Below are 56,580 nucleotides of genomic sequence, written 5' to 3'. Positions count from 1 at the left end.
TTTGAATAAGGAAAGAATGGAGACAAAATCCGGAACCGCTACGAGAAGAACCCGGTTGTCCAGAGGTTTTGTAGTCAGTTTGAGGGTCGCTTCCGTGATGACGCCTAACGTTCCTTCGGATCCGATGAAGAGTTGTTTGAGATCGTATCCGGTATTGTTCTTCAACACTTCTCCGTTAAATTCTAAAATTTGCCCGGTTCCGGTTACTACCGTAAGACCTAAAACCCACTGACGAATGAGCCCGTAGTGAACGACTCTCACACCGCCCGCGTTAGTCGCGATGTTTCCTCCGATTTGCGAAGAGCCCGTGGATGCGAAGTCCACCGGAAAGTAAAATCCTCTTTCTTCGGATTCTTTGTGGAGATTTTTCGTGATCATTCCCGCTTGTACTTTGATACTTCCGAAAAAGGGATCGAAATCCAAAACCTTGTCCATCTTGGAAAGGGAAAGGACGAGTTCTTGATTTTTCGCGATTGCTCCTCCCGCGTAACCGGTTCTTCCTCCGGAGGGAACGATGGAGATTTCGTTCTCGAAAGCGTATTTTACGATTTTTGCAACTTCCTCGGTGTTGGTCGGGAAGGCGAGGATTTCGAAATCGGGACTGTGAACTTTCGTTCTGTCGGTTCCGAAGGAAAGAAAGGTGGCTTCGTCAAAGTCCGGGTCGTTTCTAAAAAAGATTTTTCCCGGTCCGATGAGGGATTTTAATTCCGATTTGTTGATTGTGGAAGTCGTAGTCATAATTCTAATTTCGTATATTCAAGTTTTGTAATTATTCGGCGAAGTTCATTCTTTCGATTTGAGAATCGACCGACTTTTCGTCCTTTTCCAGGGTTCTCTTTCTGTAATGCCCGTCCGGATAGAGGAATCTCGCTTTTACGTTGTCTCTCAACTGAACGTCCAGAATCTTTTTGATTCTATCCTTGTTTTTGGGTTCGAGAATCGGAAAAAGAACCTCGATTCTTCTTTCAAAGTTCCTGGGCATACAATCCGCAGAAGCGAGAAAGGTCGCCTCGGCGCCTCCCGAATGGAAGTAGTAGATTCTAGTGTGTTCCAGAAATCTTCCAACGATCGAAAGGACCGTGATGTTTTCGGAAATTCCTTTGAGTCCGGGTTTGAGACAACAGATTCCTCGGATGATAAGATCCACTTTGACTCCCGCCTGACTCGCCTTATATAAGGAAAGTATAATATGCGGGTCGACGAGGGAATTCATTTTGAAGATGATTCTTGCGGGTTTTCCCGCGAGCGCGTTCTCGGTTTCCTTTTCGATCATCGTAATAAAGGTCGATTTGAGGTTGTGAGGAGACGCCGAGAGAAGATTTAACGTCGGCATCTTCGCATAACTCGTGATCGTATTGAAGATCGTAGAAACGTCTTCGGTGATCTGTTTGTTTACGGTAAAAAAGCTGAGATCCGTGTAATACTTGGAAGTTGTGGAATTGTAATTTCCGGTTCCAAGATGCACATAACGCACCATGTGATCGTCCTCTTTGCGGACGACAAGAAGCATCTTACAGTGAATTTTTAATCCGACAACGCCGTAGACTACGTGAACTCCGCGCGCTTCGAGTTTCTGCGCCCATTTGATGTTTCTTTCTTCGTCAAAACGGGCCTTGAGTTCCACAAGAACGGTCACTTGTTTTCCATTCTCCGCCGCTTGCCCTAAATACTGGATGATCGGAGAATCCCCGCTCGTACGATAAAGGGTCATTTTGATTCCGAGGACTCTATGGTCTTCGGATGCGATTCTTAAAAGATCTTCGATCGCCGAGAAGGATTGATACGGATGATGAAGAAGGCGGTCTTTCTTTTTCATCGCTTCGAAGATCTTTTCCGGCGTATCAAACTTCAGTGTCATCTTTTGTTGAAAGAAAGGATATTTGAGTTTGGAAGTATGATCCAAACCGTAGAAGAACATAGCGTCGTTGATGTTTAAAAGAGAAGCAACGTCGAAAACTTCGTGATCCTGAAGTTCGAGAAGTTCTCTGAGGGTGTTTTTGATAAAAGGAGAAGTTCCTTGATGAATGTCCATTCGGACCGCGTCGCCCCAGATTCGGTTGCGAAGTTCGTCCTTCATCGTGATCAATAAATCTTTTACCGATTTTTCTTCGTCGATGGAAATGTCCGCGTCGCGGATGATTCGGAAAGGATAGATTTCTTTTACGGTCATTCCGTAAAAAAGATCGTCTACGTGGAGTTTGATGATCTCTTCCAGCGGGAAAAATCTTCTTTCGTCTCCCTTTGTTTTCAGATGTAAGAATCGAGGGAGAACCGAAGGCACTTGTACGACCGCGAAAAGATCTTTTTTCCCACCGGTTTTTTCGTCGTCGGTGCTGAGAACCATCGCGAGATTTAAGGACTTGTTGAGAATATGTGGAAAGGGGTGCGACGTATCGATTGCGAGGGGAGTTAAGATCGGAGATACGTCTTCTTTGTAGTAACTTTGGATCTGTTTGATTTCGTCGATCGTCAATTCTTCCGGGTTGAGAATCACGTGGATTCCGGCCGCTTTCAATTCTTCTAATGTATTGGAAAACGTTTCGTATTGTTCCCGGACGAAGACGCGGACCTTGTCGGAAAGATCGGAGAGAATTTCGGAGGCGCTGTCTCCGTTGAGGCTTCTTTCGTCGTTTCCTTCTTTTACTAAATTTCGAAGTCCGGCGACGCGAACCATGTAGAATTCGTCGAGATTGGTTTCAGTGATACTTAAGAATTTCAGTCTTTCCAGGAGCGGATTTTCCGAGTCGTTAGCTTCTTCTAAAACGCGTCGGTTGAAATCGATCCAGGAAAGTTCCCGGTCGAAAAATATATTCGGGTTGCCGAGGTGAATCTCGAATTGATTTCCGTTGGAAGAACCGTTTTCGCTCGTTTTTGTCGGAGCTTGTTCTTGTATTCTTGGCTTTGACACTTGGATATCCTGAAAATTCTGGGAAGCCCCCTGAAGAAAAGACCGAAGGAGGGATTCTATTCCTGTTTAAACCTCCTTTGCGGGGAGTCAATGATTCTTGGAAGGATTTCGATGACAGCTTTGTTTCCCTTCTTCTTTTTGGACGGAGGAGATCCTACGTTTTTGGCGGTTTTTTTGGAAGAATGTCGAGAGTGGGGAGTTCCCGCACTCGTTGTTTAAGGAAATCATTTTTGGAACGAAAGTCGAGGGAGTTCCTACTTTTCAAGAAATTCCAGAGAAGAATCCGATTCTTCTCTCAAAAAAAGAGGGAGTTCCCGCACTTCAAAAAAAGCCGATCACTTTTATTCCAAAGAAAAGCCGAATTCTTCTTGGCAGGGACTCGTCTAAAACAATGAATACAGTGTAAGGAACAAAAACTTGGCAATTCCCAGTCGTTACGCGGTCGCGATTCATATTCTCACATTCCTGGAGAACGGGAACGGGGGAGATACGACTTCCGATACGATTGCTGAATCCGTGGGAACCAATCCTGCCATTGTTCGGACCCTCACCGGAAAACTCAAGAAAGCGGGACTCGTTTTGACGAGGCAAGGAGTTCCGGGTGCGAGCCTTGCGAAACCGGCGTCAGAGATCCTACTTTCCGACATTTACAGGGCCATCGAAGATTCCGATTGTCTCTTTAACGTTCATGATCATCCAAAACAAGACTGTTTTGTTGGAATGGGAATTCTCCCCACCCTTGAATGTATCTTTGCCCAGGCTCAAGCCGCCCTCCAAGCCAAACTCGGAGAATTCTCTCTCGCCGATGTGATGGAGCAGGTTCGAGGCGAGTGTCAGAAAAAAATGTCCCTCACGAATTGATTTTTTATTTTCTTCTTTTTTTCAATCTATCTTGTTAGTTTAATTGTAACAAGATAATACCAGGAATTCCAGGAAAATTGGAACAAGGGTAAAAAGCTCGGAAAAAAGGAGAATTCACAAATGGAAAAACTCAGAGGCGTTAAGCTGCCAAAAGAATGGCGTGGGAAAAAATCCTCAGGAAAAAGCGGAAAGAATTAGGGATTTAAGAATTCCATGCGAAAGCCTTGGATGAATATTCCATCTAAAAGAAAAAGAATTGAGATCAATATCTCTTCGCGTTCTTGGGTTAACGGGATTCGGAAAAGTACTTGATCGTAACGCGTCTAAGGTCCGGAGAGCAAAAGAGAATTTTGTGATCCGTTTTACTTCCGCAGTTACGGTTTGGAAAAACCGAATTGGATCGTTTGGCGAATGACGGCCCGATTCTATCTTTTGTATCGAATGGGAATCCAAAATTCTTCTTCCGAATCAGGACTTTCGTTTTTATATTTGTCTCCCAATTTTTCAAAATGAGGTCTGTTGTCTAAAATGTAATCTGAATTCGGCAGCCAAGTTTCAAAGAGGTATTGAAACGTTTTTGGTCCTTCACTTGCTCCACCTTTGTGCAGAAAAACGGAGTAAAGGCCCTTGGGAATCGTAATGGTTTCCATTTCGGAAGGGATCAAATCTGCATCTTGAACTTCAATCGCAGCCCATTTTACGAATTCTTTATTTGGATTAAAGTTTACAAAGTAAGAAGAATCGTAGATTTGAATCGAATACAAATCCGTTCCTATGGGATTTTTGATTTCATTTTTTCTCGTCATAAAACTTCGCCACAGGTCCGCAGTTTTATTTTGGGCAACGACATGGTCATTCTTTTCCCGATTAGTAATTTTACGGGGATCGTTTCTAATCTTGATTTCATTGAAAAGTTGAATCCTGGTTCGCGCCTTAAAAGCCTTTTGTCTTTCTTTGTTTCGACAAAGTATTTCTGCGTAAAGTGCTTGAAACGGACTTGGAAGTCTCGTACCAAATATACTCGGACAGACTTACATTCTTTATAAATCTTTCGATTCTAATCTTTTTGAAATTCTCTCGATTTGGTAATTTATATTTTCATAATGTAACTTACAAAACCTCGATCCTAAACTGCATCGTTTTTACGATTTGTTTTAGGGTTACTTCAAGTCTACCCAGGCCAGCACAAACCCAGCGAGCGCCGCTCCGCTCAAAGGGGCGACTACCGGAAGCCACGCATACTTCCAATTCGAAGGACCTTTTCCGGGAATGGGAAGAAGAAAGTGTGCAAGCCTCGGCCCAAAATCTCTCGCCGGATTGATCGCATAACCCGTGGTTCCTCCCATCGAAAGTCCAATGCTCCAAACGAGAATCCCAACCAAGAACGCTCCGAAATGGGTAGTCAATCCTTGCATCGTCGTAGAGAAAATGGAGACGATTCCTAAAATCAATAAAAAGGTTCCTAAGAATTCGCTGAAAAAATTCGAAGCGGTGTGAGATATCGCGGGCTCTGTCGAAAAAACAGCAAGGATCTTTCCCTTTTCCTTTGTTTCTTTCCAGTGCGGAAGATAGTGTAAAAAGTTGAAGACGGCTCCCGTAAAAGCGCCTGCGATTTGTGCGGGAATGTATATGAGCATTTTTGAATAATCTCCGGATTTGATCGCAAAGGCGAGTGTCACCGCTGGGTTGAGATGTGCGTCCGGACTTCCGAAAGCGTTTGAAGTAAAAATTCCGAGCATCACCGCAAAGGCCCAGCCCGTGGTGATCACGATCCAACCGCTGTCCTTGGATTTACTGTGTTCTAGCAAAACACCGGCGACGACTCCGTTTCCCAAAAGGATCAAAACAAAAGTCCCTAAAAATTCTCCCAAAACAGGCGATACCATAATTCCCCCACGAAAATCGGGACTAAAATCCACGGATTTCTAAGATCGGCAATTGGTTTTTAGAGCCCTCAATTTTTTCATTTTCCCTTATCTTTTTTCCGTTTCGACCGATGTAGAACTTAGGAGGACAAGATGCCCGCATTTACGATTCCAGGACTTAGCTCCGGTCAAGATACGAATTTGATCGTAAAAAAACTGGTGGAATTGGAAGGAAAACCGATTCGCCGACTTGAACAACAGAATTCGTTTAACAAAGCCCAAGTCAAAGCGTGGAACGATTTAAAAGTCGTAACCACCGACCTCCAGAATAAAACCAGAGCACTCATCTCATTCACCGCTCCCTTTGCCATGAAAAATATCGTTTCCGAACCGGAAGGTGTCGTAAGCGGAGACGCGTCCCGTTCCGCAAGCGCTGGAAAACGCAAAATCGAAGTGAAAGAACTCGCGACCTTCCATCAAGTTTCCGGAGATAAAACGGACGCGAATAAACAGATTCCCGCGGGAAGTTTTAAAATTTTTTCGGGGGATTCCGAAAAGGAAATCGAATTCTCCGGAGGAACGATCCGTGATCTCGCCTCCGCCATTAAGGTTTCGGCGGCAGGACTTGTAAACACAGCTCTTGTAAAAGTGGACGGCGATAATTACGTTCTTACGTTAACCGCCGGTCTTTCGGGGAAAGAACGAAAACTCAAGTTCGAAGATACAAACGGAATTCTCCAAGCTTCCGGTCTTGTGGGAGCGACGGAGCCGGCCGATCCTCCGAAAGAAATCAAACTTCTTCCCGAAGCGGATCAGATTCTTGTCTTTCAATCCGAAAAATACGGAGTTCCCGCAGACGCAAAACCTATATTCAAAGAAGAGAATGGAAAAAAATGGATCGAGGTAGCAAGCGTAGGTTCGTTTCAATTCGGAATTCCGACCTCGGAATTGAAGAAGAATACGAAGATAGAACTCATCACTCCGACGCAGCTTGCGCCGGAAGACAAAGTAGAATTAGGAATTCTTTATAAAGAAAACGATAAAGAGAAGATGATCTTGGAAACCGCTTCCAAACAGGAAGGAAAGATCGTTCTCAATCTCAAAAGTTTTCCTTCCGGAATGAAAGCCCATAAGATCCTTTTTGCAAATTCGAGCGGAAAGACGGTCGTCCTAGAAAACTTCCACATAGTCGTTCCGGGAGAATTCAAAGGTGCAAAACCGGCGAAAGAAATCACCGAAGCAAAGGACGCGGTATTCTTAGTCGACGGAATCGAAGTCAATCGACCGAAGAACGAAGGTTTGACGGACGTTCTCGACGGGGTTTCGATGAACCTTCTCAAAAAAACGGAAGGCCCCGTGAGCATCGATATCAAGACCGATTCCGATAAGGGTCTTGAGATGATCAAGGAATTCGTCGCCGCTTACAATACCGTATTAAAGTTTTCTAAAGAATCCACCGCAGTCGATAAGAACGCACAAGTAAACGACGGCAAGGAAGACGGCGGAGAAATCGGACAAACTTTTTGGGAAGGAAAAACCAAAACCGGACTTTTATCCGGAGAACATACGGTTCTTCGTCTGATAGCAGGAATGAAAACGGTCGCGAGTTCTTCTTACCCCGTTGCGGGTGAAAATCCTGTCCGAATGTTAAGCGACATCGGAATCAGCACCGGAAACGTCGGAAGCAAATGGGCCGATATCCAGGACGGATTTCTGATTCTCGACGAAGAAAAACTCAAAAACAAACTCGCTGAAAATCCGGACGCGGTTCGAAACCTTTTTGCGATCGATACAAATTCGGATGCGAGGATGGATACCGGAGTCGCCGTGGATCTTTTGGAACACGTAAAACCTTATACGCAGTATGCGGGCGGTTTAGTTTCCGGAAAGGTAAAGATGCTCGAAGAGCAAGTCACCGATAACAACAAGAAGATCAAAGAATACGAAAACCATCTCGTAAGTTACGAGAAAAAACTGAAATCCAAGTTTCTTTATATGGAACAGGGAGTCGGAAAAAACAAGGCCGTGGGAGCGTATCTGAACAACAATCTCAGAGGCGCCAGAAACGAGTGATTCAAGCAGGAGAGTGAAATGGAAATTTATATCAACGAACATCTCTTAGATAGTTCTCTTGAAAACGAAAAAAAATTGGGAGAAGTTTTTGGAGAGATCACAAAGTGGGTCGAGTCCAAAGGAAAGTATCTTCTCGGTTGCACCGTGGACGGCGTAGAGTTTCAACCTATCGAGATGAAGGATCGAGGAATCGACTCAACTCATAAGATGGAATTTTTTATCGGAGAAGAGATGGACTTTTTGGTTTCCACTCTGACCGAACTCGATCTTTACGTGGACAAGGTGGGCTCGACACTTTTTGGAAGAGATTCTTTGACCGAAAAGGAATCCAAGGAATTAACGGACGGAGTAAAGTGGATACAATCCGTATTGAATTCCGCATCCAATCTTCTTCATCTTAAATTGGATCAGATCAAACCGATGGGAACCGGAAATACGGTTTCGGAGATCGTTACCGAAATATCCTCTCATTGCGCGAGTCTTGACAGCACGGAAGCGATCGAATCCTTTTTGGAAAATCTAAGAGATCTCAAACTTTTTATCATGGATCTCATCGCAAGAACTCAAGTGTTAGATTTGGATCTTCCCACTCTAAAAGAAATATTGAATACGTTTATCGGAAACATCGGCGGACTCAAGGAAAGTTTCGTAAAAGTAAACGAAGCCTATCAATCCGGAAAGGACGAAGTCGCGACCGAGCTTCTTACGCAGTCGATCTCACAGATCAACATACTTCTTACTTCGTTTATCACTTTGAAGTTCAAAAAACCGGATCTAGATCTTTCTCAGATAACGATCGAAGGAATCGGCTTTGAGGAAAAGACCGGAGAGTTGAACGAGATTCTTGCATCGGTGGCGGTCGCATTGGAGGAAAAAGATATCATCCGCGCCGGGGATTTGATCGAATACGAACTTCCCGGAACCTTGGACGAGTTCCTACCATTTTTGAAATTGATTCAAGAAAAAATTTCCTAAAAGAAAAAGAATTCCATGGAAAAAGGTTTGGGCGAATCCGTCTTTGGCTTTGCCAAAGACGGACCGCGCTTTCTGCTCCAATCAACCGATTGAAAATGCGCGGAAAAGAATCGATCGATTCAAAACACAATCGGTTGATTCCGCGACAATCGCTTTCGCAAAAAATTTCCCGAACTCGGGTCAAAACACTTCCAAACAAAAGACCGTAACGTCGTCCGACATCTCTCCGCCTCCGTAAGAACTCGAATAGGAGAGGATGGAACGGATCATGGAACCCGTGTCTTCACTCACAAGAGATTTAACGGCTTCCAAAAATTGATGTTTGCCCAGAATATTACCTTCGGAGTTTCTCACTTCGAACAAACCGTCCGAATAAAAAAGGATTCGATCCCCTTTTAGAAGATTCAATTCGTATCTTTGAATTTTCGGGGAAGCGATCGCAAAAAGAATACCGCCCGAACCTTCGATAAAACTACATTCTCCGTTTCGGATCAAAAGACCGGGGTGATGACCTCCGTAGCTGTATTCCAATTTTTTTGAAGAAGGAACGTATCTCATATAAACGGAGGAAAGAAAGTGCAACGTGATCGTATCTTTCAGAAGGTGATGCATAAAGAGAAGATTCTGATCCGTAAGAGCGCTTCTTCCGGTTGCGGCGCCGAACGCGATGGAGGTCATAGCCGCCACCATTGCGGCGGAGATTCCGTGACCGGAAACGTCTCCGAAAAGGATATGAAGACTTTCGTCCGATTCCTTTTTTACGTTTAAAATATCGCCCCCCACCTTAACATAGGGTTGAAAATGGGAATGAATTTTGTAGTCCGGAGAATCGGGAAAGTCGCGGGTCGTGATCATCTCTTGGATGTCCCGAGCAAGATCCAAATCCAAGTCCAATCTATATAACAATTTTCTAATTTTCTCTAAGGATTCTTTTTTTTCGGTGATGTCTCTTAAAATATAAACTTTCCCGCCGTTTTTACCGGAAAGAGGAATCGGAGAGGATGAAACTTCCAGATATTTGTTTTCGGGAACGTTAAAAAAATCCTCGTGCTGATCCGCTATATTCGTATCCCAGTTCACTTTAAGATTCGTAAATTCCTTTCTTTCAAAATAGGAATCGGACGGAAAACCGTCCAGATATTGATTTAGATCCAGTCTTGTTCCCAAATTCAGATCTTCCGGAAGGTTTAACATCTTTTGTGCGGAGAGATTGTTGAACAGGAGCGTACCTTTGGGGGACAATAGAATCACACCCTCTCTGATTTCGGAATAGAGTCGGAGCGCGATATGTTCCAATTTTAAATCCATAAACCCGTATTTGTGGATCGCGATAAAGATACAGATCGATTGGATAACGGCCGAACTTCCGCTCATCGGAGGAAACGTAAGAGAAGGATTGATAAACCTCGGTAAAAGAGTCGTGAGAAAACTGAAGATAAAAGTTACGATCGTACCATACGCGACAAGTCTCGCCTGTTTTTTAAAAAAAGAATTAGAAGAACGAAAACTCTTAAGGATCAAAATCGAAGAACCGGTTAAGGTCGGAACTCCGATAACGATGGTGCTCACGTAAAGGTAAAGCGGTCCAGTGGCGATCACGTCTCCCCAATAAGCCCTTGTACTTCCGGAGATCACCAAATCGGTGCTAACTGCGATGATAAAGGAAACGAGGGAAAGGCCGCGAAAAAAATAGATAAGAAAACGGTAGGAAGAGGCCGCAAATTGAACCGCAAATTCAAAAAACAAACAGCCGATAAAGATCCATGCGAAAGAAGAAACTTTGAAAAGGATGGTCAACAGATGATTCGGTAAAAAAGACCAATAAAGAACGAGTGCGATATGCCAAATCGATAAGAGAAATGAAAATCTAAGATAGAGATTTACGGTTCTGGATTTGCCTTTGAGCGCGCTTACGTAGGCGAATAAGGATCCGTTTATTATCAAAGCCGTAAACGGAATGAGAACATACGGATTCATCGATTAAAAAACCTCCAAGATCAGAACGGCTAAGTCGTCGGTTAGTTTACCGCGTCCGAATTCGAGAGCGTGATCGATCGACGTTTTGAGAATATTGGAAGGTGTTTGAAGCGGGATTTCGTGGAGACTTTCCATAAAGTTTTCGTATCCCAGAATGTCCCCGTCCGCGTTCCTAACTTCAAAAAGACAATCGGAATGTAAAAAAAGGATATCTCCCTTTTTTAATAAGACCGAATAGTTTGTAAGATCCGTTTCGGGGGTGATCAGAAGAATTCTTCCGGAACCTTCTAAAGGAAGAATTTCTCCTTCTCGAAAGACTAAAATCGGGTGATGACCTGCATAAGAATATTTTAATATTTTTGTCTTCGGGTCGAACGAAAGATAAACCGCGGAAATGTGGTGGTTTAAAACGGCCCCTAAAAGTAAGTTTTGGATTTTTTCAAGAGCTTGTTTCGGTTCCGGATTTTTTTCGGAAACGAGTTGAAAGGAAATGGAAAGCATTCCCGCCACCATCGCCGAAGAGATTCCATGACCGGAAACGTCGGCAAAAAAAATATCCAGCTTTCCGTCCGAACGTTCAAGGGCTCTGAAAAAATCACCGCCCACGAGTTCGAAGGGTTGAAAATGAGAATGGAATTTGTATCTTACATTCTCCGGAAATTTTGTGGAGATCGCCGAAGTTTGGGCGATTTTTGCGATTTCAAGATCCTTGCTGAGAGCGGTATAGATCGATTCGATTTTCTCCCGGGATTCGATTTTTTCAGTGATATCCCGAAGGATAAAAAGATAACCCCTTTCGTTTCCGGTCAATTCGATATTGGATCTAGTAAGTTCCACTCCTTTGCAACTCGGATTGAAGATGGGTTGATATTCTTTGGAAAGATGATTCGGATTCTCCTGATATCCTCTGAAATAATCGGAGGGATAGAAGTAAGACGGTAAAGTGTTTGGAATTCCTAAAATTCGAATCGCGGATTCGTTCATAAAAAAGAGAGAACGATCCTGTTTGACTAAAATCATTCCGTCGTGAATGTCTTTGAAAAGTTCTACTGCAAGTCCTTCTATGTTGATTTTTAAAAAACCGTATTTCGTAATCGCAATGAATATTAGAAAAGACTGAATTACAATCGCCACAGGAGTCCAAGGAACCGAAAGAAGTCTTCCCTGTTCGTTCACTTGGATGATTTCGGAATAAAAACTGAGACACATCGCAGTCGTGGATCCGAGTATTGCGAGGCCGATTTGTTTTCTCTGGTTCTTATGAGAGGAAAGAAAGGATTTTGCAAGAATGCCCAACCCGATAAAACCGGGAAGAGCGACAAAAGCAAGGATCACTATGAGATAGAGAGGGCCCGGTTCGTTTTCATATCCCCAATAATAAAGTATGTTTCCCTTTACTACCTGATCGGTCGTCAGGGTAAGAAGGTAGGAAAGGGGAACCCCGATCCGAAAGAACCAAAGAAACAAACCGGGGGATCGGTTGAGAAACGTATAAACAAATTCTAAATAAAGAGCTCCTACAGGAAGCCAGGTTATGGAGAGAATTTTGAACGCCCAAGTCATCCAAGATTCGGGAAGATACGACCAGGTAAAAATATAAGTAAAAAGCCAAGCGTTGAGAGCGGTGGAATAAATCAGATAAGAACGAATGATCGGGTTTCCCGTGCGTCTTGCATAAACGAACGCGATAAAAATCGTATTCGCGAATAAGGCGATCATAGGAAAAAAAAGGTAATAATTCATACGAAAGAAATCTGTTATAACCTCGAAATGACAGGATAAAGATCACCCGATACGAACCGAAAAAAAGAATCGGAATTTCAATCCTATTATTGGTTTTGACGAGGATTTTGAAACTATAAAATATTTATTTAGAAAAATACCAACCTTTTTGAGAGAAAGAATTTCGAATCGTTCGTTTCCAAGAAAAGAAAGAAAGTTTTTGTTTCTAAATCTTCAAAGTGAAAGACTTAAAGATTCGGATCAAAAAACAAAATCAAAAAAATAAGGGTTCACGGAATTCTAATAAACCGGGAAGGGGATATCGGTACGGCCTATGAAATTCCTTTCCACGAATAAAAAAGAAAAGTTTTTTGATTCCAAATCGCGGATTGAAATTGGAAATAATTAATTTCAGAATCAAAACTTACAAAAAAAAGTTTAGGATCTCTGAAACATCGGAGAATTTTCTTTTAAAAAGAAAACGAAAATCAGGAGGAAAAATTCTTCTTCGATTCTGCAAAATCGGAGAACCAAGGATGGATGGATCCGTTTGAGGATTTTGCTCTGTCCACAACGAAAATTCCGGAAATATTTCTGTTATATAAGATGAAGTCCGACCCTTGAAAAATCAGTTTAGAACTTATTTCAAAACCTGAAAAGAAACCACTTTCAACACTCAAAAAGCTGCTCGTTGATAAAACCGCTGGAGTTCCCGCATTGTTTCTTTTTGGAGGTTTATGAGCTTTGTAACAAAGAGCTATTATTCTTAAATCTCCGGATGGGAGTTCCTACATTCTGTGAAATTCAGTGTATCACTTCCGTTGGCGCGCGACAGGTCTTGGAAAAAGCTCCGATTCTCTTTTTCGACGGCTTCGGTTTTCGGGAATCTCGTAAAGAGGGAGTTCCTACGTTTCAACGTCGGAAACCAGTCGAATTTGTGGGATCAAATGGGAAATCCGGATGGGAGTTCCTACAAAAAATTAAAAATCCTTTCGTAAAAGCAAATTCTTCCTAAGGAACTTTCATTTTGAACTTGGGTTTTAACAACGAAGGCTCCGCTCGGGAACACATTCTTATATTTCGATTTACGCCATTTTATAAACCAAGATGTCTCTTTCCTGAATTCGTATATCATTGAAGCTCGAAGCCGGAGAAAAGGGGACCCGATCCATGAATCCTTTGACAAAGAACCAAGCGCAGAGTCTGAATGAATCTTTTGAAATTGTCAATTTAGATAAGGTCAAATTTGCTGAACTTGTCTTTTCTTACTTAAAATTCAATCATCCGAAATATGAAAATATCTTTACCGTCCTCAAGATCGACGACGTTCGATCCTTTATGGGTTCCGCTCGTGAAATCGTAACTTCTTGCAGTCATGACTTTTTATTCTCAAAGGCGGTTCGTAATTTCGGTTCCGAATGTTTGAAGATCTGCGGACGTCCGGAGGACATCCTACATTTAGAAAAAGCCTGGATTTTCGCTTTGGAAGAATGGTTGGGGCCTTGGCACACACTCGAAATCGAAGAAAGCTGGAAAGAAGTATTCAATATTACTTATCTCTCTTTTACCGAAACTCTTCAGTGGAGCTAAAAAAGATTCACGCGATCCTTCTTCCTTTTCTTATTTTTCCTTTCTTCCGAACTTTCTTTTTTCTTTCTCTTTTCTTCCAATGAATCTCTTGTTCCGACAAAGGATTCGTTTTTAAAAACGTTTGACACGGACTTTATAAGTCCGGCTCCGCGATTTTTCATTGGATTCTTTTTTTTTTAAACGCGGCAGGGATCGACTCGGAGTCAATCCATCGAAAAAAAATCCAAGGATTCGATTTAAAGAAAAATGGATGGATTGACTGAAGAGGAGAGCCCGGTCCGTCGAAGACGGAGCCGCCCAAAAAAACTCAGAGTTGAATCGTTTTTTCAGGGTCTTGGGATTTTAGAATTTCCCTGGCGCCGATTTCATCTTTTTTCAATTGAGAGATTAGATTTTCCACTCCGGAAAATTTTACTTCGTCTCGGAGTCGATCCGTAAACGTGATTCGAATCGTCTCTCCGTAGATCTCCTTTTCAAAATCGAAAATGTTCGATTCCACCGTAAGCGGATTTTCCCCAAAGGTCGGATTGCGTCCTATGTTGATCATCGAAGGATATTCTTTCCCCTCCACGTTTGTATAACCCGCGTAAACCCCCACTCCGGGTAGAAGAATGTTCGCGTTCGGTTTTACATTCGCGGTCGGAAATCCGATCTCTCTCCCGCGTTTATGCCCCCCGACCACAACTCCGTCGACGGAATAAAAACGGTTTAGACATTTTTTCGCTTCCCTTACGTTTCCTTCTCCGATCAATCCTCTCACATAAGAACTCGAAAGTTTGATTTCCCCCAAATAGACGGGGTCGACCCTTTCCACGGTGTAGTTTAGCTTTGTTGCATATTCTTTTAAAAGTTCGTAGTTTCCCCTTCTTCCCTTTCCGAAACAATGATTGTATCCGATTACGATTTTTTCGGTTCTTAATTCCTTTAGGAGAATCTCTTCCAGGAACGTTTCCGCGCTCATCTCGGCCAGCTCCTCGTTGAAAGGGAGGACTATCAAAAAATCGATCCCTTGTTTGCGGATCCATTCTTCTTTGTCTTTGAGAGTCATCAGACTCTTCATTTCCGGATTTTTTCCCAATACGATCGCAGGGTTCGGATCGTAGGTAACGACGCAGGAAGCGAGTCCGCTTTCCTTGGAAATCTTCAGAATTCGATCGATCAGGGCTTGGTGACCCAAATGGATCCCGTCAAAATTTCCCAATGTGACTACGCAAGGAGAATGAATTGATTTTCCCGCTCCTTCAAGTGTATGGATTGTGATCAAATTCTTCCCGGTCCTGTCGATACTATGAGTAGATGTTTTTCTACCGATTTGTAATCTTTTCTCTCTGTTTAACTTTTACCAGTACTGGGTTTCTCCAGTCGGAAGAAAATCCGAAATTTAAAAAATTCATCAACTTCGATCATCAGTTTGAAGAGGGCGCCCCTCTTCAAACTGAAGATTTTCGAACTTACGCCGAACTTTCTACTTGGGCCATTCACAACGGTCTCCAATTGGTCCGCGATCGTTCCGATTTTGCTCCCGGCGCCGGAACCGGAAAACTCCAAAACGGACTCTGTAGAATGATTCCCGAAGAAGGTCTTCGTTTTTATCTCACCGCGGATCCATCCCGCAACGAACCTCTTTTCGTTCAATTGGACCTAACGCAGTTTACATATACGGAAAGACCCAAAGGTCTCAAACCTCGGGATCTGAGAATTTTTGTAAACGGGGTCCTCAAGGCTACGGTCTCTTTTCCGGGAAACTCTTCCACGTATTCTTCTCAATTTCCAGTTCGTTTTCGCGTGGATCCGGGAGAATTGATCGGAGGCAGATTGGATTTTCGACTCGTTCCAAACGCCGGAGAACTTGGTCGTTTCTGGGGAATCTGGGACGTTTTTTATCACTATCACGCCCCCTAAAAAAGGAAAGTCCGAATCCCTCCGGACTTCGATCAATCTCCCGTTTTGCCAATTTTCTCGTGCGAAACCGAAATCACTTTTTTATAAATCCAAAAGTAAGAATTTGAATTTAGGACGAAGAAGAATTTTTTTCCAAAAACGAGAGGATTCCTCTCGTTCTTCGCGGCTTTCGGAGAGGGAAATGGGATGCAACGGTTTTTTAAGGGAAGTTGGAAGTGAATTCCGCAGGACTGATTGTTTTAAAGTAAGACGTGAGCCCTGCCACTTTGAAGACTTTTTCGATCGCGGGTTTCATGTTTGCGATAAAAAAAGACCCGTTGAGGTCTTGTACGTAGTTTAGCTGCTTTATCAACATTCCGATTCCGGAAGAATCAATGTAATTCAACTTTTCTAGATTTACTACTACGTTTTTATTTTCCTTGTTTACGTTCGTTTCGAAGAACGTCTTGAGATCGATGGATGTGTATATGTCCAGACTGCCCGAAAGACTTACTATATTTGTTTCTCCTGACTTTCTATGATTGATTTCCATACCGATCCTTTCCTTCCCTTTTCCCAGAATTTGACGATAAGTTCAATCTATTTTTGATAAAATTATGGGGAAAATCCGAGAACCACCGAAACTATTAAAGGACAGCGTCCGGAAACCGACATGAAAGCCACATTATTTTATTTCCTAATTTTAATTTGCGCCTTTACTGGTGTCTTCGGACAAGAGTTTGAACCGGACGGCAAAGTAAAAATTCTTCCCTACGAACCGGGTCAAGTAAAGGACTTGGAACTTTTAGGAAAGGATATCGCGGAGTTTCACAAAAGAATCGAAAGCCGTCTCGCCTTCTTAAATCGCAGAAAACAGATCCAAGACAATCTCTACAGTCAATTTATTCCCGCTTACGAGGACCAAATTCCTCAAACTAGAAATCGTTATATGCTCGATCTTCGTTTTGTTTTGAAGGTTTCGGGCGCGGGCGCTCAAAGTTCTCCTATCAAATTGGAATCCATCATCTTTTGGAGTAGGAAATCATTAATTTCCAAACTGAGGCCTCAAGAAGAGGAAATCAGCATTCTTAAAAATGATAAGATAAACGCCGAAGGTTCGGACTCTATCGAGCTGGTAGTGAAGAGAAAAACGGACGCGGGAACCAAAGAAACGGTGTATAATGTCGCTACGATTCGGGAACCCGCGCAAAGAGTAAAACTCGTTCGTATTTACAGAACGAACCTCATAGAAATCATTCGTAGAATCGACAAGTATGTGGAAGGAAATATCAAAACGAGCGCGGAAGACGTGGAAACCACACTTCGAGAAGTGGAAAACGGCGGACCATATCAGGAGAATCTTCCAAAGGATTGAACTTCTTTCATGAGTGATCCGGGATTTCAAAATCATTTCCCGGATCATTATAAAAATCTGGGTTTATCTCCTCTCGCTTCCGTAGAAAAGGTCAAAACGCGTTATCGGGAATTGGCCAAAATTTTTCATCCCGATAACCGAGAAACGGGTTCCTCCGATCTTTTTCAGAAGTTCGCTCATTCTTACCAAATTCTCACACACCCGACCCGAAGAAAAGAATACGACCTTCAGTATCTTTCGAGACATCCGGAGATTCTCTTTCGATTTCGATCCGCAAACGAGGGAAAGAATGGAACCGGAGAAGTTTCCTTTCGTCCCAGGGAAATTCCCGCTTCTAGAATTTTATACGCGGGTCAAGCCGTCGAACTCGCGAGAAAAGGACTTCTCCGCGCGGGAATGCGGAACCGAGAAAGAAAAAAATATTCCGGAATCTATTACGATATTAGAATTCTCTTAACTTCCGAAGAACTCAACGTTCCTATCTTCGCAAAAATTCCTCTGGTAGTTCGTGTTCTTTGTCCCGAATGCAGAGGGTCTAACGTGTTCTGCGATTCCTGCGGCGGAAAAGGAACTTATAAGAGTTTTCGAAATCTAAACCTGGAGGCCGAAGCCGGTAAACTTCTTCCCGGAAAAGTTTACGAACTCGATCTCACCGGTCTCAAACCCGACGGGTTTGTTCATTTTAAGAAAAATCGTCTGAAAGTAAAAATTGAACTCCTGGAAGGGAGTAAAAAATAGGTCTTATGCAAAAGCTGATCCGATTTTATCCGATCTATAAGGAAAGAATTTGGGGTGGAAGAAAACTCGGAAATTATCCGGGAAGATCCATTCCCGAAGGAAATATCGGAGAATCCTGGGAAATCTCGGACTATGGAAACGAAGTTTCGATCATCAGCAACGGTTCCTTAAAAGGAAAATCGTTTCGAGAAACGTATCAGGAAAATACGGATGCAATTTTAGGAAAATCATTTCGAGGAAAATCTTTTCCTCTTCTTATCAAACTCATAGACGCAAAAGAAAAACTTTCGGTGCAAGTTCATCCCGACGACGCTTACGCGAAAAAATACGATCCTCAAAACGCGGGAAAAAAAGAAGCCTGGACCGTGTTACAAGCCGAACCGGGTTCCAAACTCGTATGCGGTTTTTCGAATGCTACCAGCAGAGAAGAATTTCAATCCCTCGTGGAAACAAATCGCGCCGAGGAAATTCTCAGAGAAATTACTGTGAAAGAAGGGGATTCCTTTCTTCTCAATCCGGGAAGAATCCACGCGATCGGCTCGGGAATTCTTTTGATGGAAGTGCAACAATCCTCGGATTCCACTTACAGGGTTTACGACTACGGAAGACCGAGAGAACTTCATCTCAAAAAAGCCTTGGATGTTCTGGACTACAACGGTCCTTCGGAAGAAGATATTCTTAAACCCGAAGTCAAATCTTGGGGGGACGGAAAGAGATTTCGTCTAACGGCAAACGATAAATTCTTAATGGAAACTTTCGAAGTTTCCGGTGAAGGAAAAACGTTTTGGATTCCGAGTTTATACGAAGAATCGGTTTTCCAGATTTTGATCGTACTCCAGGGAAAAGTCAAAATCGAAGGGGAAGAACTTTCCAAAGGGGACACCGCCCTTTTAACGGCCTCAGGTTTGGAAGAAGGTATTTCCGCGACCAATCTGAACGAATTTACGAAACTTTCAGTTTCCGGTCCCGGCTCCGATTGGGGGATCTACAAAGATTAGATTTTTTGAATGGACCCTGAAGAACCCATCATTTGGATCAGTGAGGAAGAACTTTCCAAACAGAGAAAGATCGCCAAAGACCTTCGGAAAACTCCTTGGTGGAAAAAGAAAAAGGCCGACGGAATCTGTCACTACTGTGGAAAAAAATTTCCTCCGGAAGAGCTGACGATGGATCATCTGATTCCTCTTGCAAAGGGCGGAAAGTCGATCAAGGCCAATCTGGTTCCCGCATGCAAAGAATGTAATTTTGCCAAAAAAAACAAACTTCCTTTTGAATTCGATTCCGGGAACTAAGGGGAGTTAAACGTGCAAGACCTTTCTCAAGACGACGAATTTCAAGAACACGAAGAATACGGTCAAGAAACGGTTCAACTTTTGGACGAAGAGGGAAATTCTCATTCTTTCATCATCGCGGAAGCGCTCGAGATCGATGAAAATCAATACCTTCTTCTGACTCCGGTCTTGGAAGAGGATTTCGAGCTGGTCAATCTGGACGTGAGCTTTTTGAGAGGAGAAGACGAAGCGGGTTACTTTGCGGTTCGCCTCGAGTCCGACGAGTTCGGAGACGATTGTTTGATCGAAGTGAAGGACAAGAGAGAACTGGAAGACATTCTCGCAGAGTTAAACGTAGATATCGTTTGAGAACTTCGATCTCAAACGATTGCGGGAACTCCCTCTTTTCAGAAAGGTTCAGACGGGGATTTCCGGTTTTTTCCATTTTAGTTTTGTTTTGCCGATGAAACTAAAGTAGGATCTACCACTTTTCCAAAAGGACAGAAGAACCCCTGTCTTTTTCCCTCGACAGTTTTTCGTCCTAAAGGCTGGAAGTTTCAGAGAAAAATTTGTCGGAGAAGCGACCGCTAAAGAAACGAGAGACCTCAAAAAAAAGAAAAGCTCGCGTTGAACATTCTTCTTTTCTTAAGATTCTACTAAAAATCGGTATCTCCTCTTGAGAGCGGAGCTTCCTCCTTTTCCGGAGCGAGAGAAGAATGTGGAATTTTTCTCAGATCAAAACCCTTACTTCCGAGATACAAAAGAATGGCAACGGTCAATCCTCCCTGAAGGATAAAGAACAAAAACGTATTATAAACGGCTAATGTAATAAAACAAACAAAACTCAAAACGAGGGAGAACGCCGGAAGAAGAGGATAGAAGGGAGCACGATACGGTTTTTTTTGTTCCGGGTTGCGGATTCTTAAGACAAAAAAGGAAATCATACTCACACAATACATTCCGCAAGCTCCGAAAGCGGAGAGAGTGATCAATTCTCCCGTGTTTCCGAATTGAAGCGAGACAAGTCCGAACAATCCTCCGCAGAGGATCGCGAGGCTCGGAGCCTTCGTTTTCGAATTCAGACGAGAGAGAATTTTCGGAAGAAAACCTTCTTTTGAGAGCGCATAGATTTGTCTTGAATAGCCGAGAATGATTCCGAGCAAAGAAGCAACGAGACCGAAAAGTCCGATCCCCGTAAAGAGCAAGGTCATCCAAGAAGAAGATCCATAAAGATTTCCTAATGTAAAAGAAAGCGGATAATCCAGTTTCGAAACTCCTTCGGTGGAAATGACCCCCGCCGTTCCGAATAAAACTCCGAATGCCAAAAGGACGAGTGTTCCGATCCCGGAGAGATAACCTCTGGGAATGTCTCGTTCCGGATTCTTCACTTCCTCCGCAGCCATAGCAACGCCTTCCACCGCGAGGAAAAACCAGATTGCGTAAGGAAGAGCTGGAAAAAGATTCCAAAAAGAAAAAGAAGAATTCTCCGTGATCTTTTCTAAATCGAAATGAGGAAAAACAAGAAAGAAATATAAGATAAGTCCAAAGACGGCGGTTAACGTTACGAAAAGTTCGAACCTCGCGGTTTGTTTGATTCCTAAGAGATTGATTCCGAGAAGAACGAGAAAAAATCCATTCGCCGCCCAGGCTTCGTCGAGAAAGGGAAAGAGAAAATGAAAATAACCTCCAAGGGCAGAAGCTATCGCGGGAGGAGCCAAGACAAATTCTACAAGAGTAAAAAATCCGGCAAACAAACCTCCGATCGGACCGAGCGCGACGTGAGCATAAGCGGAGGGCCCACCCGCGTGAGGAATCGAAGTCGCGAGCTCCGTAAAACAAAGAGAGAAGGTGGAATAAAAAACGGCGACGATGGAAACCGCAGTTAAGAATTCCCAGAAGTTGGAATGTGCCCAGCCAAGATTCCATCCAAAATAATCTCCTGAAATGACGAGACCGACGGAAATTCCCCAGAGATGAAAAGGACCGAGAACTTTTTGCAAAGAAGAAGACATGGGGAGAATCCATTCTTTCTTTCAAAAAAGAAAAGAAGTTTTTAAGAATCGAGATTCGATTTTTATAAAGAATTCGTTAGAGAAGATGCAGGGCACGTGTTCGTTTCGAATCGTTGTTTTACCGTTTGGTTCACGTGGAGTTTTGAATGCTCATTCGAACATCGTGCCAAAGGCGTTTTATTCAAGCGCTTAGGAATTTATTCCTGAGAAATTTTGTCAGTTTGTCGATTTAGAGGATCGATGAAAACCCTCAAGTCAAACGCGCCCTTCTCAAGGAGAAAAAAGACAAGTAAGGAAAGTCAGAGCGTGAAAGGAGCGAACTTTTAAATCAATCTACGACTTCCAGGATGCAGCAAGATCTGAGCAAAAAGCCATGGATTTGTGATTCCAGAATTGTTCAAAACTGAGACTGTCCATCACTCGCCGATAAGCAACGCTTGTTTTGAACAAACTTCTGATACCTTCCAGATCTTTATTTCGAACCGATTCACGAAGTTGAAAGAACTCATCAATTCGGAATCTGATACAGACGTCTGCGAGATAAGAATAGATACTGTCTCGAAAATCCTCATTCGCGTATTTACTCGGCGGCGGGTTTGGGTTATGTTCATTTACGGCGAAATAATATTGCCAATCATTCGCAGTGAGAAATCCATCTATTTCAGTGACTACATAATCCCTTTCGAGAAGGAATATTTCCGCGATCCCATAATATTCTGGTACAAGGCTTAGCCAGAATTCATACTGACGTGTTATGTTCGGATAGCCGGGCATTGGAAGAGAACAGTCTCTCGCAATCTTTAGTAAGGGAAAGGGTTGAGCCAGCCTACCATAAACATGGCCGGGGTGTGCCAGGAATTTTGTCTCAAAGCGATTTTTGTACTGCAAAGCGGACCTGAGCATTGTGTTCAGAGGTAAGAGACTCATCGGGCTTTTCTTATCTAATTCAGATTCAGCCGACTGGAGGTAGCGCGCGAGGTCTGTCCGGACCATTTCGGATTCTTCCCGATCCAGAAAAAGTCCAAGATCTATCTTTTCACCCGGAGTTAGTTTCTTTTTTTTCGGTAGCCAATAACCTTCCGGGTCGAAAGTGTTTAGGACGTTACTCAGAAATTCGATCGGATCGTTTGTTTTCCGATACGCGTCTATCATTTCGAAAACCAGCTTATTTCTATTTCTGACAGGTTCTGATTTCATTTTGAGACCTTAATATTTCCCTACAATAAGAAGCATATTACTTGAAATAAAAAAACGAAGTTTTGAAGAGTCTAAAATCCTTCATTCGTTTTGGTATAAGTTTGAATTTTTTTTCCGAATCAAACATTAAGAGAATTCAAAGAATAGAATCCGTTGAATCGAATAAACAAGGACGCCTTCCTTGAGCAAAAGAAGATCGACGCTGTTTTAGTTGTAAAACCTTTTCCATCGGGAGCCTATGGCAAGTTATAAGTTTCCAATAACGTGTGCGATTTTTTAATTCGGAGATCGATATTTGCAATCGCAGGTGGCACGAAAGGACATTTTGCTCACGTTGTTAGGCGATGAACCCGGCGTTCTTCTAATAGAATTTCGAAAATTTATAAAGGAAGTTGAAAGCGGCCTTCAATGATTCCTTGAACAGTCAAATCCTCGTCAAGATTTTCCCATCTCAAAGCGTATCCATCCAATTCCAATGTCGCCTCTTTAAGTTCTAATTCTGTCGCGGCTTTCAAAAGTTTGAATCGATCAGCAGGAAAACCTATGATTCTGCCATCGGAAAGTTCAATGTAGACCATACGGCCTTCAGTCCAGACTTTTATCGCCGGCACATTCGATAGAATATTATCTTTGGTTATGGAACTCATTATATGCCTTTAAGAATTGATCTTTGTATTCAAATACTAGCTTTTCTATTTCGCGAATTTCATGGGCCTTGAAACCTTTGTTATCAGATAACATTACACTATCTAACCAAAATTTGCATTCCGAATTTCCTTTCCTACAGTGAATATGAGGAGGCTCTGAACCCTCATTTGAATAAAAATGGAATCTAAAGCCGAATATTTTGAGTATTGTTGGCATTCGATTCTATAATTAGACTATACATTTGTATGTCAATTGTCATTTAATCTCCCATTAGATCCGTTCCGGTTTTAGAATATATTTCGTCTACAATGTGCTGTCTTGGAATTGGTTTTTAAAATCTCGAATACAAAAAACAGCCGGGTTTTTCGCCGATGTCACTTTAGGTTTTGCAAATAAGCAGTCTGCAACGTGGCAAGTGAAGAGCGATGTTGAAACTGAGTGATTGTTTCGATATCGCTTAAAGGCCGTGCTGGTGCGAATCCGAGTAAAAACAATCTCTATATTGTTATAGTATCACCTGAAAGATTCGTAAATAACTTTAACAATTCGGAAAAATGTGGGAACTCCCAAAATTTGGAAAAGGGAAATCATTTCGATTCTCAGAGGAAAACGGCGGGGTTTGAAAGTCCTTTCATAAGCGGGTTCTAAACAGGACTTACTTTGTCGGAAGAATCAAAAAGGAAGGGAACAACGAAGGTCCAGCCGAAGACGCTGAAAAAAGTGTGAGTTCCTACTTTTCAAAAAAAAAGAACTTTAGAAAATTCTAAAATACTCAACCGATAAAAGGCATCATTCTTTCCATGAGAATCCGACGGTTGTCCCCGCTCTGGAGAGCGATGACTCCTCGGATGATCGCTTGTCTGCGGTCGGATTGTTCTTTCGACCAAGCCTTGATACGATTTGCGAGAGGAAAGAAGACGAGGTTGGCAAAGGCGATTCCATAAAAAGTCGCGATAAAAGCGGTAGCGATTCCTTCTCCGAGCGCGCGGGTTCCCGCTCCTAAATTCTCAAGAACTCCGACGAGTCCCATGACGGTCCCGATGATTCCGACCGTAGGAGAAAAACCTCCGGCGGTTTCTAAGATCTTCGCGGAGTTTGCTTCTTTGTCTTCCATGGCGATTGCGGATTCAAAAAGAATTTCTTCTACCGCGCGGGGATCGGTTCCATCCACGATGAGTTGAACTCCTCTCTGGAGAAAGGGGTCTTGGATGGACTTGAGATTGTCTTCGAGAGAGAGGAGTCCGTTCTTACGAGCTCTTTCCGCAAAATCGAGGAAGAGTTCGCCGAGAGGAAGTTTGCGTCTTGGAAAAACGGCAGCCTGGAGATTGAGGAGGAGATCCTTCATCTGCTCCAGAGAAAAACTCGCGAAAGTCGCGCCCGCCGTTCCACCGATGATCAAGAGGAGCGCGGAGACTTTTAGAAAAGAGAGAAAGTGCGCCCCTTCCAGGAGAATCGCTATCAGGACTGATAAGAATGCGACGGAGAGACCAACGAGAGTAGGATTCATTTCCGCAAGAGTTCCCGCAAAGCGACGTTTTTACAAGAAGATTCTGTCTCATAGGAAAATCAATTCGGGGCGCATGCTCGGGCCGAATCTTTTGGAAAAGAGGGAGTTCCTACTTTTCGAAAAGGGCCCGATCACCAGGCTCTCGGCTCCAATCCATTCCTAAAAAGGATCTCCAAAAAGAAAGGGAGCTCGAGAAACGAAGGAATGGATTCCGCCTCGATCCTTTGCGCGGGGTCATTTCGAAAACCGAAGATTTTTCTGAGAGTGTGAGATCCTACTTTTAGAGCCCAAAAAAAGTAGGATCTCATACTTTTCTAGGATTGGACTTCAAAATCAGTCTCACAGAGGAATTCAAGAATTCTAAAATGGGGAGTTCCCGCAAAGATTGGGAAAGGCAATGGATCGAAGAGGCGGATTTCTTAAGAAAGAAATGTGGGAACTCTCACAAAAAAAGGGGACGGTACAACTTTCGTCCCCCGTCCGTTTCAAAATGAAAATTCGCAGTGGAAGGAACTTCAACCAGGGAGGTTGTTGTCCATCCATTCCCAAATATCGGCTTTAGGAGTTCCCACATTAGGCTTCTGGACAAAAAATGACCTTCCCTTTTAAAAAACTAAAAAATTGATGCACTGCAAAACCCTTTGACTTTTCACCTAAAGAATTTTTCCTGGCTAATCATGCTGACCGTCGTAACTGTACTGTTTTTGGCCATTTATGGGATCGACATAGTCGCTCTCTTTTTCTTCGGGATTCATACCTATATCATGGTATATCTCTACAAAAAGAACCATGCATACTGCGAATCCGAACCGGACAAGATTCTCGACGTCAACGATCCGAATCTTCCGGTTGTAACGGTTCAGCTTCCGATCTTCAACGAATTCTACGTTGTGGATCGTTTACTGGAAACCACAGTCGCACTCAAATATCCAAAAGATAAATTGGAAATCCAGCTTTTAGATGATTCTACGGACGAGACGGTTGAAAAGTCCAGAAAACTCATCGCTCACTACAAAGCCCTTGGATTCGACATTCATCATCTTCATAGAACCGGAGCGGAGCGCACCGGATACAAGGCGGGAGCGCTCGAAGCCGGAATGAAAGTTGCTTGTGGTCAGTATATCGCCATTTTCGACGCCGACTTTATGCCGGATCCCGACTTCCTCATCAAAACCGTTCCTTATTTCGAAGATCCACAAATCGGGATGGTTCAGGTTCGTTGGGGCCACGTCAACGCAGACTACAACGTTCTTACCAAAGCTCAGTCTTTTGGAATCGACGGTCACTTTATGATCGAGCAGGTCGCTCGAAACGGTTCTCACCTCTGGATGAACTTCAATGGAACTGCGGGAATCTGGAAAAAAGATTGTATCATCGATTCGGGTGGATGGGAGCACGACACTCTCACGGAAGATTTCGATCTTTCTTATCGCGCCGAAATGAAGGGGTGGAAATTTCGTTATTTTAAAGATATCGAATGTAAGGCCGAAATTCCAGCGATGATCTCCGCTTACAAGTCCCAACAGTTCCGTTGGTGCAAAGGCTCGATCCAGACCGCGGTAAAACTTCTTCCCAGAATTCTCCGTGCAGATCTTCCTTGGAGAATCAAGTCCGAGGCCATCGTACACTTAATCAATTATTCAGTTCACCCTCTGATGGTGATCAATATTCTTTTTAGCGCACCGTTGCTTTTGATGGACTACTGGTCCGGATTTAGCTTCTACGACCTTCCGATCGAAATTTTGATGGGAACCGCGGCGATTCTTTCCGTCGGATCGATCGGCCCGATGATCTTCTACGCGTATTCTCAAAAAACTCTTCACAAAGATTGGAAAAGAAGAATGGTTTATCTTCCTATTCTCATCATGATCGGAACCGGGATCGCAATCGTAAACACAAGAGCTTGGCTCGAAGCCATCCTCGGAATTCAATCTTCTTTCAAACGCACTCCAAAACTCAAAATTGAGAAGAGCACCGACGTTCTGAAAGACAGGCTGAAATACACAGTTCCTCTTGATTTCCATGTCGTTCTGGAGTTCTTGATGGGCTTTTACTGTTTAGGAACCGTAGTCCTTTCCTTTATGCTCGGAAAACCGCAAATCGTGGGATTCCTGGTCATTTACGCGATTGGATTCTTCTACGTAGGATATCTTTCCTTGAAAGAAGCGCTCTGGAATTTGGGCGCTTCCAAAGAGAAATCCGCGGAAGAACTTCCGGCTCAAGCTTAATCCGGTCTAACTAGCAGGGTAGGAATCTCTATTCTGCGGTTTTCTGTCGGAGCTTCTGCTTGACTTCGCACTTTTTTCTGAAAAATTGACAAAATACCGCTACTATTATAGGAACCCCGATGAGTGAGAAAGTTTACTGCGCCAATTGCCTACACTGCGTTACTGTTAGACAGTATGAATCCGAGGCAGACAAATACATTCTCCGCGTAAAATGTACAAAGAAAAAATGGTCCAAAAGATCCGGAGAAGAGAAACTCTATAAATACTTCACAGTTGCTCGTCGTATGCAAGTGAACTGCGAATTTTATGAGCCGATGGGTGAAATTCTTCCTTATATCAAAAATCTTAAGAAAGAACTTCCGATCAAAGACGAAATCTACATGGTGAAAACTCTCACCTAAAGAGTTTTGAAGCCCTCCGCTTTTACTCTCAAACCAGGATTGGTCCACGGAAAATTTTCCCGTAAGACCGTCCTGGAAGAACCCTTTACGCTCTTTCCCGAACCGGGAGCCCTCTATCTCAAAGAATTCCCCACTCGTGTCCGAGCAGGTGAACCACTTTTAAAACAATCCGTAGGAACTTTGCTTTCACCGGTGGACGGAATCGCGAGTTTAATCCAAGGTGAACATTCCACAAAGATCAAGATCGTTCAAGACGGAAGTTTTCAGCTTTCAAACGATACAGAAGTCGATCCTTCTCTCAAGTTGGGACAAGCGCTCGAAAGAATGGACGAACTCGGTTTGGTTTCTCTTGACTTTGAGAGTGTCACTCTTTCCTCTCTTTTTAAAACGTTTCGTTCCTCTTTGATCGTTCTTTCCCCTTATACAAAAACACAATCGGTGGATTTTCGGAAAATTCTTCTCGAAGAATTCAAAGAACTGCATATTCAATTTTTAGAATACCTTCGTCTTTGGTTTCCCGAAGCTGTGGTCAAGGATTTTATCCTCAACTCCGTTCCGTTTCGTAAATACGAATATCCGATGGGTTTCCCCCAGTATTTCGTAAAAAAAGCCCTCTCCCAAAAGACATTCCAAAAAGAGAATACTCTTTATCTTGGTCCGGAAACTCTTTATCACTTATACCGCGCTCTTTTTAAAAAGATTCCGTTTATCGAAAGACATATCAGCATCTATTACGTCGGCAAAAACGGCGGGCTCAAAAAAGAGGAATCTCCGATCAAGTTCCGCGACGGTCAAAGTCTGAGTTTTCTTCTTTTGGAAAAAAAGAAGGAATACCCGAACTTTACGTTCAATTCTTTTTTCGACGGAGGAGAATTCCATTCTTCTTCCGAAGAATATTACTTAGATATCTATAAACATCATTCCATTCTTTTTGTTGCGGGAAAGATCCGAGAACACAACGAATTACCTTGTACGGAATGCGGCGAATGCACCTACAATTGCCCTCTCGAGTGCAACCCGATCTCGCTCGTAACCGGGCAGGGAAAGTTTTCGTCCAACGCTTGTATCGAGTGCGGGATCTGCACCTTCTTATGTCCTTCCGGAATTTCTCTTCGAGATAAAATCCAAAAAGTAAAAACGGATTTAAGGGAGACGGCTCTTGTCTGAGTATCTTCTCGTAACCAAGTCCGGTTTTTTTCGGAAATCGGATCCTTTTTTTCCGGATCTTCTGATTTCGGTTCTTTCCCTTTTAGGGATCGTTTTTTTCGGAACGATTCCATTATGGATTTGTTATGGACTTCTTCTCACGACTTGTTTCGTTTATCAATTCGCAGTTGTGAAACGATTTGTTTATCCTTTGAAATGGGTGGTTCACACGGGGATTTATGTGATCCTTTTGCCTTTGCATCCGGGAACCGTTCTTTGGGCGATCCTTTCCGGAATGATCGGAATCGTTCTTTATTCTCCCTTGGAAAACCGTCTGAGGATTCAGATTCCTCTTTCACTCGTTCAACTTTTGCTCTTTCTTCTTTTTTATCTTCTTCTTCCAGCGGTGGATCTTTTTTCCGGTATTTCCTCCGAACCGTTGTTTTCTTATCGAGACGGCAATATCTCCGATATTTTCAGCGTCCTTTCTTATTCTCAGGATGGAAATTCTCCATGGAGATTTTCTTCGCTGGAAACGATGGGGGCGTATTCGATTCTTTTTCTCATTCCGGTCTTTTTAAAAAGACCTTTTGCGTTTCAGATTCCCGCGCTTTTTGGAGTCGGATTGATTTTGGGAGCGGGAAGTCTGGCTCAGGAATTTTCTCCGGTTCTTCTTTCCACTTGGATATCTTTCGCGATTCTTTTCGCTTCTCCGGGAAGAAATTTATATACCGCTTGGATTTATTCTTTGATAGGAGTTTTGGCGACGGGGGTCCTGTTTTATGTCATCCAAGTCCTGATCGTGTTTTACTTACCGCTTTTCACGTATTCCGTTTTCTATTTTTTCATTGAAGCCAGTTTGATCCGTATATTTCTGGGAAGCAGAGTCGATAATTTCGGGCAATTAGAGTAACCGAGTTTGTGGTTAGAATGATGATCTCGTATTGTAGCAAACATAAGAATATGAATAAAAAACACAGAGAGTCAGGAGCGATTCTATGAATCAATTATTGACTCTTCTTCATCCAGAGACTATCATTTTTAATTTAGAACCCGGAACCAAGGAAGAAGTCATTTCCAGACTTTTACAAAAAGCCGTGGAAACAAATCAGATCGATTCGGAAAACAAAGAGGAAATATTAGAATCTCTTTTGGCTCGTGAAAAATCGATGTCTACCGGAATCGGGAGCGGGGTTGCGATTCCTCACTGCTCCGTCAATCTTGTCGACGAACTCAAATGTGTGATGGGACTTAATCAAGAAGGCGTGGATTTCGATTCCATCGATCATCAACCGGTTCACATCTTTATTCTTCTGATCGTTCCCAAGACTAAATTTCAAGAACATATCAAGACCCTCGCTCAAATCGCAAAAGCCTTAAACGTAAAGGAAGACAGAGAAAAATTGATTCGTTCCAGATCCTTTGAGGAAATTCAAAAAGCTTTTTCTCGGAATGTTTAATCGTGCAGGGAGAAATCTCTAGGTTCCTTCTTTTTCTCGTAGCCCTGATTTTTTTTTCCGTTCTCTTCGGTCATCTTCGTTCCATAAATAAAGAATATCTCTACGCCGATTCTTCCTTTTCCAAGGAAGAATCCTTCCTGGAACGGAAAACTTTTCCGTCTCGTATCCTTTCTTTTGTAAAAGGGATTTTAACCTTACAATCCGGAAAAACCGTTTCGGGAGAATTGGTTTGGAAACATATTTCTTCCCGAGTTCTGCCGACCTTGCACCTCGCGATTTTTTCGGTCGGCTGGGGGAGTTTGTTTGCGATCGCCATCGCTCTTTGGGGCGGTAGAACGGAAGAGAGTTCGTCAAAAAAGTTTTTTTATTTTCTCAGTAATCTTGTTCTGTCGACGCCGGTTTTCGTTGTAGGCGTCATTTTACTTTTGATTTTTTTCGTTCGTTTGGAATGGTTTCCTCCGGGAGGTTACGAACCTTGGAACACGACCTATGTGATCCTTCCCGGGATCGCACTCGGTTCGAGAGTGTGGGCAAGAATCTATCAATTCGCGTCGAGTCTCACGGATTCCGAGTTGAAGTCTCCTTATGCTAAAATTTTACGCGCTCGTGGATATTCTAAAAATAGAATATTATGGAATCATGTTCTACTAAAAATTGTTCCGCTTTTGGCTGTTTTAATTTTGCTCGATTTTAGCTCGCTTCTTTCCGGCGCGATGATTGTGGAGGAAATATTTTTCTTTCCGGGAATCGGGAAATCGATGTATTACGCGATTCAGACGATGGACTCCGAACTTTTGAGCGCGCTTCTTTTTTACAGCGGTCTTACGTTTTATATTTTCAGCAGAATCTCTCTTCGATTTCAAGAAAACCTCACTGGCAAGGAGAGCGTCTCTTGATTTCTAAAGGGATTTTTTTCAGACTTCTTTTCGGTTCCGTCGTCTTGGCGGGTGTTCTTTGGAAAAACCCTCCGACCGATGTTTTTTTAGAGGATAGTTTTTGTTCAGTCGCGTGGAATCATCCGTTAGGTTGTGATCGTTTGGGAAGAGACGTTTTGAGTCTTTTTTCTTACGGTACGTTTTCGACACTTTTGTTTTCGCTCCCTTCCCGTATTCTTACTCTTATGTTTAGTTCCTTGGTTTGTTTGTTTCAATATTCGATTCCGTTTACCGGGAAATGGTTTTTTACTCCGATATCTTCAGTTTTTGTTTCGGTTCCTTCCCTTCTCATTGCGTTACTCACGATTCATGCTTTAGGAAACGGACCTTTGGTTTTGGTCGTCGCGATTCTTTTGGGAGATTGGGCTTTTTCGTATGAGACTCTTCAGAGTAAAATTCGAGAGACTGACGGAAGTTCTTACGTTTTAGCTTCTACTTTTTTCGGGGCTTCCAAAACGAATGTGTTCCGGAATCATATTTTTCCATCGGCCGTCCCTGTGTTGAAAGTTCTGTTTACGACAGGATTGCCCGGAGTAGTTATGACACTGGCGCTTTTCAGTTATCTTGGTGTCAGCGCGGGTAGTGATTGGTTCGGTCCGGGTTTGGGAGAACAGATTTCTTTTGCAAGAGATTACGCGTATTCGGCGCCTCTTGCCCTTGTGATTCCCATTTTCGGAATCGTAGGTTTGGTCACCGCCTTAAACGTGGATAAAAGATGAGTAGAGTATTTGCATTTATTTTAATATTAGCGATTTTGAGTGTTTCCATTTCGGCTCAAGGGATCGACGACTACTATCGATTCCCGGAGGCGGGGATGAGGGAAAGGATCACTTTTGAAACCGAAAGAAAACTCTGCGTTTTTCCGCTCAAAAATCAGAACGCGGACGTTAGTCTCGATTATCTGAGCAAAGGTTACGGAAGCGTTTTGTATTCCGGTCTTAAAGGTTTGTTTCAAATCTTCGATCCGGATATGATCCCGAAGAGCATTCAACACGGTTTTGGAAAACCCACCGGAAAAGAAAGACTCAGAAAGGGGGAATGGGACGCCGAGGTTCTGGATAAGATTAAGAACACAAAGGAAATCTCTCCTGACAAAGATCCTAGATTCTTAACTTTAAAAATCGATTATATTTCAAACGAAACTCCGCCCGAAGACACAACACTTTTTATTTCGGGAAACAAACAAGGTTGTTTTTATCACCTCGCTGGTTCGTATGAAAAAAAGAACGAATCTCAGATGGAATTAAAGCTCGTCTTAAGATCCTCAAAGGATGCGTCTAAGAAAGAATTCAAGGCTAAGACTAGCGTTAGACGCTCTTATCAGGAGTTGGACGGTTTGATAAACGAAATCAAAAAGGAACTTCTGGGAAAGAATACGATTTCATTCTCCTTTAAATCCGGAGAGATGGACGGAGTTCTTGTTTTTCTTGACGGGCAGTTCCTCGGAAAAACGCCTCTTCAAAGAAATGATATTCTTCCGGGAAATCACGTGATCAAATACTATATGGACGGTTTTAAGAGTCAGGAGAAAAGGGTTGCGGTTCAAGACGGCGGAAGTTTTGAGATGTTTCTTTCTCGTACTCCAAAAGAAGGTCTAATCTCCGTCACTTCCAATCCGGAAGGTGCGAACGTTTATCTTGGTTCCGAGTTTTTGGGTAAAACTCCTTTGGTCCGCGTTCCGGTTAAAACGGGATACAATCGACTTCGTGTTTCCATGGAAGGTCACGTGGATATATTAAAGGGTGTGGAGATGAAAAAAGAGGAAGAGGTGAAGCTCGATTTCGCTCTGAATCCGGGAGACAGCGTTACATATTATAAAAATAAACAGAACGTTTTCTTGGATCATTCTTATAACGACTTCTCGATCTATTCTTTATATGGGACTCTTTTGTTTTATGCCGGGTATTACTATTTTAATCTCAAGGCCAACGATTTGTATGATCGAGCTGGAAGTCAGGTGAGTCTGACTCGTTTGTTTCTTGCCGCAAACGTGGTTCCTCAAGATCAGTTTATCGGGATGTATTTATACGAAGAACGGATCATCCGCGAGGCAAATTCGGATGCCGGGAAATATCAGAAAATTGCCGGGAATTTTGGAAGACATCAAGGTGTGACCGGAGGAGTGATGATCTACGGAATGGCTCTTATGCTGGTCTTGTCTGCAACGTTTTATTTTCTAGGTCTGGATGAAGAGACCTTGGACGTAGGTGTAGTTCCTACGAGGGTTAACAATCCTTTTGCTATCCCCGGAGAGACGATGGAAATGGATTCTTATGCGAAGTTTAAATTGAAGTTTTAGACGTTTTTGACCGTTTCGCCTCCGATAATTCTTTTGTTTGATTCTTTCATTTTAGATTTTTCCGTTAAGAATTTTTTTTATAATTTTTTTTTGAATTCCTGCGTTTTCGAAAACTTTCCGGAAACGTATCTAGGATGGGAACTTTACTTTTAAACTCGGATCAGGAATTAAAATCGATTCTGCAAGAAAGGACTTCCGATGTGATTACTCTTTTGATTCCGAAAAAAACCTTACTTGGTTTGAGTGAGTCGGAAAAAAGAAAACTTCCGAAAAAGATTCCGAATCTTTTGAGGAAGTATGGAAAGTATCTGACGTCTTCGAGAAGACTGGGTTATAAGGCCGGAAAGACTCTTTATCAAAGGACTGAAGGTAAAGAGAATATGATTCGGATCAATGCGCGTGTTAGTACGGGAAGTTGGGCTCTTCTGGGCGCACTCGCGCAGGCGCATGGTGTGTCCCGCTGTTTTCTTTTTAATTATCTCCTCTGGTTGGATGAAATCGAAATGGATTCTCATCTCGTGGAAACCATGAACGAGGGAGCTCCCACGTTTCACAGAAACTACAGTTATATCCTCCACCTCGATTTGCTGAATAACAAGATAAGCCGCAAGTTACAATGCGTGCCGGAAAATTTTCTAAGCATTTTAGATTACCGAGACTGGTTCGGATCGTAAAAAAAACTTTCTAAATCATTTCCAAAACGATCGGAAACAAACGAAAACTTCCAAGGACCAAAATCGAATCCAAATCGCCGGGCTTCGATCGAATCGCCGCGCGCATTTCGTCTAAAGAAAAACTTTCATCCTTTTTAGAACTTAAAGGAAGATAAAAACCTTCCTCTTTCAGAAATCGGAAGCCGGCGATCGAACCGCTTTCTTCCGCCTTTCTTAAAAGTTCCAAAATTCCGACTCCGTCTTTGTCTTTTAAAAGCCCCGCAATCACCTGAAACTTTTTTTCCGGGAAGATAGAATTCAGACTTCGAAACGTCTCCGAAAACGCATCCGGATTGTGCGCAGGGTCAAAGACTAACAAAGGAGAATTTCTCAAAACCGTAAGTCTCCCCGACGGTAAGGAAACATCGGTTTCCGCTTGGGCAAAATTCAAAACGTTCGATTTCGTTTTAGAATTTCTCATCCGCTCCAAGTCTAAAATTTTCTCGTAAACTCGAAACGAGAAAGAACGATTCCGAGTCAGATAATCGGCGTTCAACGGCTCTTCTCTAATAATTTCATAAGGAATCTTATGTTCAACGCAGAATTCTTCGATTCTTCCGTTGAGTTCAGATTCTTTCTGTTCCATTGCAAAAAGGGCGTTCGTATTCTTGGAACAAATACCCAATTTTTCTTCTATAATTTCTAATTTAGAATTTCCTAATATTTCTTTGTGATCGAGCCCGATCGAACCTAATACTACGACATCGGGATCGGCAAGTTTGGTAGCGTCCAATCTTCCTCCAAGGCCCGCCTCGTAGATTTGAATTTCGGCCGATTCATTTTCAAAAAAAAGAAACGCAGCGCATGTGAATAATTCGAAAAAGGAGAATGTCTTGAGATCCGAGCCGGCTCCCCGGACTTCCATTTCGCTTAACAAACCGTCCAATTCCGCTTTAAGAATTTGTCGAAAGGGCTCCGACTTTGATCCGATTCGAATTCTTTCCAGAGGAGAAAGAAGATGCGGGGAAGTATAAAGCCCCGTCTTGAAATTCGAAAGTCGAAAGTATTCTCCCAAAAAATGGGTAATCGAACCTTTTGCGTTTGTTCCGACGACCGAGATTCTACAGAGAGTTTCTTTTTTTCTTCGATCCCATCCGTATTTTTTTAGAATATTCTCAAACGGCTTCAAAGAATAATCCGAGAATACGTTGAAATTTCTCGTTTTCTCCAGGTTGGAAAGTTGGGATATAAATTCGAAAAAATCGGAACTCATCGATTTGCTAATGCGACAGACAATCTTTCTCTTGTCTTTTTGATATCGTTCGAATCCGGAATCACTCCGGTAAAAAGTTCGAACTGTTTCATTGCCTGATACAAAAGCATCTCGGAGCCCGGAATGATTTTAGCTCCAGCGTTTTTGGCGGCCTTGACCAAAGGTGTTTCCAGAGGATTGTATACGATATCAAAAACAGTCATCGAAGAATCAAAAAATTCTTCTCCCAGAAATGGACCCGGTGATTGACCTTTCATTCCAAGGGGAGTCGTATGAACGATCAACGAGAATTGAGCCCTAAGAGAAAAAATTTCCGCAGGATCCACAAACAACGCTTTGGTGGAAGAATTCTCCGTGATCAAAGAACAGATTTCTTTTCCTGTTTTTTCGTTTCTGGAACAAAGAATGAGTTCCGTAATTTTACCGGAAGCGGCGAGACTATAGGCGATTCCTCGTGCGCTTCCCCCGCTTCCAAGAATCAAGGTTTTTCCCCGGCTCATGGATTCCGGAGACCATTCTAAAATGGAAAGAAAAGCGCCTTCTCCGTCCGTATTATATGCGTTAATCGAATCCTTCTTCAAAACCAAAGTGTTGGAGGCCTTCATGATTTTCGACGATTCGTCGGCCTCGTCTGAAAGTGCAAACGCTCTTTCTTTGTGGGGAATCGTAACGGAAAGTCCGCTGACCCCGGATTTTTGAAGTTCTAAGACGATCTTTCGATCGAATTCTTGGGTTTCAAAAACTTGGTAGGAAGCATTCATTCCTTTGTCTTTATAAATTGAATTGTGAATGAGTGGGGAAAGGGAATGGGAAAGGGGAAAGCCAGCTATACCAAAAGTCGTAGCGGGTTGATTTGTTTCGTTGTTCAAACTTGGAATTCTCTTTTTTTACGAGCTTCTTTCTAAAATCAAATCCTTCAGCGTTTTCAGTTCTTCACCTGGAAACTTATAAAATAGAACATCGGTTGCGGGAGATTGGACTTTTTTGCTCCTGAAGAAGCAAGTTTTGGAGCGAGTCGTAAAATGAGTCGACTAAAAGACAATTCCCGAAAATGCTGTATTGGAATGAGCCTACTGAATTTACCTGATTCTTTTTTACACGGACTGGGTGCACAACTCTTTTTGGCGCCGCTTGCTTCTTTTTCAGGCTCTCCCTGGTGGACAACTATTCTCGATGTTCTCTTCGTTGTGGGAATCTCCGGGGGACTTTCTTGGTATTATTACTACTACAAACGAAAGGATCTTCTCGGCGGTTTTTGGGGAGCCTTGATCGTAGCGCTTCTCGGGTCTCTCATCATTCTTTCTCTCCTTCAAGATTTTATTCGTTCCATAGTTCTCTGGTTGATCTCACCCAAATTCGGCATCTATCAAATCTCAAACGTAAACTTACTCGCGGTTCTCCTGGGCGGCTTGCTCGCTCTCTACATCATGAACCGTATCAACCACAACAAAGAAAGAAGGGACTAACGCCGAGAGGCGTTAGCTGAGTTCACCGCGCCGACCCATAGAATTGATTGTGTCAATCAATTCTGGACGAGTTTGCTTTGGATACTTTGTCTGCGAGCTATGTAGACCTATAAAGTTGAATCATGGTTAAGATCGATTCGGGACAAAGTCTTCTTACCATGATCAAATCATGATCTTCGGTATCGTTTTTTAGATATTCGTTGTGATCGAGTGTTGGAAACATCTAATTGAAGTAATATTGGAATTGAATCTTATAAAAGTTTTTAAAAAATATCAATATCAGAGAGGAATATTTGCAGATGGAAATTTCAGATCTGGCGCTCAGAATCATTATCGTACTGATTCCAGGATTTCTCACTACATTACTATTTCGTTATCTTAGCACACATAAGGATTATTCAAATTTTTATTTTATAGTTTTATCATCGGTTTTCGGGTTATCAAATTATTTAGTTTTGGAAGTCTTATTTCAATTATTGAATTTATTAAATTGTCTTTTTATTTTCATAAGAAAGCGGGATTTTATAGTAGAAAATAAGTTGTTCGTAAGCTTATGGGGAAGTTTAATTGATCGTTCTTTTAAAGTTGAACCGCTTGAAATAATATTTGCGTCGATGATAGCTTTAATTTCTGCAATATTCTATACTTGGATATACCAAAAAAAAATAATTCTTAGATTCGCGAACGCAAAGTTACGTATCACAAATAAATCCGGAGACGATGACATTTGGTCACATTATTTAAATTCAAAGGATGTCACTTGGGTTTGGATTAGAGATTTTAATCATTCTCTAACCTACTTTGGTCAAGTTAAGGCTTTTTCAGATTCAGGTACCCAAAGAGAGCTTTTTATGATTGATGTTTCCGTCTATGCAATCAACGGTAAAAAAGAACTTTACAATCTAAATTCTGCGTATATATCATTGACTGATGGAATGTACTCCATTGAACAACCAAAATATTGAGAGGTTTTATGGCAGGTGAGAAAAAAGGCAATACTCAAATTGGACAGGATGGTCAAATAAAACCGATTACTGAAGGTTTTATGAAAGGGAATATTAAAAATAATACCGCTGAACCGAAACCAAATACTCCGCCGCCTCCACAGAAAAATACTAAAAAGTAACTCTTTATCTATTCGCGAAAGTTGGACCGTAAGAAGCGTTCAGATCTGATTCTTTAACTATATATCAAATTCTCATGACTGATAGTTTTTGGAAGTTTAAATTGTTAGAATGGATCTAAAACGGGAAATGATTTTTGATTAATGCGACGCTAAGAATTCTTTTCGGATTTTTTTTTCGAATCAGTCCGGCTTCTTATCCTTCAGATTCAACTCGTACAACTTAAGATACTTTAAGAAATTATAATAGAATCCGAAAACCGCCAATACAAAACCCTGTTTTCCGTCCAAAAAACCAAAACGGATCGTATACATCCAGAAAGCCTTGTAAAAACCTTCCATAAAAGCGAGAAAGAGTCCGCTCGTTTTTCCAGCTCGAAATTTTTCCTGGGCGCCTAAATCCGAATAGGCATTGATATAACGAATGTGATCGCTTATGTTCTTATAAGAATAATGATATACGGGCGCATTCAATTTTTCGCATATTCCATTGAGATGGACGGTTTCGTGAACGAGACCTCCGCCGAAAGTTCCTTTTACTTTTTGAAAAAGACGAATTCTACGATTCGGATACCAGCCTCCGTGACGAATCCATTTCCCCAAATACCAGGTGAGCCTTGGCGTGGAATAACCGTCCGCTTTTGGCAGACCATTCTTAAATAAGTTTAGAATTTCCTCTTTTAGATCGGGAGAAACTTCTTCGTCCGCGTCGAGGGTCAAAACCCAATCGTTGGTCACGAGAGAAAGCGCGAAATTCTTCTGACTTACATAGTCGTCGAACTTTCTCTCCTGCACTTTCGCGTCGTATTTTTTCGCAATTTCAACGGTCTTGTCCTTGGACCCTGAATCCACTACGACGATCTCGGAAACAAAGTCCAGGGGTTTGAGACAACGCTCTAAATTGTCTTCTTCGTTGAGAGTGATGATACAAACCGAAAGGGGAAGTCGCATTTAATTCTTATGATTTAATTTTCGGATGCTCTGAAAGTCGGGGGTCAGCGGAATTTCCAATCTTGCGATCGTAACGTCTTCTCGAATGATGATTCTAAAATAAGAAGGGTCGATTCCTTCTCCTTTAAGCATGATAAGAATGAGTGCAAGTCCGATTCCCGCGCCTTCCGTATTGTCCGCATTGTCCAAATAAAATTGAGCGATGTCGTTGTAACGCATTCCCTTTTCTAATTTTTCTCGGAGAGACTTTTCTTCCTGTTGAGTGACGGGAGCGTTGTTGATGACTTCGATTCGAATTCCATCAAAAGAATAATGAAAAGTAATCAGGCAATAGTAGCCTTGTTTTTTCGCCTTCTTTCCGTAGAGTTCGGACATCGCTTCGCTGAAAATACTCTTATATTCTCGAACACCTTTTTCATAATCGGATGCGTCGTTGAGATCGAGACCTTTTTCTTCGAAAAAAATCCTTTTTTGGTTTGCTTTGCAGGCGTTGATTGCCAACTCTTTTATTATAGTATAAACCGTAGGAACCAGAGTAGGATGAGTTACCTTATCCAGAATCAGACCGACTGCCTCTTGGATATGCTCTTCGACAGAATGAGTCATCCTGTGAGTTTTCAGAGACAGGATTTTTCCGTTCTCAATTGTTAGCCGGATATTGTCGGATATATCTCGGATTTCCTGCCCCATCATCCATGAACATTCCTGAATCTGTTTTGTTTGTCAAGAGAGTGATTGTTAGAACTAGAAAAAAGGAGCGTCTTTTAGAAACAAAGATACGACGCTTTCTTTTTAAGCTGACTGCATTTTCTTTGATGTTATTGTTTATCTCCCCATCGCTCTTTTCGGAGTCTTTGACTTTGAGCGGAGTGCGTTATCTGCTTCCCGGAAAAAAAGAATATTCGGAAGTGTCCGAGATTCGAATCGAAAACGGAAAGGTTCTCTCGATCAAAAAGTTAAATTCGTTTTCCGGAAAAGTTACATACGCACTTCCGGGATTTTGTGATTCGAATGTAACCCTTTCGACGGATTCACTCGGAGGACAAAAAGATAGAGCGGGAGTTTTTCTTTCTCTTCAATCTTTTTTGGCTCACGGTTTCACCGGAGTTTTTTCGGTGGGAGATCCTTCCTGGGTCGAAACTCTTTCCAAAGACGCGCAACGATCCGGAAAGTTTGTTCCTTGGGTTCGGAAGTCGGATTCTCCTTGGATTGCCGAAAGTGCGGAAACTAAGAATTTAGGAAACCTCCCAGGTTATATAGTGATACGTTCTTCCGGAGACGCGGTTGCGAGAATGAAAAAAAGACCGAATTCTCCCGTTCATCTTTTTTATCGTTATCAGGAAGGAGAGACGTTTGCCTTCGACGGTCCGTTTTTATATCAACTCAAGAAGGTCGCTGACTCGGAAGGAATCAGACTAGCGTTATCCGCCTTTGGGGATGAATTCAGCATTTTAGAAGGAATCAATTCCGGAATTCCGACTCTCTTTCATCCGGTTCCCGATGGAATCGCAGGAAGAATTTCTCCCGGTGTGTTTCGAAATTTGAATTGGGGCCCTATGTTTTCGGTTTACTATTATCAGAAACTGGCGGGAACTCCCGAGTGGGAAACGGATCTCAACTCCTTGAAGGAGTGGAGTCCATTCTTCGCAAAGAATCTTTCTCCGGAACCCGAATTCGCTGGTAAACTTTCGAACTTAAAGGACGAAGAAAGGGAGAATGCGGAGAGAGAATACAAATCCTATCTTGCTTTTTTAGTCAGACAAAAAAATCTGAGTCAAGGATTGCTTCTCGCTTCGGGTACGGGAAATCTTCACGTTCATCCGGGCATCGGAGGCTGGAAGGAAATGGAAATTCTTTCCTCCGTTTTGGGAAACGAAGAGACCATTCGGATCGCGACGGAATCCACTTGTTCCTTCTTGGAAGCTCCGCACGAAGGAAAAATTCGAGAAGGGAAGCCCGCTTATATCAACGTATTTACGGAAGACCCGATGATCAGTCTAAAAAATTTGAAATCTCTCCGCAAAACGATCGCCGGGGAAATTTCCTATCCGCCTGAAAAAAAGGAATCCACTTCCAGTCCAAAAAAGAGAGGGAAAAAATGAAAGAATCCGAAAAAGAACTCTTCGAGAAAATGTTAGACGCGTCCTTTAAAAAGAAAAAAGCGATGGAAGCCGGCACAAAAGTCACCGCGGTTGTGAACTCAGCCAAAAAAGATTTTATATTCGTTATCGCAAAGGATTCGAAAACACAGGGAATCATTTCTTCCGAAGAATTTCTTGAAACAGGTTTGCCGACTCCGGGAGACGAGATCGAAGCCTATTTCCTACGGGAAGATCACGGGGACATTCACTTCACGACTTGTTTGAGCGGAGAATCTCTCAACAAAGATCTATTAGAAATCGCTAAAAGAGCCGAGATCCCTATCTTAGGTCAATTTATTTCCGAAGGAGAATCCGGAGCCGAGGTCAAGATCGGAGAGTTCACCGCGTTCTGTCCTTTCTCTCAAATCGATCCCGAATTTAAGAAGTCGGGTTTGGTCGGAAAACGACTCAAGTTTTTGATTCAGGATATCGGGACTCGGGGAAAACTCATAGTCTCTCAGAAAAAAATTTCCGATCGGACGAAGGAAGCGAAACTCGGAGTTCTCAAACAGGAATTGAAAGAAGGAATGTTCGTCACCTGCAAAGTAAAAACGATCCAGAACTTCGGACTGATCGTGGATATGGACGGACTCAGCGCCCTCATTCCTATTTCCGAAGCAACGTATAAGAAAAATCCGGAACTTGAAAAAGAATTTCAAGTAGGACAGACGCTGCGTGCAAGAGTTCTTCGAATCGATTGGGAAACTCAAAAGATCGCCCTTACCGTAAAAGACTTTTTGAAAGATCCTTGGGCGCAGACCGTTCCTTTCAAAGAAGGGGACATCGTAAAAGGAACCGTGGATTCTTTGAAACCATTCGGTCTTTTTGTAAAGTTAGACGATCATTTTAACGGTCTTGTTCCGGGAAGAGAAACGGGAATTCCGAGCCGTGTTCCATTGACCCAGAGTTTCAAACCGGGAGACGTAGTTGACGTTTTTGTAATGGAAGTCAACCCGGAGAGAAAACAAATCTCTCTTTCGATTCAGAAAGCAAAAGAGATTCAAGAAAGAATGGACTATAGCGGATATCTGAGTACGGACACGAGCGGATCCACGAGTTCTTTCGGAGCGATTCTTCAAAATTCTCTCAATAAGAATAAGAAAAAATGATCCTATGTCCTTGCATATAGGTCTCTATAGACCGGAAATCCCTCCTAATACCGGAAACATCGCGAGACTCTGCGTGGCGTTGGGAGCGGATCTTCATATCGTAGGCCAGGCTTCCTTTGATCTTTCCGAAAAGGCCGCACGACGCGCCGGGCTGGATTATTGGGATAAGGTAAAAATTTCCCTTCATTCTTCTTTAGAAGAATATAAAGCGGCTCTTCCTCCGGATACGAATTTGTATCTTGTTTCGGTGCACGGCGAACGTTCTTACACGTCAGTGAAATATAAGTCGGGAGACGCTTTTCTCTTCGGAAACGAAACTTCGGGAGTTCCCTCGGAAATGAAAAATTCTTGGAATGATGAAAAGATCTTAAAAATTCCGATGGAAGATTCCTCCCGTTGTTTGAATCTAAGCAATTCAGTCGCCGTGATTTCTTATGAAGCGATGCGTCAAATCAAGTCCTGGTAAAAACGGATTTACACTTTCAGAATTCTGCATCTAAATGGATAAAGTATGAGCTTTCACCTCACAAGAGAAGAAATCGAAAAACAAATTCAGTCGATGCTTTCTCAGGGGTTGACCGGAACCGTAAACGATTTTTACGCCTGGATCCGGATGGAAACTCTTCGCAAATTTAAGGACGAACCCGATACCGAAAATTCCGCAGTCGCCGCGATTTTAGAATCTCTGGTGAACTCCGGTTTCGCAAAACTCAGCAAATTCAATCAAAAAGAATTTCACATTCATCCGGATCAAACCGAAGGAAAAAAAATTCCGTCTAAGGACAGTTATATTCTTCTCGGAAAAATCGCGTTTCAGCCGATGCAATACGTTCGAAGTCGTTTCGAATTTTTTCTAAAAAGCCAAGGCACTCAGGAAGACATCGTTATGGATCTTTGTATCGGAGCGCTCGAGGCCGTCGAGAATGCGGTAAAATACGGAGACGGAACCGAAGTCGAGGTGGAATATTCCATCGATCGTTCGCAGACTTTATTTATCAAAATCGTAAACAATCTCAAAGAGCTGAATTTGGAACAGGACATCGAAAGGGGAAAGTTTTCCTCCACTGCCACGCTGATGCGCGGTATGATGGTGATGCAAAAACTTTTCGACGAACTCGATCTCGAAATCCTGGAAGGACGAAAACAAGCTCAGTTCAACGCGAAAAAAAAACTATCTTAACAAAGATGTCCGCAATTTTTAAAATTCATTCCGCATATCAGCCCGCAGGAGATCAGATCAAGGCGATCGAAACGATCGGGAGTTCGTTTCAAAAGGGGGAGCAAAAGATCACCCTAGTCGGCGTCACCGGTTCCGGAAAAACCTTTACGATGGCCCAAGTAATCCAGACCTTAGGACTTCCCACCTTGGTTCTCTCGCATAACAAGACTTTGGCGGCACAGTTGTTCCGCGAATTCAAGGAATTCTTCCCTGAAAACGCGGTCGAATATTTCGTTTCCTATTACGACTACTACCAACCGGAAGCGTATGTCCCTTCTTCGGATACGTTTATCGAAAAGGACAGTTCCATCAACGAGGAGATCGATAAACTCAGGTTGAGGGCCACTTCTTCCTTATTGGAAAGGGACGACGTCGTGATCGTAAGTTCGGTTTCCTGCATCTACGGTTTGGGTTCTCCGGAAGAATACACGAACTCAGTGGTTTCTCTCAAGGTCGGAGATACGATCGAAAGAGACGCGGTCATTCGAAAACTTCTTCACATCCAATACAATCGAAACGACATCGACTTCTCCAGAGGTAATTTCCGGGTCCGAGGGGATTCCATCGAAGTTTATCCAGCGTATCATACGGACGGGATAAGAATCGAATTTTTCGGAGACGAGATCGATTCCATCAGTAGAATCAATCCCGTTACCGCGCAGACGATCATTAAATTAGAAAAAGCTTATATTTATCCCGCAAAACACTTTATCACTTCCGGGCCCAAGGTGAAAGAGGCGGTCGAGAACATCAAAGCCGAAGTGGACGCACAGGCTGATTTTTTTCGTAAAAACGGAAAACTTCTGGAAGCGGAACGGATCGTATCCCGCACCAACTACGATATGGAAATGCTCCAGGAGATGGGTTACTGTAACGGAATCGAGAATTATTCCAGACATCTCACTGGAAGAAAGGCAGGCGAAAGACCCGCTTGTTTACTCGATTACTTTCGAGGGGATTTTCTTTTGATTGTCGACGAGTCTCATGTGACGATTCCTCAGATTGGGGGAATGTTTGCGGGAGACAAGGCGAGAAAACAGACGTTAGTCGACTTTGGCTTTCGTCTTCCGAGCGCGCTCGACAACAGACCTCTCAACTTCGACGAGTTCGAAAAGTTGACTCCGAAAACTTTGTATGTTTCCGCGACTCCGTCGGAATACGAATTGGGAAAAAGTTCGAAAGCGGTGGAACAGATCATTCGTCCTACGGGGCTTTTGGATCCTCTCGTCGAAGTGCGAACCACAAAAAATCAGATCGAAGACCTTCTTGTCGAAATCCGTAAAAGGATCGAAGCGGGGGAACGAGTTCTCGTAACCACACTGACAAAAAAAATGTCTGAGGATTTGACCGATTACTATGAAGAGATCGGTTTGAAGGTCGCCTATCTCCATTCCGAAGTGGAGACGTTGGATCGTGTCGCGATCATTCGGGATTTGAGAAAGGGGATCTACGACGTTCTCATCGGTATCAATCTTCTGAGAGAAGGGTTGGATATCCCCGAAGTTTCTTTGGTCGCGATTTTGGACGCGGACAAGGAAGGTTTTTTAAGAAATTATAAATCTTTAATACAGACGATCGGACGCGCGGCGAGAAACGTCAACGGAACGGCAATTCTTTACGCGGATAGAATCACGGATTCGATGGCGAAAGCGATCGACGAAACAAAACGGCGTAGAAAAATCCAAGAAGATCATAATACGAAGTTCGGAATCACTCCTCTTACGATCAAAAAGGACGTAGGCGATATCATTGAAAGGGAAGAGAAGGAACAAACTTCGGAAGACCTGATTCTCGAAGATATAGAGAAGAAGTTTAATCCGAAGAAATTTCCGGATCGCGCCGTGTTTAAGGAAAAACTTCACGAAGAAATGATGAAAGCCGCCAAGGACTTGGACTTTGAACGGGCGGCGATTTTAAGGGATAAAATGCTTTCCATTCATATAGAAGATCCATCGATCGAAAAATAAAATGTAGGAACTTGTTTTGATTACAATATTGATCTGTCTCGTCACGTTCGGCGTTAGCGTCTGGTGTTTTTCTTCCGAAACTCAACTTAGAAAATTCATTCTTACCCCTTATCGACTCGTAAGGGATAAGAATTATTATACTCTTTTGACATCGGGTTTTATTCACGCGGATTGGATGCATTTGATTTTTAACATGGTTTCGTTCTATTCTTTTGGCAGGAATCTGGAGAATACGGTAGGCCCGGTGAAATACGTTCTCTTTTATCTTGGGACAATTTTAGTCACGAGCGTTATTTCTTGGAGAAAAAATTTAGACAACCCTCTTTACGCCACGTTAGGCGCCTCGGGTGGAGTCTGCGGAGTTTTGTTCGCGACCGTCCTCTTTTATCCCGGTCTTTCGCTTTATATGATGTTTATTCCGATCCCGATCCCCGGAGCGATCTATGCGGTTCTGTATTTGGTTTATACGTATTTTTCTTCTAAGAGTTCCCAATCCGACGGAATCAATCACGACGCGCATCTTTGGGGTGCGTTGTGCGGAATTGCGTTCGCCCTTTTGCTGGATCCTCAGATCATCGGGAGAGTGATGAGAAATTTATTAGGAAGCGGAGATTAACCCGCTTTTTCTATCTTTGTTTTGATGAACTTTTTGTAATTTTCCGATCCAAAACTTACGTCCATACGGATGATTTCGGGCGCCAGATAAGGATGTTGTTTCATGATGTATTCTTCTATTTTCGGATATTGATCCGCTCTTGCTTTGATCATGATTTTATTTTCAGTATCCATCGCGATCTTTCCATCCCACTGATACATTAGGGTTACGTCCGGAAAAATGGTTCCGGAGATGATGATCCCTTCTTGTAGCATTTCCGAGATCTGTATCTCTGCTAGGTCTCGATCGCTGAGTGTGGTAAATACGATGATTTCATTTAGATCAGCCATGGTTTCTCCGGAGGGAAAGAATGATTCATTTTCATTCTTTGGCAAGAAGTTTTCATTCTATAAGTTGAATTGAAGAGATAAAATTCAGGACGTAGATTATCGAGTACGAGGGTGCGCTAAACGCGGTCCTCTGCTTCTCCTTCGGCTTTCTTCAAAATAATCAGTACAGTTCGAAGCGCAGTTCTGAACACATTCGGCTAACAGATCCGAGTTGGAAGTTCGAACATACCTGCTCGTCAAGTTTAAACTTCTCTTGCAACCTTTGGTGCAATCGGGATGGAGAAAAATGCAGGAGTATTTCCATGAGTCTTGCGAATTGCGATCCCGGATTTCTTTGACGGGCCCGTTCGATTTTTTTTCTTTCGATTCTTCGTTTTCTTCCGTTTCTTCCAATTCGATTCCGAGGAGATCCGGGTTCGGATCGATATCTCGCGAAGTAGCGATCACTTCGCGGCCGTTTTTGAAAATCGGTTTGTCCGAATCCTTCCCTCCGGATTGAATCTGCGTAACTTGCATCTCGGATCGAAAATCCGAGGTTGTTTTTGGCGGCTTGGATGTTTCGAATGAGCGGGTTTTCCGGATACAATCGGTAAATAGGAAGATCAATAAAGTGAAACTGAGAATTCTTACTATGATTCTCAAGCGCAGAAGCGTCTTATCGTTGTTAGAGATCATTGCGGCTGCGGACCGGGGTTTGTGGGAAAGGTTCTTGTCTCCCCGGAAAGAATTCTGCTCGGTAAGGGAAGGTTGCAGAATTGATTGCACCGATCCATACATTGACGCTGTTTTGCGCTTCTATAACCTATGATCGGTAAGAAGATGGAAGTAAACGGATACCATTCTTCCATACAGTTTCCCTGGCACTTGGAAAGAAGTTGTGTACAAGCCTTTTCGTAAGAGAAGGTGGGATCTCCTTCGCGAACCAATTCCAATCCTTCGGGACCGAATGCGTTTTTTTTTCCTTCTTTGCTCAGCTTGGCTCGTTCCGCCTGAGTGAGATTGGCTTCTTCCGCAGTGGGAAAGGCGTCGGGAGAAGGGGCCTTTTTTAAATTCTTATCGTTACCATCCCAATCGACGCGCATGAGGCAGGAAACGCTCGCGATTTGAATCAGGACGAAAAATATCAGAAAAGAATGTTGAATACATCTTGAATTCATCGGATTTTCTATTCGATCGGCTTGTCTTGATTGTTTCAAAAGATTGTAAAAAAGCTACACAAATTCGAAAGAAGGAAATCCGAAGAAACTGAAATTGTTTTTGTAAAAGCTAAAATGAATAGATCCGGGCCTTTTCACCTTTAGCGGAAAATTTTGACGATTCGGATTACGATTTTGCGCCAATTTTCTTTTTTCGAAGTTAGTTACTCTTGTGCAAGAACGGTCTTAGGATCGGGATAAGTTTTGCGGTTTGTTATTTCGGATAAAATAAACGCATGCTCTCCGACACGACGTTAATCAGAATCGAAGAAAAATTAGCGACCGAGGGGAATGAGGAAATAAATTTCAAAAAAATAAAATTCAAAAGAAAAAGAATCGATTTGAAAGTCTGTGATTCGAGACTGAAGACATCTATGAGAATTCGGCTTACAGCGTGTCCCAAAACCGTATTTTATTTTGTCGGAAAGATCAAGCTGCAAGGTTCTGTACCATTTTTGGGACAGGTTCTTATTCTGATTTGGATCGGATTGATTCTTTCCTGCGCGTCCACACAACCGGAAGGCGAGGTTCTTTTAAAAAGCGCTTCGCGTTCTTTTCCTCCAAAACGATTGGATCGAACCCCGTTTGAGGGATTTCCCGTCGCGCTCCCCGAGGAAACTTCTTTAGATTCGATTCCTCTGGTTCGACTGTCAAAATCCATTCGAGAAGAAGGGATTGAAGTCCGTTCTTTATTGATCGTCAAAGACGGAAAAATCGTAATGGAACGTTATGCAGGCGGTGTTACGCGCAACCACAATCACAGCGTTTATTCCGTTACAAAGACGGTCACTTCCACTTTATTAGGAATTCTTAACTTAGAAGGAATTCTAAAAAACGTAGACGAACCCGTGATGAACTCTCTGCGTTCGCTTGGAAATCTACCGTTTCCTCTTTTAGAGGGAAAAGAATCCCTTCGTTTGAGGGACGTTTTGCACATGGCTTCCGGAATGCGTTGGTCCGAGTTTTCGGAAAGGGACGATATCAGAACTGCGGAAGATCCTCTCGTCATCGCGTTGTTACCGGAAGTCAAAGACAAACCGGGAACTAAGTTCGACTACAGCAATGGAGATTCTCAGTTAGCCGCGGCGGTTCTCGAAAATAAATCAGGTATGACTCTTTTGCAATTTGCGGAGAAAACTCTTTTTCCTTGGCTCGGTTTTAAAGGTTATGAATGGTACACTTCTCCTTCCGGAAGACAAACCGCCGGTTTTGGGCTCAGGTTGAAACCGATCGATATGGCTAAGTTGGGAATGTTGTATCTCGACAACGGAACTTTTCGCAGTAAAAAAATTCTAAAACCCGCCTGGGTAAAACAGGCGATCCAACCGGGTGCTGCGCAGAATTACGGATATCAACTCTGGACTCATCAGTTTGAAGGTAAAAAAACCTTTATGGCGAACGGAAAAGGAAGTCAGTTTGTGTATGTGATCCCGCACAGAAGAATCGTGATCGTGACCACATCCGCGATTTGGGACAAGCCGATCAGCTTTCTGTTGGATAAGATTCTTACGAGTTTGAAGGAATCCTTGGATTCGAAGGATAAGAAAAAAAATCAAGAGAAAGAAGAGGAGTTCCTACGGGAAATCCACGAAGCCTCGATTACGATCGGAAATTCCGCGCTCTGGAAAGATTTGGACGAACCTCATCTGACACATCATTCACCCTGAATTGGTCTGATCGTTAGGAAATAAATTTCCATTCTAAACTTGCCTGGAAGTGAACTTAGGGCTTCGATTTTCCAGTTGGATCGTTGTTTTTTTTATCGGAAGAAATTTTGTTCAATGGGAAATTTGTTTTGGATGTGGGAACTCCTAAAAAAGGACCGCATTTGTATTTTTGAGAATTCTAAAATTTCAATCGAGTCTTGTTTTCAGAAAGAAGAAGTCTTCCTTTGAGCGAAAATTTAGGGAGTTCCCGCACTTCTTTGGTTTTAAAACGAAGCCGGAGATTCTTTTGAGGGAATCCGCAACGGGGTGGAACTTTCCTATGTGCTTGTTTGTCGGAACAACGGAAGTAGGAATTCCTTTGAAAAAGGAGTTCCTACTTTTTCCCTTTTACGGAGGGTTTTGTTTTCAAACCGGAGATCAAGGTTTCGAGGAGGGTTTCTAAAAGAAGGGTTCTCTCTTCATCGATCGATTCTAAGACAAGTCTGGGATGATGGAACGCGGCGGTTCCTTCAAAAAGAATTCTCGCACCTTCCTTCGCGCTCGAACATTGGAACATCCCGGATTTCATTCCTCTGGAAATGAGATCTTCCAGAAGATTCGCCATTGTTGTGAGATGAGAAACAACAAAGGGTCTTGTTTTTTCGGCGGAAAGATTGAAGGCGGTAAAGAGTTTTGGATCTAAGAGAATTTTTTCTCGTTTCAAAGAATGGAGAGTAAGAAACCATTCTTTCAGAATTCCATCGATGGGTTCTTCTTTGGCGGAAATTCTTTCGAGTTCTCGATCGATTCTATCCAACCATTTCTTGGAAACCTCGTCTAAGAGGGCTTGTTTATCGGAAAAAAATTTGTATAAGACCGCGTGACTGACCTTGAGGTCTCTCGCAATGTCGGTCAGTTTCAAACGCTCGACCCCATTTTTCCGAATTTCAGTTTCTGTGGAATCGAGCGCTTTGTTATAGAGTTCTTCCGGCGTTAAGCCTGTTCTGGGCATACTTCATCTTGCTACCGTCTGCATCTGAGGGGCCGGATAACGTTCTCCTTGAAAAGATCCTTCCGGAAAAGAATCGCTCATTCTTATCAATTCTTCCGGACTCAATTCGATCGAGAGCGCTCCTAAGTTCTCTTTCAGACTACTCGTTCTTGTGGATCCCAATAAAGGAACGATATCGTTCCCTTGATGAAGAACCCAGGCAATCGCAAGTTGTGCAGGCGTGCAGTTTTTTTCCTTTGCGAGTTCTTGAAGCACATTGACTCGCTCCAGATTGGATTCAAGGTTTTTTCCCATAAAGCGAGGAGAATGGGATCTAAAATCTCCTTCCTGCAGATTTCCTGCGATTTTTCCGGAAAGCAATCCTCGGGAAAGAATTCCATAAGGAACGATTCCGATTCCAAGTTCTCTTGCGGTGGAAAGAATCTCCTTCTCTATGAGCCTTGTCGCCAGAGAATATTCTATCTCCAGGGCCGTCACCGGATGAATCTTATGCGCCCTTCTTATATTTTCAGGAGAAGCTTCCGAAAGACCTAAGTAACGAACCTTTCCTTCCTTTATGAGTTCTGAAATCGCACCGACGGTTTCTTCGATCGGAACATTCGGATCCACACGAGAAGGTTGGTAGATGTCGATCACGTCGACTCCCAGACGAACGAGAGAATAGGCCGCAAAATTCTTCACTGCTGTAGGCCTTGCGTCGTATCCGCTAAAACCGCCTTGAGGAGTTCGGAGCGCTCCGAATTTTACGCTAATCAGAGGTTCGGAAGAAGTGGTCTTGAGCGCTTCTGAGATTAGGAGTTCGTTGTGTCCGATTCCGTAAAAATCTCCGGTGTTAAGAAGATTGATTCCCGCATCCAGGGCGGCGTGGATCGTCCGAAGACTTTCCGCTCGATCTCTCGTTTCCTGATTCCCGTAGAAGTCCGACATCCCCATACAACCAAGTCCGACTTCCGAAACCTGAGGGCCGTTTGTTCCTAATTTTTTTTTTTTCATCAGGGTTTTCTCCTTTTAGTTACAAATAACAAAATATGTTATTTGTAACTAAAAGTCAAGACTTTCTCGTGAAAGGGAAGAGTGTGAGTTCCTACTTTTCTAGTTAGAGTTGGAAAATTATGTCTCTTTAGGTTAGAATCGGGATTTCCAGCAGGAACTCGGATCGAACTGGAAGGAGAAAAAAGGACTTTTGATTTTGGAAATTCGAGATTCTTCCGAGGTTTTCAAAAAAAGGGGAGTTCCCACATTTCCCCGTTTTTAGGGAAGAATCCAAAACTTCACATCTTGGAACGGGAATCTAACACACGGATCGCGGCGGCCTTTCTTCGGTTTTGCGCGGTTTCTCGGCTTCCCTTTACTTTGTCTACGAGGTGAGAAGTCGCAGTGGTCGGATGACCGGATGTAAACGGAGGAGCCGGGTTGTATTCTATCATCAATTGAATTTCTTCCGCGAGTTCGGTTCCAAAAAATTCGGCGGTGAGAAAAAGGGCGAAATCGATTCCTGCGGTGACTCCTCCGCCCGTGATACGATTTCGATCTTTGACAAAACGTTCTCCCGAAATCTGAACGGGAAATAATTTTAAGACATCCAAAGAAAGCCAATGGGTTGTCGCCTTGTAACCGTCGAGAAGACCTGCTGCGGCGAGGACCAAGGAGCCGGTACAAACCGAAGTGATAAATTTAGAATTCTCGGCTTTCTTTTTGAGAAAGTCTAAAACTTCGTAGTCTTCCATCAGATGTGTAGTTCCCGAACCTCCGGGTACAAGAAGAATGTCTAGGTCGGGGCAATTCGAGAAGTCATAGTCGGGAATGAATTTCATTCCGGATTCCGTAGCGATCGTTTCCTTCGATTGGGCGAACAAGAAAACCCTTGCTTTTGGTATTCTCGAGAACACTTCAAAAGGACCGGTGAAGTCAAGTTGTGTGACACCCGGAAAGATAAAAATTCCAATGGAAAAGTTTGAACCTGACATAGACTCGTAGAATGAACCTTAGAATTTCTCTTACAAGTCCTTTTTGATTTTAGAAGAATCACTTTCGAAACCTGGATGCAAAAACGGAAGGGTTTTCAAAACTCAGTCTTGTGAGTCATAATCGATATTTATTTTTAGATGTGGGGGATACAATTCTTCACTTAAAAAAAGCCGCCGGAGAAACGTATCTTGAAATTCTTTTGGACGCGGGTCTAAAAAAAGAAAAGAATGCGGGTGAAATCTTTAGAAAAGCGTTCTCCGAATCCTGGCATAAGATGAATGAGAACGCTCCTCCCGATCATCGGGACAAGTATCAGTTTCATCCGGGCGGAACCCCCGGATGGTGGAAAGAATTGTTAAACGACTTTCTTATGAGAATTCCCGAGAGTGTTCCATTGGAACAGGCGTTTCCGATCATCTATAACCGGTTCGCCGATCCTGAACTTTGGGAAGTGGATCCCGGTTTTTGGGAACTCAAGGATTATTGTAAAACTCAAGGCTGGGGATTGGGAGTTATATCCAACTGGGATCATCGTCTACGGAACTTGCTCGATTCCAAAGGAATATTAGAACATTTGAATCCCGTGATCGTAAGCGCGGAATTCGGATACGAAAAACCTTCTCCGAAAATTTTTGAGGAAGCGATGCGCCTCGTAAATCTTCCTCCGGAATCCTTGGTCTATTGCGGAGATAAATTCGATCTGGACGTGGTAGTTCCGAAATCTCTCGGATGGAGATCCTACTTAAAAAAGGAAGACGGCGACATTCGGGACCTTTCGGAGTTGATTCGACATTTGTCCTAGTAAGCAGTGCGTGAGAGTATATATTTTGATATTCTAAATTTTGCGGATGCCTTTTACGGATTTAAGAATTTACTTCAAAGAATTATCGAGATCCGGAAAGGTATAAACTTTTATAGTTCCGGCAAGAACGAATGCTACTAAAAAAAATCGAAAGCGGACTTCAAGTCCGTTCCGGAAAAAAAATCTCTGAATCTTTTCGTTCAAAGATCGAAAGAAACGAATCGGTAAAAAAACAGGAGCAAAAAAACGGCTGAGTCTGATCGATTCAAACTGAAAAATCGAATTTTAAAAAGAAGAATCAAAAAAAGTAAATTATGGATTTATCATATTATATAGAACTTATCGGAGTCGGATTTTTTGCGATCTCGGGCGCTCTGGCTGCCGCGGAAAAGAAAAGCCATCACAACGATATCTTTAGCGCGTTTTTTACCGGGTTTATTACCGCGATCGGCGGAGGAACGCTACGAGACATTACTCTGGGGAATTATCCCGTCGCGTGGGTTCGAGACCAAAACGTTCTCTGGGCCATTTTTTTCGGCTTTGTTCTGACGATACTTTTTGCGCGTTATTGGGTACGTTTTCGAAGGGAAATTTTTCTTTTTGATTCCATCGGAATCGGAATTTATACCGTGATCGGAACCAAGATCTCTCTCGCGGCGGGAGTCAATCCTTTTGGCGCCGTCATTTTGGGAATGGTTTCCGCAATCTTTGGCGGTGCGATCCGCGATACTCTGATCAACGAAATACCTTTGATTTTTAGAAAAGAAATCTATGCCACTGCCTGTTTAGCGGGCGCTACTCTTTATGTAGTATTCGATTATTTGCATATAGATGAGAATTGGAATACGGGTTTTTCCGTTTTCATAGTTGTTTTCATCCGTGTGATTGCGGTCCGTTACAATCTTTCCCTTCCGAAATTCAGATTGCCGGAATGAACTCATAAATTTAAGAATAAAGGCTCTTTTCCAAAATTTTAATTCTTCTTCGAATCGACTTTGAGTTGATTTACGATTCCGGGAACGGCGAGAGACGTGAACCAGTTCGAGATCGTTTCCGAATCCCAGTCCAAATCCTTTCTCAAAAGATAGGATAATAAGCCGAGAACGGCGCCGGAAAGATAATGCGAGATGTATTGGTACGGAAAGGAAGAATTTTCATATTTTTCCCTTAGAGTAGAATGAGTTCGATAGGATTCTTCGGATAAGAAATCGGAAAGTCTAATGTGAAACTCGTAAGACACCGATTCTTGAAAGATTTGTCTGTAGAACGGGCGGTTCTTTTTTACGTTTTCAAAAAGATAAAATGTGAGCGGTTTACCTTCGGACAATAAGGAACTCGCATCCAATTTTTTAACCTTTTGTTCTTTTTCTAAAAAAACATACTGAAATGTCTTCCAGAGAAGTTCCTCCTTCCCGGTAAAATAACTGTAAAAATTCGCCCTTGTCATTCCCGAATCCTCTGCGACGTCGCCGATCGTAATCTTAGAATACTCCATATTTAGAAAGCGAACTAAAAAGGCTTGGATGATGTTGTTGTATTGTTTCTCTATTTTTTTGGACATAAAAATTGACACCTGTATAATTTTGAAAGTAAGATGATCCTTTTCCAAATATACAAAAAGAAACTTTTTCGGAAAACCTGCAAAGTATGAAACTTAAATTTTTTCTTTTGAGCCTCCTCACTTTTTGTTATTGCGGAACTTTTCCTTTGGAAAGAGGAGGAAGTTATCTGAATACGACTCACTGGCAAAGATATCAGAAATTTCTTCCGGAGAGTCTAAAGGTCAAAGACGGTAAACTTCCAAAGGAAGAATATTGGGCCTGGAATCATTTGCAAATCCATCTCGACCGATATGAGAATTCGAATTCAGAATGTAAGGTATTTCTAATACACGGAGGTGGAGGAAACGGAAGAATTCTCGGTTCGATGGCGAAGTTGGTTTTCGATCTCGGCTGTGAAGTTATCGCTCCGGATCTACCCGGTTTCGGACTGACTCTCACTGATAAAAATTTTAGAATGGAATACAAAGACTGGGTTTTATTGTTAAGCGACTTGATAGAAGTAGAAAGAAGGCCCAAAACAAAGATCGTTCTTTTCGGTTTGAGTATAGGCGGAATGCTTGCCTATCAAGTTGCCGCCGAAAATGGAAATATACAGGGTTTGATTGTGACGACTCTCGCGGATCTCAGGCGAACCGAAGTGCAAGACGCGGTGGCAAGCAGCCGTATTCTAAGAATTTTGGGGATCCCTTTGACTTCCTGGTTGAGCTGGTTCACGGATGATCTATACGTTCCGATTCGATGGTTAAGTAAGATGGAACTGATTACGAACGATCCCGATTTTTCGAAAGTGTTTTCCGAAGATCCTTATGCGGGCGGAGGGAAGGTAAGTTTTCGTTGGATGAGAACGATTTCAGAATTTCAACCAAAGGTAGAACCGGAATCGTTTCGTGTTTGTCCGATTCTTTTAGCCCATCCCGGGTTGGATCCGTGGACTCCACTGGCCATTAGCCGACCATTTTTTGATCGGATTCCAGGGGAGAAGAAGTTTGTCCTTTTGGAAGGCGCAGGACATTTTCCTTACGAAGAACCCGGTTTGTTTCAGTTAAAAACCGCGATCGCAGAGTTGATACATTCTATTCTATGAATATAATAAAATTGGACTCAATATTGGAATTGATTCGATCGGAAAAAAGAAGGAGATCCAGTGTCGTCGACATATCCAAGTTTAGTCCTTTGGAAGTTTTATCTCTCGTATTTCGATATGAATTTGAGTTTTCTTATCCTAAGAAGGAATTCATTTTTTTTCGTTCCTCATTCTTTTGCTCGTTCCCAATTTGTTAGTCCAAGATTTTGAAATTATATCTTTTGAATATCGGTTCAAGTTTCTCAGCATTCTTATAATCATGGGAGTTCGATTTGGAAAAATAGAATCTGTCCGACTTCTTTGAGCGAGGTTCAAATTGAAGAAGGGAACAAAATTCCTAAAAAAATTTCCGCTGAAAAGAGGAATTCTTCTTGAGGGCTTTTAGGTATTCCCTTAATAAGAATCCGGCTTCTTTTCTGTAAAGAGGTTCAAAAGAATTCTAAAATAAAAATCTTAAAAGAGTCGGAAAAAAGAGGAATTATGGGCGGAATCGTATCCAATTTTAATCATCCAAGGTTCAAGGCAGACGATCCGAGAGGACACTATGAAAGTTGGTTTGTAAGGGCGAATCATCCTTCTTTAGCAAAGGCCGTCTGGATCCGTTATACGATCTTTTCGCCGAAACTTCATCCTGAAAAAGCGATCGGAGAACTATGGGCGATTTATTTTGACGGAGAGAAAAATTCTCACTTTGTTTCCAAATCGGAATTTCCGATCGTTTCTTGTTCGTTTCAATCTTCGCCTCTTTTGATTTCGATCGGAGGTTCACAACTAACGGATTCGTATCTCATCGGAAAAGCGGGAAATAAAAAAGGTCCAGAGAATTTTTTTTGGGATCTTAAGATATCCGGAGGAAGTCCTCCGCTTTTTCTCTTTCCTGAAAATTTATACGAAGGCGGTTTTCCAAAGGCGAAGGTGTTGGTTGGAAATCCTTGGATAAAAATTTCCGGGACGCTCAAACTTGGGACTGAAGAAATTCAACTTCAGGATTGGATCGGAAGTCACAATCATAACTGGGGATCCAAACACACCGATCGTTATGCTTGGGGACAGGTTGTGGGATTTGAAGAAGAGCCGGATTCCTTTTTGGAACTCGCAACCGCGAAGTTAAAGATCGGTCCGTTTTGGACACCTGCGATAACTCCGATCGTATTTCGGTTTCGAGGAAAGGATTACAAACTCAATCATCCGCTTCGAGGTTTTGGGCGCGCTAAATATCGTTATTTCGATTGGAATTTTGGAGCGAGTTCGAACGAAATTTCGATCAAAGGAAGAATTTTTGCCGATCGTCAAGATTTTGCATGTCTTCAGTATTGGAATCCTCCCGGAGGATGGAAATACTGCCTCAATAGTAAAATCGCAAACGCCGAAATTTTTGTAAAAAGAAAAGAGGA

58 protein-coding genes and 1 pseudogene (2 of these 59 only partly in view) are annotated in these 56,580 nt (G+C 42.7%); 33 read left to right on the top strand and 26 right to left on the bottom strand.

Annotation, left to right across the window (positions count from 1 at the left end; all coding sequences use genetic code 11):
- A protein-coding gene (locus JWG44_RS21485; RefSeq protein WP_205277057.1) for an FAD-binding oxidoreductase crosses the window boundary here: on the bottom strand, positions 1-738 show its 5' portion. The gene continues 681 nt to the left of window position 1, outside the view; the window shows 738 of its 1,419 coding nt (coding positions 1-738); the start codon lies at positions 736-738; its stop codon lies off the left edge, out of view.
- A 31-nt stretch (positions 739-769) separates the two neighbouring features.
- Positions 770-2,908 (bottom strand): polyphosphate kinase 1, encoded by a 2,139-nt coding sequence (gene ppk1, locus JWG44_RS21480; protein WP_205277056.1) that lies wholly within the window; start codon positions 2,906-2,908, stop codon positions 770-772.
- Between the two features lie 417 nt (positions 2,909-3,325).
- Between ppk1 and JWG44_RS21475 the strand changes: the two genes are divergently transcribed.
- The gene (locus tag JWG44_RS21475) at positions 3,326-3,769 is read left to right on the top strand and encodes an Rrf2 family transcriptional regulator (RefSeq protein WP_205277055.1); all 444 of its coding nucleotides are present in this window, start codon (positions 3,326-3,328) and stop codon (positions 3,767-3,769) included.
- 425 nt (positions 3,770-4,194) lie between these two features.
- On the opposite strand, the gene JWG44_RS21470 is transcribed toward JWG44_RS21475, so the two are convergent.
- Positions 4,195-4,590: a GyrI-like domain-containing protein gene (locus JWG44_RS21470; protein WP_232371788.1), complete on the bottom strand. Its 396-nt coding sequence runs from the start codon at positions 4,588-4,590 to the stop codon at positions 4,195-4,197.
- Between the two features lie 339 nt (positions 4,591-4,929).
- Positions 4,930-5,655, bottom strand: a complete 726-nt coding sequence (locus tag JWG44_RS21465; RefSeq protein WP_205277054.1) for an MIP/aquaporin family protein — start codon at positions 5,653-5,655, stop codon at positions 4,930-4,932.
- A gap of 132 nt (positions 5,656-5,787) precedes the next feature.
- On the opposite strand from JWG44_RS21465, the gene fliD reads away from it, so the two are divergent.
- A complete protein-coding gene (fliD, locus tag JWG44_RS21460) occupies positions 5,788-7,707 on the top strand; it encodes a flagellar filament capping protein FliD (protein ID WP_205277053.1) in 1,920 nt (639 codons plus the stop codon).
- Between the two features lie 18 nt (positions 7,708-7,725).
- Entirely contained in the window at positions 7,726-8,682 is a 957-nt protein-coding gene (locus JWG44_RS21455) for a hypothetical protein (protein WP_205277052.1), read from the top strand.
- A 180-nt stretch (positions 8,683-8,862) separates the two neighbouring features.
- On the opposite strand, the gene JWG44_RS21450 is transcribed toward JWG44_RS21455, so the two are convergent.
- On the bottom strand, positions 8,863-10,659 hold the full coding sequence (locus JWG44_RS21450; protein ID WP_205277051.1) for a SpoIIE family protein phosphatase: 1,797 nt from the start codon (positions 10,657-10,659) through the stop codon (positions 8,863-8,865).
- Between the two features lie 3 nt (positions 10,660-10,662).
- Positions 10,663-12,402, bottom strand: a complete 1,740-nt coding sequence (locus JWG44_RS21445; protein WP_205277050.1) for a SpoIIE family protein phosphatase — start codon at positions 12,400-12,402, stop codon at positions 10,663-10,665.
- Between the two features lie 1,149 nt (positions 12,403-13,551).
- On the opposite strand from JWG44_RS21445, the gene JWG44_RS21440 reads away from it, so the two are divergent.
- Complete coding sequence (locus JWG44_RS21440) at positions 13,552-13,971, top strand: globin (protein ID WP_205277049.1); 420 nt, start codon at positions 13,552-13,554, stop codon at positions 13,969-13,971.
- Between the two features lie 307 nt (positions 13,972-14,278).
- Here JWG44_RS21440 and JWG44_RS21435 read toward each other — a convergent pair whose 3' ends face one another.
- The gene (locus JWG44_RS21435; RefSeq protein ID WP_205277048.1) at positions 14,279-15,235 is read right to left on the bottom strand and encodes a bifunctional riboflavin kinase/FAD synthetase; all 957 of its coding nucleotides are present in this window, start codon (positions 15,233-15,235) and stop codon (positions 14,279-14,281) included.
- A 32-nt stretch (positions 15,236-15,267) separates the two neighbouring features.
- On the opposite strand from JWG44_RS21435, the gene JWG44_RS21430 reads away from it, so the two are divergent.
- On the top strand, positions 15,268-15,873 hold the full coding sequence (locus JWG44_RS21430) for an LIC10729 family protein (protein WP_205277047.1): 606 nt from the start codon (positions 15,268-15,270) through the stop codon (positions 15,871-15,873).
- 199 nt (positions 15,874-16,072) lie between these two features.
- Here the strand turns inward: JWG44_RS21430 and JWG44_RS21425 are convergent, their stop codons facing one another.
- A complete protein-coding gene (locus JWG44_RS21425) occupies positions 16,073-16,405 on the bottom strand; it encodes an STAS domain-containing protein (RefSeq protein WP_118967589.1) in 333 nt (110 codons plus the stop codon).
- A 120-nt stretch (positions 16,406-16,525) separates the two neighbouring features.
- On the opposite strand from JWG44_RS21425, the gene JWG44_RS21420 reads away from it, so the two are divergent.
- The 5 genes from JWG44_RS21420 to JWG44_RS21400 are packed head-to-tail and all read left to right on the top strand — an operon-like array spanning position 16,526 to position 19,605.
- On the top strand, positions 16,526-17,227 hold the full coding sequence (locus JWG44_RS21420) for an LIC_12936 family protein (protein ID WP_205277046.1): 702 nt from the start codon (positions 16,526-16,528) through the stop codon (positions 17,225-17,227).
- 9 nt (positions 17,228-17,236) lie between these two features.
- Positions 17,237-17,965: a J domain-containing protein gene (locus tag JWG44_RS21415; protein ID WP_205277045.1), complete on the top strand. Its 729-nt coding sequence runs from the start codon at positions 17,237-17,239 to the stop codon at positions 17,963-17,965.
- Positions 17,966-17,970: 5 nt separating this feature from the next.
- Complete coding sequence (locus tag JWG44_RS21410) at positions 17,971-18,963, top strand: type I phosphomannose isomerase catalytic subunit (RefSeq protein WP_205277044.1); 993 nt, start codon at positions 17,971-17,973, stop codon at positions 18,961-18,963.
- A gap of 9 nt (positions 18,964-18,972) precedes the next feature.
- Positions 18,973-19,257: an HNH endonuclease gene (locus tag JWG44_RS21405; protein ID WP_069608433.1), complete on the top strand. Its 285-nt coding sequence runs from the start codon at positions 18,973-18,975 to the stop codon at positions 19,255-19,257.
- Positions 19,258-19,269: 12 nt separating this feature from the next.
- On the top strand, positions 19,270-19,605 hold the full coding sequence (locus tag JWG44_RS21400; protein WP_205277043.1) for a DUF1292 domain-containing protein: 336 nt from the start codon (positions 19,270-19,272) through the stop codon (positions 19,603-19,605).
- A gap of 287 nt (positions 19,606-19,892) precedes the next feature.
- Here JWG44_RS21400 and eat read toward each other — a convergent pair whose 3' ends face one another.
- The 6 genes and pseudogenes from eat to JWG44_RS22385 form a co-directional block, all read right to left on the bottom strand.
- Positions 19,893-21,248, bottom strand: a complete 1,356-nt coding sequence (eat, locus tag JWG44_RS21395; protein WP_205277042.1) for an ethanolamine permease — start codon at positions 21,246-21,248, stop codon at positions 19,893-19,895.
- A gap of 333 nt (positions 21,249-21,581) precedes the next feature.
- Positions 21,582-22,445, bottom strand: coding sequence for a hypothetical protein (locus JWG44_RS21390; protein WP_205277041.1), 864 nt, complete (start codon positions 22,443-22,445; stop codon positions 21,582-21,584).
- 380 nt (positions 22,446-22,825) lie between these two features.
- Positions 22,826-23,092 carry a DUF2442 domain-containing protein gene (locus tag JWG44_RS21385; RefSeq protein ID WP_205277040.1) on the bottom strand — a complete coding sequence of 89 codons (267 nt, stop codon included), beginning with the start codon at positions 23,090-23,092 and terminating at the stop codon, positions 22,826-22,828.
- Positions 23,070-23,309 (bottom strand): DUF4160 domain-containing protein, encoded by a 240-nt coding sequence (locus JWG44_RS21380; protein WP_205277039.1) that lies wholly within the window; start codon positions 23,307-23,309, stop codon positions 23,070-23,072. The genes JWG44_RS21385 and JWG44_RS21380 overlap by 23 nt, the downstream gene beginning before the upstream one ends.
- A 556-nt stretch (positions 23,310-23,865) precedes the next feature.
- The gene (locus JWG44_RS21375) at positions 23,866-24,600 is read right to left on the bottom strand and encodes a motility protein A (protein ID WP_205277038.1); all 735 of its coding nucleotides are present in this window, start codon (positions 24,598-24,600) and stop codon (positions 23,866-23,868) included.
- 573 nt (positions 24,601-25,173) lie between these two features.
- Positions 25,174-25,355 (bottom strand): annotated as a pseudogene (locus JWG44_RS22385) (hypothetical protein).
- On the opposite strand from JWG44_RS22385, the gene JWG44_RS21370 reads away from it, so the two are divergent.
- The 9 genes from JWG44_RS21370 to JWG44_RS21330 all read left to right on the top strand — a co-directional run bounded on the left by JWG44_RS21370 (position 25,278) and on the right by JWG44_RS21330 (position 33,743).
- A complete protein-coding gene (locus JWG44_RS21370; protein ID WP_205277037.1) occupies positions 25,278-26,828 on the top strand; it encodes a cellulose synthase family protein in 1,551 nt (516 codons plus the stop codon). The pseudogene JWG44_RS22385 and the gene JWG44_RS21370 overlap by 78 nt on opposite strands.
- A 119-nt stretch (positions 26,829-26,947) precedes the next feature.
- Positions 26,948-27,229, top strand: a complete 282-nt coding sequence (locus JWG44_RS21365; RefSeq protein WP_004459036.1) for a hypothetical protein — start codon at positions 26,948-26,950, stop codon at positions 27,227-27,229.
- 6 nt (positions 27,230-27,235) lie between these two features.
- Positions 27,236-28,396, top strand: coding sequence for an oxidoreductase (locus JWG44_RS21360; protein ID WP_205277036.1), 1,161 nt, complete (start codon positions 27,236-27,238; stop codon positions 28,394-28,396).
- Positions 28,389-29,288: a hypothetical protein gene (locus tag JWG44_RS21355; protein WP_205277035.1), complete on the top strand. Its 900-nt coding sequence runs from the start codon at positions 28,389-28,391 to the stop codon at positions 29,286-29,288. The genes JWG44_RS21360 and JWG44_RS21355 overlap by 8 nt, the downstream gene beginning before the upstream one ends.
- An 85-nt stretch (positions 29,289-29,373) precedes the next feature.
- Positions 29,374-29,835, top strand: a complete 462-nt coding sequence (locus JWG44_RS21350; protein ID WP_205277034.1) for a PTS sugar transporter subunit IIA — start codon at positions 29,374-29,376, stop codon at positions 29,833-29,835.
- A 2-nt stretch (positions 29,836-29,837) separates the two neighbouring features.
- Complete coding sequence (locus tag JWG44_RS21345; RefSeq protein WP_205277033.1) at positions 29,838-30,731, top strand: ABC transporter permease subunit; 894 nt, start codon at positions 29,838-29,840, stop codon at positions 30,729-30,731.
- A complete protein-coding gene (locus JWG44_RS21340; protein ID WP_205277032.1) occupies positions 30,728-31,489 on the top strand; it encodes an ABC transporter permease in 762 nt (253 codons plus the stop codon). The genes JWG44_RS21345 and JWG44_RS21340 overlap by 4 nt, the downstream gene beginning before the upstream one ends.
- Positions 31,486-33,069 (top strand): PEGA domain-containing protein, encoded by a 1,584-nt coding sequence (locus tag JWG44_RS21335; protein WP_205277031.1) that lies wholly within the window; start codon positions 31,486-31,488, stop codon positions 33,067-33,069. The genes JWG44_RS21340 and JWG44_RS21335 overlap by 4 nt, the downstream gene beginning before the upstream one ends.
- A 134-nt stretch (positions 33,070-33,203) precedes the next feature.
- On the top strand, positions 33,204-33,743 hold the full coding sequence (locus JWG44_RS21330) for a DUF1564 domain-containing protein (RefSeq protein ID WP_205277030.1): 540 nt from the start codon (positions 33,204-33,206) through the stop codon (positions 33,741-33,743).
- Positions 33,744-33,753: 10 nt separating this feature from the next.
- Here the strand turns inward: JWG44_RS21330 and JWG44_RS21325 are convergent, their stop codons facing one another.
- On the bottom strand, positions 33,754-34,995 hold the full coding sequence (locus JWG44_RS21325; RefSeq protein WP_205277029.1) for a folylpolyglutamate synthase/dihydrofolate synthase family protein: 1,242 nt from the start codon (positions 34,993-34,995) through the stop codon (positions 33,754-33,756).
- Positions 34,992-35,864: a shikimate dehydrogenase gene (aroE, locus tag JWG44_RS21320; protein ID WP_205277028.1), complete on the bottom strand. Its 873-nt coding sequence runs from the start codon at positions 35,862-35,864 to the stop codon at positions 34,992-34,994. The genes JWG44_RS21325 and aroE overlap by 4 nt, the downstream gene beginning before the upstream one ends.
- Positions 35,865-36,068: 204 nt before the next feature.
- On the opposite strand from aroE, the gene JWG44_RS21315 reads away from it, so the two are divergent.
- A complete protein-coding gene (locus tag JWG44_RS21315) occupies positions 36,069-36,461 on the top strand; it encodes a hypothetical protein (RefSeq protein WP_100785034.1) in 393 nt (130 codons plus the stop codon).
- A gap of 97 nt (positions 36,462-36,558) precedes the next feature.
- Here JWG44_RS21315 and JWG44_RS22505 read toward each other — a convergent pair whose 3' ends face one another.
- Positions 36,559-36,684, bottom strand: coding sequence for a hypothetical protein (locus JWG44_RS22505; protein WP_269752226.1), 126 nt, complete (start codon positions 36,682-36,684; stop codon positions 36,559-36,561).
- A 76-nt stretch (positions 36,685-36,760) separates the two neighbouring features.
- Between JWG44_RS22505 and JWG44_RS21310 the strand changes: the two genes are divergently transcribed.
- Both JWG44_RS21310 and JWG44_RS21305 read left to right on the top strand, forming a co-directional pair.
- Positions 36,761-37,426: a hypothetical protein gene (locus JWG44_RS21310; protein ID WP_205277027.1), complete on the top strand. Its 666-nt coding sequence runs from the start codon at positions 36,761-36,763 to the stop codon at positions 37,424-37,426.
- An 8-nt stretch (positions 37,427-37,434) separates the two neighbouring features.
- Complete coding sequence (locus JWG44_RS21305) at positions 37,435-37,587, top strand: hypothetical protein (protein ID WP_205277026.1); 153 nt, start codon at positions 37,435-37,437, stop codon at positions 37,585-37,587.
- Between the two features lie 180 nt (positions 37,588-37,767).
- On the opposite strand, the gene JWG44_RS21300 is transcribed toward JWG44_RS21305, so the two are convergent.
- Positions 37,768-38,535: a glycosyltransferase family 2 protein gene (locus JWG44_RS21300; RefSeq protein ID WP_205277025.1), complete on the bottom strand. Its 768-nt coding sequence runs from the start codon at positions 38,533-38,535 to the stop codon at positions 37,768-37,770.
- Positions 38,536-39,228, bottom strand: a complete 693-nt coding sequence (locus tag JWG44_RS21295; protein WP_205277024.1) for a histidine kinase — start codon at positions 39,226-39,228, stop codon at positions 38,536-38,538.
- Positions 39,229-39,230: 2 nt separating this feature from the next.
- Between JWG44_RS21295 and JWG44_RS21290 the strand changes: the two genes are divergently transcribed.
- Genes JWG44_RS21290 through JWG44_RS21265 form a run of 6 tightly spaced genes read left to right on the top strand, consistent with a single transcriptional unit; the run spans position 39,231 to position 45,587 of the window.
- Positions 39,231-40,637 (top strand): hypothetical protein, encoded by a 1,407-nt coding sequence (locus JWG44_RS21290; protein WP_205277023.1) that lies wholly within the window; start codon positions 39,231-39,233, stop codon positions 40,635-40,637.
- Positions 40,634-41,785: a S1 RNA-binding domain-containing protein gene (locus JWG44_RS21285; RefSeq protein ID WP_205277022.1), complete on the top strand. Its 1,152-nt coding sequence runs from the start codon at positions 40,634-40,636 to the stop codon at positions 41,783-41,785. Before JWG44_RS21290 ends, JWG44_RS21285 begins: the two co-directional genes overlap by 4 nt.
- A 4-nt stretch (positions 41,786-41,789) precedes the next feature.
- Positions 41,790-42,251 carry a tRNA (cytidine(34)-2'-O)-methyltransferase gene (locus JWG44_RS21280; protein WP_205277021.1) on the top strand — a complete coding sequence of 154 codons (462 nt, stop codon included), beginning with the start codon at positions 41,790-41,792 and terminating at the stop codon, positions 42,249-42,251.
- A gap of 45 nt (positions 42,252-42,296) precedes the next feature.
- Positions 42,297-42,965: an ATP-binding protein gene (locus tag JWG44_RS21275; RefSeq protein WP_205277020.1), complete on the top strand. Its 669-nt coding sequence runs from the start codon at positions 42,297-42,299 to the stop codon at positions 42,963-42,965.
- Between the two features lie 5 nt (positions 42,966-42,970).
- Positions 42,971-44,971: an excinuclease ABC subunit UvrB gene (gene uvrB / locus JWG44_RS21270; protein ID WP_205277019.1), complete on the top strand. Its 2,001-nt coding sequence runs from the start codon at positions 42,971-42,973 to the stop codon at positions 44,969-44,971.
- Between the two features lie 16 nt (positions 44,972-44,987).
- Positions 44,988-45,587: a rhomboid family intramembrane serine protease gene (locus JWG44_RS21265; protein WP_205277018.1), complete on the top strand. Its 600-nt coding sequence runs from the start codon at positions 44,988-44,990 to the stop codon at positions 45,585-45,587.
- On the opposite strand, the gene cutA is transcribed toward JWG44_RS21265, so the two are convergent.
- The 3 genes from cutA to JWG44_RS21250 all read right to left on the bottom strand — a co-directional run bounded on the left by cutA (position 45,584) and on the right by JWG44_RS21250 (position 47,073).
- Complete coding sequence (cutA, locus tag JWG44_RS21260) at positions 45,584-45,916, bottom strand: divalent-cation tolerance protein CutA (protein WP_205277017.1); 333 nt, start codon at positions 45,914-45,916, stop codon at positions 45,584-45,586. The genes JWG44_RS21265 and cutA overlap by 4 nt on opposite strands.
- A 96-nt stretch (positions 45,917-46,012) precedes the next feature.
- Entirely contained in the window at positions 46,013-46,591 is a 579-nt protein-coding gene (locus JWG44_RS21255) for a hypothetical protein (protein ID WP_205277016.1), read from the bottom strand.
- Positions 46,588-47,073, bottom strand: coding sequence for an LIC_10730 family protein (locus JWG44_RS21250; protein ID WP_205277015.1), 486 nt, complete (start codon positions 47,071-47,073; stop codon positions 46,588-46,590). Before JWG44_RS21250 ends, JWG44_RS21255 begins: the two co-directional genes overlap by 4 nt.
- 413 nt (positions 47,074-47,486) lie before the next feature.
- On the opposite strand from JWG44_RS21250, the gene JWG44_RS21245 reads away from it, so the two are divergent.
- The gene (locus tag JWG44_RS21245) at positions 47,487-48,779 is read left to right on the top strand and encodes a serine hydrolase domain-containing protein (protein WP_205277014.1); all 1,293 of its coding nucleotides are present in this window, start codon (positions 47,487-47,489) and stop codon (positions 48,777-48,779) included.
- Positions 48,780-49,152: 373 nt separating this feature from the next.
- Here the strand turns inward: JWG44_RS21245 and JWG44_RS21240 are convergent, their stop codons facing one another.
- The 3 genes from JWG44_RS21240 to JWG44_RS21230 all read right to left on the bottom strand — a co-directional run bounded on the left by JWG44_RS21240 (position 49,153) and on the right by JWG44_RS21230 (position 51,737).
- Positions 49,153-49,770 (bottom strand): TetR family transcriptional regulator, encoded by a 618-nt coding sequence (locus JWG44_RS21240; protein WP_205277013.1) that lies wholly within the window; start codon positions 49,768-49,770, stop codon positions 49,153-49,155.
- Between the two features lie 3 nt (positions 49,771-49,773).
- Positions 49,774-50,763, bottom strand: a complete 990-nt coding sequence (locus JWG44_RS21235) for an aldo/keto reductase (RefSeq protein WP_205277012.1) — start codon at positions 50,761-50,763, stop codon at positions 49,774-49,776.
- A 278-nt stretch (positions 50,764-51,041) separates the two neighbouring features.
- Positions 51,042-51,737 (bottom strand): DJ-1/PfpI family protein, encoded by a 696-nt coding sequence (locus JWG44_RS21230; RefSeq protein WP_205277011.1) that lies wholly within the window; start codon positions 51,735-51,737, stop codon positions 51,042-51,044.
- Positions 51,738-51,847: 110 nt separating this feature from the next.
- Between JWG44_RS21230 and JWG44_RS21225 the strand changes: the two genes are divergently transcribed.
- Both JWG44_RS21225 and JWG44_RS21220 read left to right on the top strand, forming a co-directional pair.
- Positions 51,848-52,540 (top strand): HAD-IA family hydrolase, encoded by a 693-nt coding sequence (locus JWG44_RS21225; protein ID WP_205277010.1) that lies wholly within the window; start codon positions 51,848-51,850, stop codon positions 52,538-52,540.
- A gap of 314 nt (positions 52,541-52,854) precedes the next feature.
- The gene (locus tag JWG44_RS21220) at positions 52,855-53,475 is read left to right on the top strand and encodes a trimeric intracellular cation channel family protein (RefSeq protein ID WP_205277009.1); all 621 of its coding nucleotides are present in this window, start codon (positions 52,855-52,857) and stop codon (positions 53,473-53,475) included.
- Positions 53,476-53,513: 38 nt separating this feature from the next.
- On the opposite strand, the gene JWG44_RS21215 is transcribed toward JWG44_RS21220, so the two are convergent.
- The gene (locus JWG44_RS21215; RefSeq protein ID WP_205277008.1) at positions 53,514-54,101 is read right to left on the bottom strand and encodes a TetR/AcrR family transcriptional regulator; all 588 of its coding nucleotides are present in this window, start codon (positions 54,099-54,101) and stop codon (positions 53,514-53,516) included.
- An 86-nt stretch (positions 54,102-54,187) separates the two neighbouring features.
- On the opposite strand from JWG44_RS21215, the gene JWG44_RS21210 reads away from it, so the two are divergent.
- Together JWG44_RS21210 and JWG44_RS21205 are read left to right on the top strand one after the other, a co-directional pair.
- Entirely contained in the window at positions 54,188-55,186 is a 999-nt protein-coding gene (locus JWG44_RS21210) for an alpha/beta hydrolase (protein ID WP_205277007.1), read from the top strand.
- A gap of 480 nt (positions 55,187-55,666) precedes the next feature.
- Positions 55,667-56,580 carry the 5' portion of a hypothetical protein gene (locus JWG44_RS21205; RefSeq protein WP_205277006.1) on the top strand. Its footprint extends 91 nt past the window's final position, so the window shows 914 of its 1,005 coding nt (coding positions 1-914); its start codon is at positions 55,667-55,669; its stop codon lies beyond the right edge, outside the window.

It is taken from the genome of Leptospira ainazelensis, assembly GCF_016918785.1.
Taxonomy (GTDB): Bacteria; Spirochaetota; Leptospiria; order Leptospirales; family Leptospiraceae; genus Leptospira; species Leptospira ainazelensis.
Note: the sequence above shows the minus strand (reverse complement) of the source record. Positions and strands in the feature narration are given on the sequence as shown.

Excerpts from the sequence above, each read along its gene's own strand:
- JWG44_RS21465 (WP_205277054.1), bottom strand. The coding sequence starts at position 5,655 with ATGGTATCGCCTGTTTTGGGAGAATTTTTAGGGACTTTTGTTTTGATC.
- fliD (WP_205277053.1), top strand. The coding sequence starts at position 5,788 with ATGCCCGCATTTACGATTCCAGGACTTAGCTCCGGTCAAGATACGAAT.
- JWG44_RS21455 (WP_205277052.1), top strand. The coding sequence starts at position 7,726 with ATGGAAATTTATATCAACGAACATCTCTTAGATAGTTCTCTTGAAAAC.
- JWG44_RS21450 (WP_205277051.1), bottom strand. The coding sequence starts at position 10,659 with ATGAATCCGTATGTTCTCATTCCGTTTACGGCTTTGATAATAAACGGA.
- JWG44_RS21445 (WP_205277050.1), bottom strand. The coding sequence starts at position 12,402 with ATGAATTATTACCTTTTTTTTCCTATGATCGCCTTATTCGCGAATACG.
- JWG44_RS21440 (WP_205277049.1), top strand. The coding sequence starts at position 13,552 with ATGAATCCTTTGACAAAGAACCAAGCGCAGAGTCTGAATGAATCTTTT.
- JWG44_RS21430 (WP_205277047.1), top strand. The coding sequence starts at position 15,268 with ATGTTTTTCTACCGATTTGTAATCTTTTCTCTCTGTTTAACTTTTACC.
- JWG44_RS21425 (WP_118967589.1), bottom strand. The coding sequence starts at position 16,405 with ATGGAAATCAATCATAGAAAGTCAGGAGAAACAAATATAGTAAGTCTT.
- JWG44_RS21420 (WP_205277046.1), top strand. The coding sequence starts at position 16,526 with ATGAAAGCCACATTATTTTATTTCCTAATTTTAATTTGCGCCTTTACT.
- JWG44_RS21415 (WP_205277045.1), top strand. The coding sequence starts at position 17,237 with ATGAGTGATCCGGGATTTCAAAATCATTTCCCGGATCATTATAAAAAT.
- JWG44_RS21410 (WP_205277044.1), top strand. The coding sequence starts at position 17,971 with ATGCAAAAGCTGATCCGATTTTATCCGATCTATAAGGAAAGAATTTGG.
- JWG44_RS21405 (WP_069608433.1), top strand. The coding sequence starts at position 18,973 with ATGGACCCTGAAGAACCCATCATTTGGATCAGTGAGGAAGAACTTTCC.
- eat (WP_205277042.1), bottom strand. The coding sequence starts at position 21,248 with ATGTCTTCTTCTTTGCAAAAAGTTCTCGGTCCTTTTCATCTCTGGGGA.
- JWG44_RS21390 (WP_205277041.1), bottom strand. The coding sequence starts at position 22,445 with ATGAAATCAGAACCTGTCAGAAATAGAAATAAGCTGGTTTTCGAAATG.
- JWG44_RS21385 (WP_205277040.1), bottom strand. The coding sequence starts at position 23,092 with ATGAGTTCCATAACCAAAGATAATATTCTATCGAATGTGCCGGCGATA.
- JWG44_RS21380 (WP_205277039.1), bottom strand. The coding sequence starts at position 23,309 with ATGCCAACAATACTCAAAATATTCGGCTTTAGATTCCATTTTTATTCA.
- JWG44_RS21375 (WP_205277038.1), bottom strand. The coding sequence starts at position 24,600 with ATGAATCCTACTCTCGTTGGTCTCTCCGTCGCATTCTTATCAGTCCTG.
- JWG44_RS21370 (WP_205277037.1), top strand. The coding sequence starts at position 25,278 with ATGCTGACCGTCGTAACTGTACTGTTTTTGGCCATTTATGGGATCGAC.
- JWG44_RS21365 (WP_004459036.1), top strand. The coding sequence starts at position 26,948 with ATGAGTGAGAAAGTTTACTGCGCCAATTGCCTACACTGCGTTACTGTT.
- JWG44_RS21350 (WP_205277034.1), top strand. The coding sequence starts at position 29,374 with ATGAATCAATTATTGACTCTTCTTCATCCAGAGACTATCATTTTTAAT.
- JWG44_RS21335 (WP_205277031.1), top strand. The coding sequence starts at position 31,486 with ATGAGTAGAGTATTTGCATTTATTTTAATATTAGCGATTTTGAGTGTT.
- JWG44_RS21330 (WP_205277030.1), top strand. The coding sequence starts at position 33,204 with ATGGGAACTTTACTTTTAAACTCGGATCAGGAATTAAAATCGATTCTG.
- JWG44_RS21325 (WP_205277029.1), bottom strand. The coding sequence starts at position 34,995 with ATGAGTTCCGATTTTTTCGAATTTATATCCCAACTTTCCAACCTGGAG.
- JWG44_RS22505 (WP_269752226.1), bottom strand. The coding sequence starts at position 36,684 with ATGTTTCCAACACTCGATCACAACGAATATCTAAAAAACGATACCGAA.
- JWG44_RS21310 (WP_205277027.1), top strand. The coding sequence starts at position 36,761 with ATGGAAATTTCAGATCTGGCGCTCAGAATCATTATCGTACTGATTCCA.
- JWG44_RS21305 (WP_205277026.1), top strand. The coding sequence starts at position 37,435 with ATGGCAGGTGAGAAAAAAGGCAATACTCAAATTGGACAGGATGGTCAA.
- JWG44_RS21300 (WP_205277025.1), bottom strand. The coding sequence starts at position 38,535 with ATGCGACTTCCCCTTTCGGTTTGTATCATCACTCTCAACGAAGAAGAC.
- JWG44_RS21295 (WP_205277024.1), bottom strand. The coding sequence starts at position 39,228 with ATGATGGGGCAGGAAATCCGAGATATATCCGACAATATCCGGCTAACA.
- JWG44_RS21290 (WP_205277023.1), top strand. The coding sequence starts at position 39,231 with ATGAACATTCCTGAATCTGTTTTGTTTGTCAAGAGAGTGATTGTTAGA.
- JWG44_RS21285 (WP_205277022.1), top strand. The coding sequence starts at position 40,634 with ATGAAAGAATCCGAAAAAGAACTCTTCGAGAAAATGTTAGACGCGTCC.
- JWG44_RS21280 (WP_205277021.1), top strand. The coding sequence starts at position 41,790 with ATGTCCTTGCATATAGGTCTCTATAGACCGGAAATCCCTCCTAATACC.
- JWG44_RS21275 (WP_205277020.1), top strand. The coding sequence starts at position 42,297 with ATGAGCTTTCACCTCACAAGAGAAGAAATCGAAAAACAAATTCAGTCG.
- uvrB (WP_205277019.1), top strand. The coding sequence starts at position 42,971 with ATGTCCGCAATTTTTAAAATTCATTCCGCATATCAGCCCGCAGGAGAT.
- cutA (WP_205277017.1), bottom strand. The coding sequence starts at position 45,916 with ATGGCTGATCTAAATGAAATCATCGTATTTACCACACTCAGCGATCGA.
- JWG44_RS21255 (WP_205277016.1), bottom strand. The coding sequence starts at position 46,591 with ATGATCTCTAACAACGATAAGACGCTTCTGCGCTTGAGAATCATAGTA.
- JWG44_RS21250 (WP_205277015.1), bottom strand. The coding sequence starts at position 47,073 with ATGAATTCAAGATGTATTCAACATTCTTTTCTGATATTTTTCGTCCTG.
- JWG44_RS21245 (WP_205277014.1), top strand. The coding sequence starts at position 47,487 with ATGAGAATTCGGCTTACAGCGTGTCCCAAAACCGTATTTTATTTTGTC.
- JWG44_RS21240 (WP_205277013.1), bottom strand. The coding sequence starts at position 49,770 with ATGCCCAGAACAGGCTTAACGCCGGAAGAACTCTATAACAAAGCGCTC.
- JWG44_RS21235 (WP_205277012.1), bottom strand. The coding sequence starts at position 50,763 with ATGAAAAAAAAAAAATTAGGAACAAACGGCCCTCAGGTTTCGGAAGTC.
- JWG44_RS21230 (WP_205277011.1), bottom strand. The coding sequence starts at position 51,737 with ATGTCAGGTTCAAACTTTTCCATTGGAATTTTTATCTTTCCGGGTGTC.
- JWG44_RS21220 (WP_205277009.1), top strand. The coding sequence starts at position 52,855 with ATGGATTTATCATATTATATAGAACTTATCGGAGTCGGATTTTTTGCG.
- JWG44_RS21215 (WP_205277008.1), bottom strand. The coding sequence starts at position 54,101 with ATGTCCAAAAAAATAGAGAAACAATACAACAACATCATCCAAGCCTTT.
- JWG44_RS21210 (WP_205277007.1), top strand. The coding sequence starts at position 54,188 with ATGAAACTTAAATTTTTTCTTTTGAGCCTCCTCACTTTTTGTTATTGC.